Origin of the sequence: Nocardioides sp. LMS-CY (genome assembly GCF_018732145.1) — a bacterium.
Lineage (GTDB): Bacteria > Actinomycetota > Actinomycetes > Propionibacteriales > Nocardioidaceae > Nocardioides > Nocardioides soli.
The window spans coordinates 1,760,721-1,817,495 of the sequence record NZ_CP076104.1 but is presented as its reverse complement, the minus strand read 5'-3'; the positions used below and the strand labels follow the sequence as shown (position 1 = coordinate 1,817,495).

52 protein-coding genes, 2 tRNA genes and 1 pseudogene (2 of these 55 running past the window's edge) are annotated in these 56,775 nt (G+C 71.9%); 19 read left to right on the top strand and 36 right to left on the bottom strand.

What is annotated here, in order from left to right; genetic code table 11:
* The 6 genes from mrdA to KM427_RS08685 all read right to left on the bottom strand — a co-directional run.
* On the bottom strand, window positions 1–1,234 hold the 5' portion of the coding sequence (gene mrdA / locus KM427_RS08710) for a penicillin-binding protein 2 (protein WP_215526954.1). Its footprint begins 920 nt before the window's first position; only the first 1,234 of its 2,154 coding nucleotides appear in the window; its start codon is at window positions 1,232–1,234; its stop codon lies off the left edge, out of view.
* Complete coding sequence (mreD, locus tag KM427_RS08705; protein ID WP_183590795.1) at window positions 1,234–1,746, bottom strand: rod shape-determining protein MreD; 513 nt, start codon at window positions 1,744–1,746, stop codon at window positions 1,234–1,236. Before mreD ends, mrdA begins: the two co-directional genes overlap by 1 nt.
* A 7-nt stretch (window positions 1,747–1,753) precedes the next feature.
* The gene (mreC, locus tag KM427_RS08700) at window positions 1,754–2,653 is read right to left on the bottom strand and encodes a rod shape-determining protein MreC (RefSeq protein ID WP_215526953.1); all 900 of its coding nucleotides are present in this window, start codon (window positions 2,651–2,653) and stop codon (window positions 1,754–1,756) included.
* Window positions 2,653–3,681, bottom strand: a complete 1,029-nt coding sequence (locus KM427_RS08695; RefSeq protein ID WP_183590797.1) for a rod shape-determining protein — start codon at window positions 3,679–3,681, stop codon at window positions 2,653–2,655. The genes mreC and KM427_RS08695 overlap by 1 nt, the downstream gene beginning before the upstream one ends.
* 463 nt (window positions 3,682–4,144) lie before the next feature.
* Window positions 4,145–4,552: a nucleoside-diphosphate kinase gene (gene ndk, locus KM427_RS08690; RefSeq protein WP_215526952.1), complete on the bottom strand. Its 408-nt coding sequence runs from the start codon at window positions 4,550–4,552 to the stop codon at window positions 4,145–4,147.
* Between the two features lie 10 nt (window positions 4,553–4,562).
* Complete coding sequence (locus tag KM427_RS08685; protein ID WP_252275198.1) at window positions 4,563–5,246, bottom strand: pyridoxamine 5'-phosphate oxidase family protein; 684 nt, start codon at window positions 5,244–5,246, stop codon at window positions 4,563–4,565.
* Between the two features lie 70 nt (window positions 5,247–5,316).
* Between KM427_RS08685 and KM427_RS08680 the strand changes: the two genes are divergently transcribed.
* On the top strand, window positions 5,317–6,660 hold the full coding sequence (locus tag KM427_RS08680; RefSeq protein ID WP_215526950.1) for an aminotransferase-like domain-containing protein: 1,344 nt from the start codon (window positions 5,317–5,319) through the stop codon (window positions 6,658–6,660).
* On the opposite strand, the gene KM427_RS08675 is transcribed toward KM427_RS08680, so the two are convergent.
* From KM427_RS08675 to KM427_RS08660, 6 genes and pseudogenes are all read right to left on the bottom strand, one after another.
* Window positions 6,649–7,113, bottom strand: a complete 465-nt coding sequence (locus KM427_RS08675; protein ID WP_252275196.1) for a DUF4233 domain-containing protein — start codon at window positions 7,111–7,113, stop codon at window positions 6,649–6,651. The two genes, KM427_RS08680 and KM427_RS08675, sit on opposite strands and share 12 nt — an antisense overlap.
* On the bottom strand, window positions 7,110–8,492 hold the full coding sequence (gene folC / locus KM427_RS08670; RefSeq protein WP_183590801.1) for a bifunctional tetrahydrofolate synthase/dihydrofolate synthase: 1,383 nt from the start codon (window positions 8,490–8,492) through the stop codon (window positions 7,110–7,112). Before folC ends, KM427_RS08675 begins: the two co-directional genes overlap by 4 nt.
* A 54-nt stretch (window positions 8,493–8,546) precedes the next feature.
* Window positions 8,547–8,774 carry a hypothetical protein gene (locus KM427_RS08665; RefSeq protein ID WP_215526949.1) on the bottom strand — a complete coding sequence of 76 codons (228 nt, stop codon included), beginning with the start codon at window positions 8,772–8,774 and terminating at the stop codon, window positions 8,547–8,549.
* Between the two features lie 98 nt (window positions 8,775–8,872).
* Window positions 8,873–8,992, bottom strand: a pseudogene (locus tag KM427_RS25840) (PIN domain-containing protein); the annotation flags it as partial.
* On the bottom strand, window positions 8,979–9,242 hold the full coding sequence (locus KM427_RS25890; protein ID WP_502887151.1) for a FitA-like ribbon-helix-helix domain-containing protein: 264 nt from the start codon (window positions 9,240–9,242) through the stop codon (window positions 8,979–8,981). The gene KM427_RS25890 and the pseudogene KM427_RS25840, both read right to left, overlap by 14 nt.
* 12 nt (window positions 9,243–9,254) lie before the next feature.
* Complete coding sequence (locus KM427_RS08660) at window positions 9,255–10,142, bottom strand: GNAT family N-acetyltransferase (protein WP_215526948.1); 888 nt, start codon at window positions 10,140–10,142, stop codon at window positions 9,255–9,257.
* A 78-nt stretch (window positions 10,143–10,220) separates the two neighbouring features.
* Here KM427_RS08660 and valS point away from each other — a divergent pair, with 78 nt between their 5' ends.
* Complete coding sequence (valS, locus tag KM427_RS08655) at window positions 10,221–12,833, top strand: valine--tRNA ligase (RefSeq protein WP_215526947.1); 2,613 nt, start codon at window positions 10,221–10,223, stop codon at window positions 12,831–12,833.
* Between the two features lie 59 nt (window positions 12,834–12,892).
* On the opposite strand, the gene KM427_RS08650 is transcribed toward valS, so the two are convergent.
* From KM427_RS08650 to KM427_RS08600, 11 genes are all read right to left on the bottom strand, one after another.
* Window positions 12,893–13,843 (bottom strand): hypothetical protein, encoded by a 951-nt coding sequence (locus KM427_RS08650; RefSeq protein ID WP_215526946.1) that lies wholly within the window; start codon window positions 13,841–13,843, stop codon window positions 12,893–12,895.
* A gap of 355 nt (window positions 13,844–14,198) precedes the next feature.
* Window positions 14,199–15,497, bottom strand: coding sequence for an ATP-dependent Clp protease ATP-binding subunit ClpX (clpX, locus tag KM427_RS08645; protein ID WP_183590807.1), 1,299 nt, complete (start codon window positions 15,495–15,497; stop codon window positions 14,199–14,201).
* A 188-nt stretch (window positions 15,498–15,685) separates the two neighbouring features.
* Window positions 15,686–16,294, bottom strand: coding sequence for an ATP-dependent Clp protease proteolytic subunit (locus KM427_RS08640; protein ID WP_183590808.1), 609 nt, complete (start codon window positions 16,292–16,294; stop codon window positions 15,686–15,688).
* A 23-nt stretch (window positions 16,295–16,317) separates the two neighbouring features.
* Complete coding sequence (locus KM427_RS08635; protein ID WP_183592164.1) at window positions 16,318–16,902, bottom strand: ATP-dependent Clp protease proteolytic subunit; 585 nt, start codon at window positions 16,900–16,902, stop codon at window positions 16,318–16,320.
* Between the two features lie 429 nt (window positions 16,903–17,331).
* Complete coding sequence (tig, locus tag KM427_RS08630) at window positions 17,332–18,750, bottom strand: trigger factor (RefSeq protein WP_215526945.1); 1,419 nt, start codon at window positions 18,748–18,750, stop codon at window positions 17,332–17,334.
* Window positions 18,751–18,796: 46 nt separating this feature from the next.
* A tRNA-Pro gene (locus KM427_RS08625) sits at window positions 18,797–18,869 on the bottom strand.
* Between the two features lie 46 nt (window positions 18,870–18,915).
* Window positions 18,916–18,989 (bottom strand) — tRNA-Gly (locus KM427_RS08620).
* A 145-nt stretch (window positions 18,990–19,134) separates the two neighbouring features.
* Window positions 19,135–20,232, bottom strand: coding sequence for a PP2C family protein-serine/threonine phosphatase (locus tag KM427_RS08615; protein ID WP_215526944.1), 1,098 nt, complete (start codon window positions 20,230–20,232; stop codon window positions 19,135–19,137).
* Window positions 20,233–20,260: 28 nt separating this feature from the next.
* Window positions 20,261–21,118: an Fpg/Nei family DNA glycosylase gene (locus tag KM427_RS08610; RefSeq protein WP_183590811.1), complete on the bottom strand. Its 858-nt coding sequence runs from the start codon at window positions 21,116–21,118 to the stop codon at window positions 20,261–20,263.
* A complete protein-coding gene (locus KM427_RS08605; protein ID WP_183590812.1) occupies window positions 21,111–21,611 on the bottom strand; it encodes a ribose-5-phosphate isomerase in 501 nt (166 codons plus the stop codon). Before KM427_RS08605 ends, KM427_RS08610 begins: the two co-directional genes overlap by 8 nt.
* A gap of 12 nt (window positions 21,612–21,623) precedes the next feature.
* Window positions 21,624–22,508 carry an alpha/beta hydrolase gene (locus KM427_RS08600; protein WP_215526943.1) on the bottom strand — a complete coding sequence of 295 codons (885 nt, stop codon included), beginning with the start codon at window positions 22,506–22,508 and terminating at the stop codon, window positions 21,624–21,626.
* Between the two features lie 11 nt (window positions 22,509–22,519).
* Here KM427_RS08600 and KM427_RS08595 point away from each other — a divergent pair, with 11 nt between their 5' ends.
* Window positions 22,520–23,725: an MFS transporter gene (locus tag KM427_RS08595; protein WP_502887158.1), complete on the top strand. Its 1,206-nt coding sequence runs from the start codon at window positions 22,520–22,522 to the stop codon at window positions 23,723–23,725.
* 271 nt (window positions 23,726–23,996) lie between these two features.
* Here the strand turns inward: KM427_RS08595 and KM427_RS08590 are convergent, their stop codons facing one another.
* Window positions 23,997–24,527: a MaoC family dehydratase gene (locus KM427_RS08590; protein ID WP_215526942.1), complete on the bottom strand. Its 531-nt coding sequence runs from the start codon at window positions 24,525–24,527 to the stop codon at window positions 23,997–23,999.
* Between the two features lie 66 nt (window positions 24,528–24,593).
* A complete protein-coding gene (locus tag KM427_RS08585; protein WP_215526941.1) occupies window positions 24,594–25,163 on the bottom strand; it encodes a TetR/AcrR family transcriptional regulator in 570 nt (189 codons plus the stop codon).
* A gap of 44 nt (window positions 25,164–25,207) precedes the next feature.
* On the opposite strand from KM427_RS08585, the gene KM427_RS08580 reads away from it, so the two are divergent.
* Window positions 25,208–25,741 carry a GNAT family N-acetyltransferase gene (locus KM427_RS08580; RefSeq protein ID WP_215526940.1) on the top strand — a complete coding sequence of 178 codons (534 nt, stop codon included), beginning with the start codon at window positions 25,208–25,210 and terminating at the stop codon, window positions 25,739–25,741.
* 82 nt (window positions 25,742–25,823) lie between these two features.
* Window positions 25,824–26,009 carry a DUF5302 domain-containing protein gene (locus tag KM427_RS08575; RefSeq protein ID WP_215526939.1) on the top strand — a complete coding sequence of 62 codons (186 nt, stop codon included), beginning with the start codon at window positions 25,824–25,826 and terminating at the stop codon, window positions 26,007–26,009.
* Window positions 26,010–26,356: 347 nt separating this feature from the next.
* On the opposite strand, the gene KM427_RS08570 is transcribed toward KM427_RS08575, so the two are convergent.
* The 6 genes from KM427_RS08570 to KM427_RS08545 form a co-directional block, all read right to left on the bottom strand.
* A complete protein-coding gene (locus KM427_RS08570) occupies window positions 26,357–27,562 on the bottom strand; it encodes an acyl-CoA dehydrogenase family protein (protein ID WP_215526938.1) in 1,206 nt (401 codons plus the stop codon).
* Between the two features lie 81 nt (window positions 27,563–27,643).
* Entirely contained in the window at window positions 27,644–28,630 is a 987-nt protein-coding gene (locus KM427_RS08565; protein WP_215526937.1) for a hypothetical protein, read from the bottom strand.
* Between the two features lie 111 nt (window positions 28,631–28,741).
* Window positions 28,742–30,127 carry a phospholipase D-like domain-containing protein gene (locus tag KM427_RS08560; protein ID WP_215526936.1) on the bottom strand — a complete coding sequence of 462 codons (1,386 nt, stop codon included), beginning with the start codon at window positions 30,125–30,127 and terminating at the stop codon, window positions 28,742–28,744.
* 103 nt (window positions 30,128–30,230) lie between these two features.
* The gene (locus KM427_RS08555; protein ID WP_215526935.1) at window positions 30,231–31,310 is read right to left on the bottom strand and encodes a sulfotransferase family protein; all 1,080 of its coding nucleotides are present in this window, start codon (window positions 31,308–31,310) and stop codon (window positions 30,231–30,233) included.
* Window positions 31,307–31,540 carry a DUF6752 domain-containing protein gene (locus tag KM427_RS08550; protein WP_183590828.1) on the bottom strand — a complete coding sequence of 78 codons (234 nt, stop codon included), beginning with the start codon at window positions 31,538–31,540 and terminating at the stop codon, window positions 31,307–31,309. Before KM427_RS08550 ends, KM427_RS08555 begins: the two co-directional genes overlap by 4 nt.
* Window positions 31,537–33,117, bottom strand: a complete 1,581-nt coding sequence (locus tag KM427_RS08545; RefSeq protein WP_215526934.1) for a class I SAM-dependent methyltransferase — start codon at window positions 33,115–33,117, stop codon at window positions 31,537–31,539. Before KM427_RS08545 ends, KM427_RS08550 begins: the two co-directional genes overlap by 4 nt.
* 206 nt (window positions 33,118–33,323) lie before the next feature.
* Between KM427_RS08545 and KM427_RS08540 the strand changes: the two genes are divergently transcribed.
* Window positions 33,324–35,222, top strand: a complete 1,899-nt coding sequence (locus tag KM427_RS08540; RefSeq protein WP_215526933.1) for an endonuclease/exonuclease/phosphatase family protein — start codon at window positions 33,324–33,326, stop codon at window positions 35,220–35,222.
* Entirely contained in the window at window positions 35,191–36,795 is a 1,605-nt protein-coding gene (locus KM427_RS08535) for a sulfatase family protein (protein ID WP_215526932.1), read from the top strand. The genes KM427_RS08540 and KM427_RS08535 overlap by 32 nt, the downstream gene beginning before the upstream one ends.
* A gap of 25 nt (window positions 36,796–36,820) precedes the next feature.
* Here KM427_RS08535 and KM427_RS08530 read toward each other — a convergent pair whose 3' ends face one another.
* Window positions 36,821–37,951 (bottom strand): endonuclease/exonuclease/phosphatase family protein, encoded by a 1,131-nt coding sequence (locus tag KM427_RS08530; RefSeq protein ID WP_215526931.1) that lies wholly within the window; start codon window positions 37,949–37,951, stop codon window positions 36,821–36,823.
* A gap of 264 nt (window positions 37,952–38,215) precedes the next feature.
* Here KM427_RS08530 and KM427_RS08525 point away from each other — a divergent pair, with 264 nt between their 5' ends.
* From KM427_RS08525 to KM427_RS08505, 5 genes are all read left to right on the top strand, one after another.
* Entirely contained in the window at window positions 38,216–39,460 is a 1,245-nt protein-coding gene (locus KM427_RS08525) for a magnesium transporter MgtE N-terminal domain-containing protein (protein WP_183590833.1), read from the top strand.
* A complete protein-coding gene (locus KM427_RS08520; protein WP_215526930.1) occupies window positions 39,457–39,993 on the top strand; it encodes a DUF1003 domain-containing protein in 537 nt (178 codons plus the stop codon). Before KM427_RS08525 ends, KM427_RS08520 begins: the two co-directional genes overlap by 4 nt.
* Window positions 39,994–40,004: 11 nt before the next feature.
* Window positions 40,005–41,168, top strand: a complete 1,164-nt coding sequence (locus KM427_RS08515) for an Mrp/NBP35 family ATP-binding protein (RefSeq protein WP_183590834.1) — start codon at window positions 40,005–40,007, stop codon at window positions 41,166–41,168.
* Between the two features lie 18 nt (window positions 41,169–41,186).
* Window positions 41,187–41,525: a sec-independent translocase gene (locus KM427_RS08510; RefSeq protein WP_215526929.1), complete on the top strand. Its 339-nt coding sequence runs from the start codon at window positions 41,187–41,189 to the stop codon at window positions 41,523–41,525.
* A gap of 270 nt (window positions 41,526–41,795) precedes the next feature.
* Window positions 41,796–42,191, top strand: coding sequence for a hypothetical protein (locus KM427_RS08505; RefSeq protein WP_183590836.1), 396 nt, complete (start codon window positions 41,796–41,798; stop codon window positions 42,189–42,191).
* 363 nt (window positions 42,192–42,554) lie between these two features.
* Here KM427_RS08505 and KM427_RS08500 read toward each other — a convergent pair whose 3' ends face one another.
* Together KM427_RS08500 and KM427_RS08495 are read right to left on the bottom strand one after the other, a co-directional pair.
* Window positions 42,555–43,847: a cytochrome P450 gene (locus KM427_RS08500; protein WP_215526928.1), complete on the bottom strand. Its 1,293-nt coding sequence runs from the start codon at window positions 43,845–43,847 to the stop codon at window positions 42,555–42,557.
* A gap of 376 nt (window positions 43,848–44,223) precedes the next feature.
* Window positions 44,224–44,754, bottom strand: coding sequence for a hypothetical protein (locus KM427_RS08495; RefSeq protein ID WP_215526927.1), 531 nt, complete (start codon window positions 44,752–44,754; stop codon window positions 44,224–44,226).
* A 97-nt stretch (window positions 44,755–44,851) separates the two neighbouring features.
* Between KM427_RS08495 and KM427_RS08490 the strand changes: the two genes are divergently transcribed.
* From KM427_RS08490 to KM427_RS08460, 7 genes are all read left to right on the top strand, one after another.
* Window positions 44,852–45,313 carry a DUF6153 family protein gene (locus KM427_RS08490; RefSeq protein ID WP_215526926.1) on the top strand — a complete coding sequence of 154 codons (462 nt, stop codon included), beginning with the start codon at window positions 44,852–44,854 and terminating at the stop codon, window positions 45,311–45,313.
* 117 nt (window positions 45,314–45,430) lie between these two features.
* Window positions 45,431–46,105, top strand: coding sequence for a DUF305 domain-containing protein (locus tag KM427_RS08485; protein WP_215526925.1), 675 nt, complete (start codon window positions 45,431–45,433; stop codon window positions 46,103–46,105).
* A gap of 19 nt (window positions 46,106–46,124) precedes the next feature.
* Window positions 46,125–47,150, top strand: a complete 1,026-nt coding sequence (locus KM427_RS08480; RefSeq protein WP_215526924.1) for a beta propeller repeat protein — start codon at window positions 46,125–46,127, stop codon at window positions 47,148–47,150.
* An 88-nt stretch (window positions 47,151–47,238) separates the two neighbouring features.
* Window positions 47,239–49,524, top strand: coding sequence for a copper-transporting P-type ATPase (locus KM427_RS08475; RefSeq protein WP_286674355.1), 2,286 nt, complete (start codon window positions 47,239–47,241; stop codon window positions 49,522–49,524).
* A 120-nt stretch (window positions 49,525–49,644) separates the two neighbouring features.
* Complete coding sequence (locus tag KM427_RS08470; RefSeq protein ID WP_215526923.1) at window positions 49,645–51,345, top strand: SulP family inorganic anion transporter; 1,701 nt, start codon at window positions 49,645–49,647, stop codon at window positions 51,343–51,345.
* Window positions 51,346–51,463: 118 nt separating this feature from the next.
* Window positions 51,464–52,105, top strand: coding sequence for a LysM peptidoglycan-binding domain-containing protein (locus KM427_RS08465; RefSeq protein ID WP_183590848.1), 642 nt, complete (start codon window positions 51,464–51,466; stop codon window positions 52,103–52,105).
* On the top strand, window positions 52,102–52,596 hold the full coding sequence (locus KM427_RS08460; protein ID WP_183590849.1) for an Rv3235 family protein: 495 nt from the start codon (window positions 52,102–52,104) through the stop codon (window positions 52,594–52,596). Before KM427_RS08465 ends, KM427_RS08460 begins: the two co-directional genes overlap by 4 nt.
* A gap of 488 nt (window positions 52,597–53,084) precedes the next feature.
* Here KM427_RS08460 and secA read toward each other — a convergent pair whose 3' ends face one another.
* Both secA and KM427_RS08450 read right to left on the bottom strand, forming a co-directional pair.
* Window positions 53,085–55,907, bottom strand: a complete 2,823-nt coding sequence (gene secA / locus KM427_RS08455; protein ID WP_215526922.1) for a preprotein translocase subunit SecA — start codon at window positions 55,905–55,907, stop codon at window positions 53,085–53,087.
* A 57-nt stretch (window positions 55,908–55,964) separates the two neighbouring features.
* Window positions 55,965–56,775, bottom strand: partial view of a winged helix-turn-helix domain-containing protein gene (locus tag KM427_RS08450; RefSeq protein WP_215526921.1) — the 3' portion only. 410 nt of this gene lie beyond the right edge of the window; only the last 811 of its 1,221 coding nucleotides appear in the window; its start codon lies beyond the right edge, outside the window; its stop codon occupies window positions 55,965–55,967.

Sequence of the window (56,775 nt, the reverse complement as noted above, 5' to 3'; positions counted from 1 at the left end):
AGGCGCCGGACTCGTAGTTCTTGAAGTCGCGGTTGCCGACCCGGAAGGCCGACGAGCAGTTCAGCCGGGTGTCCGTCGAGAAGCCGTTGGTCAGCGCGCCGGCGGTCATGAACGGCTTCCAGGTCGAGCCCGGGGCGAACTGACCCTGGGTGGCGCGGCCCAGCAGCGGGTTGCCGGCCTCGTCGGCGTAGAGCCGGGCCAGCTCCTTCTTGCTGATGCCGCCGACCCAGGTCGCGGGGTCGTACGTCGGCTGGCTGGCCATCGCGACGACACGCCCCGTCCTCGCCTCCAGCACGACGGCCGCACCCGAGTCGGCCGCGTAGTTGCGGTTGGTCACCGGATCGTGGGTCGCCCGCGCGGTTCGGATCGTGTCGGCGAGCTGCCGCTCGACCACGCTCTGCACCTTCGCGTCGATGCTGGTCACCAGCGTGTCGCCGGGACGGCTCGCCACCTCGCCGTCGTCGCCGAGCACCCGACCCATCGAGTCGACGGCGACGCTCTTGTAGCCGGGCATCCCGCGCAGCCACCGGTCGTACTCCTGCTCGATGCCGGCACGGCCGACCACGGAGGAGCCGTTGACCGACGTGTCGGCGTCCTCGCGCGCGGTGTCGAGCTCGTCCTCGGTGATCGGACTCAGGTAGCCGAGCACGTGGGCCAGGTTGACGCCGAAGGGCCGCGGATAGGCGCGCACGCTCTGCTGCTCGGCCAGCACGCCCGGGAAGTCCTCGGGCTGCTCAAGCACCCGCAGCGCCACCGCCTTCGAGACATCGGAGGCCACGGGAACCGGCTGATACGGCGAGCCGTTCCAGCACACGCCGGTCACCGAGCCCTCGTCGCCGCAGGTGACCAATGACCTGCGGATCCGCGGCACGGGGACGTCGACCACCTCGGAGACCCGCTCGACGAGCAGGTCCTGCTGGTGCTCGGTGAGCTTGCCGAGCACGGTGCGGTCGACGGAGACGACCCACGAGGTGCGGTTGGCCACCAGCGGGCGGCCCTGGTCATCGACGATCAGGCCGCGCTGCGGCTGCACGACGATGTCGCGCACCGACTGCGAGGCGGCCTTCGCGTGGTAGCGCTCGCCGTCGACCACCTGGAGGTAGTAGAGCCGCGCGAACAAGGTCGCGAACAGGGAGAAGACCAGCACCTGGATCACGACCAGCCGCAGGCGGCCGGAGCGCTGTGCCTTGAGGTGCGGGGCCGGCGGATTCGGGGCCAACGGGCGTGGGGACATCAGGCGAGCGACCGGTCCGGCTCGAGGTGGCGGAACGTCGCCAGCACGGGCGGCAGCACGAGCGGCGTGAGCAGCACGTCCCACAGCACGCCGACCAGCACGATCTCGAGCAGCTCGGGGATGCCGGTCGCCGGGTCCTGGAGCAGCAGGCCGGAGAGCGCGAACACCGAAGTGCCGACGAACGACGAGGCAGCGACCGTCGCGAGCACCGTGCCCGGCGTCGGGCGGGCGTCGCGGCGCACCCGGCCCGCGACGTACCCGACGACGACCAGCGCGAGCGCCCAGCGGCCGGCGACGTGGTCGGCCGGCGGGGCGAGGTCGAGCGCGAGGCCCGCGGCGAAGCCGAGGACCGCCGCGAACTGCGGCCCGCGGGTCAGCGCGGCGCCGACCACGACGAGCAGCACCAGGTTGGGCACGATGCCGTCCCAGGCCAGGTGCGGGAAGAGCGAGACCTGGAGCACCAGGGCGACCACGACGGCCACCGCGGCGATGCCGGCTCGGGCGGCGCTCATGACCGGATCACCTCAGCCCCCCGTCCGCCTCGATCACGGCGCGGTCGCTGTCGGTGCCGGAGGGGACGACGACACCGACGAGGTCGAGCGCGCCGAAGTCGACGTACGGGTCGATGACGGCCCGCTGGGCGCTGTCGCGCACGCTGCTGAAGACGCTGGTGACGCGGCCGATGGGCACGCCGGAGACGTACGGGCCGGCGGCCTCGCTCCCCCACGTGACGACCGTGTCGCCCTTGCCCGGGACCGCGGCGCCGTCGACGAGCTCGAGGTCGAGCCGGCCGTCGCGGCCGAGCACGCCGCGGCCGTGGACGAAGCCGACGTCCATGCTCCGGCCGACCCGGCCGCCCACGACCGAGTCGGCGTCGACGATCAGCAGCACGGTGGCGGTGGTGCGGGTCACCCGCAGCACGCGGCCGACGAGCCCGTCGTTGTTGACCACGGTCAGGTCGGGGTGCAGGCCGGCGTTGGAGCCCGCGTCGATGGTGACGGTGCTCGAGAAGGACTGCGAGGGGCCGAGCCCGACCACCCGGGCCGGCACCAGCGAGTAGCCGATGCTGCGGGCGGCGGCGGTGAGGCCGTCGTACTCCTCGAGGCGGTTGCGGTTGTAGTCCTGGGTGGCCAGCTGCGAGCGCAGGTCGGAGTTCTCGGCCTGGAGGTCGAGGACGTCGCGCTGCAGGGAGTCCTTGGACCGGAACCACTCGGGCACCGCGGTGAGCGGTCGGACGGCGGCCGCGGTGGCGACCTCGACCGGGCCGAAGACCTCGCCGACGGCGCGGCGCACCGGGTCGACCGGCGACGACGTACGCGAGTCGAGGGTGATCAGCGTGAGGCAGGCCAGCACCAGCGCCACGAGCACGGACGTCTTCGGGCGGCCCCGGTCCGGGTCGCGGCCCCACCGGCGCGCCATCAGCCCCGCCTCCGGTCGCTGACCAGCACCTGCTGGAGCGCCTCGAACTCCTCCACACACTTGCCCGCGCCCATCGCCACCGACGACAGCGGGGCCTCGGCGACGTGCACCGGCATGCCGGTCTCGTGCCGCAGCCGCTCGTCGAGACCGCGCAGCAGCGCGCCGCCGCCGGTGAGCACGATGCCGCGGTCCATGATGTCGCCGGCCAGCTCGGGCGGCGTCTGGTCGAGGGTGGTGCGGACGGCGTCCACGATCGCGTGCAGCGGCTCCTCGAGCGCCTGGCGCACCTCGGCGCTGGAGACGGTGACGGTGCGGGGCAGGCCGGAGACCATGTCGCGGCCCCGGATCTCCGCCTCGGGCTCGTCGAGCATCGGGAACGCCGAGCCGAGGGTCATCTTGACCTCCTCGGCGGTGCGCTCGCCGAGCATCAGCGCGTGCTCCTTCTTCATCCAGGCCACGATCGCCTGGTCGAGGTCGTCGCCGGCGGTGCGGACGGAGAGGCTGGTGACGATGCCGCCGAGCGAGATCACGGCGACCTCGGTGGTGCCGCCGCCGACGTCGACGACCATGTTGCCGGTCGGCTGGTGCACCGGGAGCCCGGCGCCGATCGCGGCGGCCATCGGCTCCTCGACGATGTAGACCCGCCGGGCGCCGGCCTGGTAGCCCGCCTCCTTGACCGCGCGCTGCTCCACCGCGGTCACCCCGCTGGGCACGCAGATCACCATCCGCGGCTTCGCGAAGTACCGGCGGCGGTGCACCTGCTCAATGAAGTAGCGCAGCATCTGCTCGGTGGCCTCGAAGTCGGCGATCACGCCGTCCTTGAGCGGGCGGATCGCGACGATGCTGTCGGGCGTGCGCCCGATCATCCGCTTGGCCTCGTGGCCGACGGCGAGCACCTCCCCGGTGGCGTCGTTCAGCGCGACCACGCTGGGCTCGTCGAGCAGCACGCCGCGACCGCGCACGTAGACGAGGGTGTTGGCGGTGCCGAGGTCCACGGCCATGTCACGGCCGATGAAGCTGTTCGCCATGGGACAACCTGTCGCTGAAGTACCGCCCGACGTTCATGGGTGGTACTGGTGGGGAAGAAGTGACAACAGGTTAAGGACGCACGGCACGGCGCCACGGGAGGACACGCGGGGTGACCTGCGGAATCGCCGAGCTGGGTCGGCGGGCGCTGGGGTGTCCACGGCCTTCACCACCGGTTCACCGGCTGCCCGGGGAAACGACGAGACACGCCGATGCCCGGCCGGGGTGGTCAGGGAATGCGAGCGCGACACGCCGGGGAACGACGGCGTGTCGTGCTCGTTCTGCCTGACCACCTCCGCGGCGCGACGTCCAGTGCTCGTCGGCCGTCGTGCGGGCCGGTCAGCCCCCGTTGCCGCCCGTACGGCGCCCGTGGCGTCGGATGTCAGGTCCGTATGTCAGTCCGGGTGCCGGCTCGGCCTTTCTCGTTTCCCCGGCTGCCCGGGGAAACGAGCACGACACGCCGTCTCAGAGGCGGGGGAACCAGATCCCGATCTCGCGCGCGGCGGACTCGGGCGAGTCGGAGGCGTGCACGAGGTTCTCGCGGTTGGACAGCGAGAGGTCGCCGCGGATGGTGCCGGCGGGGGCCTGGCGACCGTCGGTCGGGCCGATCAGGGTGCGCACGACCGGGATCGCCTCCTCGCCCTCGACCACCAGGGCGACCAACGGGCCACTGGTGATGAACGCGCGCAGCGGCGGGTAGAAGTCCCGCTCGACGTGCTCGGCGTAGTGCTGGTCGGCCTGCTCCCCGGTGATGGTGCGCAGCTGCATCTCGACCAGGGACAGCCCCTTGGCCTCGAAGCGGCCGAGGATCTGGCCGACCAGGCCGCGGCGGACCGCGTCGGGCTTGAGCAGGACGAGCGTGCGCTGGGTCATACCGAGGACCCTATAGAGCAGCGGCCCGCGCCCTGACGTCGGCCGGGACCGGCACGTCGGCGTCGATGTCCGAGACCGCCGCACCGACGACCCGGCGCACCGGGATGTGCCCGCCCCAGATGCCGGCCGCGACGTCCTCGGGGTCGTCGACCGGGCCGCCGGCACGGGCCTTCATCGACGCCTCGAGCAGCGGTACGGCGAGCACCGCGGTCGCCGCGAGCTCCTTGCGGGTCGAGGCGCGCAGCGTCGCCGACCGGCCCGGGACCATGTGGTCGACGATCAGGTCGAGCGCGTGCCGGCACTCGGCGGGGTCGTCGACCGCGCGGGCGGTGCCGATCACCACGGCGGACCGGTAGTTCATCGAGTGGTGGAAGGCCGAGCGGGCCGTCACCAGCCCGTCGAGCTCGGTGATCGTGACGCAGACCGTCGCGTCGGTCGCCGCCCGCAGCCAGCCCGCGGCCACCGATCCGTGCAGGTAGAGCGTGCCGCCCGCGTCGGGGCCGTCGAGGTCCACGGCGTACGCCGTGGGCAGCACCAGCGGGTGGCTGTGCCCGTCCCGGGTCACGGTCACGCCCAGGTGCGCGACCAGCGCGTCGGCCAGCAGCTCGTGCAGCGCGGCGCGGTCCTCGACCATCCGGTTGCGGCCGCGGCCGACGGTAGTGCGGGGCGTCGGGGAGAGCGGCGTCGTCGTCACGGGTACTAGCCTGGCCGAGAAGTGGCCTGCATACACGGGCCAATTCGGCATCAGTTCGACAGGACACTGTATGACGACCCCGCCTCCCTCCCTGGCCCTCTCCCTCGACCGGTCCGCGCCCGGACCGCTCGGCCTGCAGCTCTCCGGCCGGATCCGTGAGCTGGTCCTCGACGGCACCCTCGGCCGCGGCGCCCGGCTCCCCAGCAGCCGGGCGCTGGCGGCCGACCTCGGCGTGAGCCGATCGGTCACCGAGCAGGCCTACGAGCAGCTGCTCGCCGAGGGCTGGCTGGAGTCGCGCCGCGGCTCGGGCACCTACGTCGCGGCCGGCGGTGCCGCCCGGGCCGTCGCGCCGGCCGTGCGGCGGGCGCCCGCCGAGCGGTCCCTGGTGCGGCTCGACGCCGGCACCCCCTGGATCGACCCCCGACACGCCGCCGGCTGGCGGCGCGCCTGGCGCGAGGTCTCGACGGCCCGGCCGCCGCGGGGGTACGACGACCCACGCGGCCTCCCGGAGCTGCGGGCGCTGCTGGCCGACCGGATCACCCGCACCCGCGGGGTCCCCGTGCAGGCCGACGAGATCGTGGTCACCAACGGCACCACGGACGGGCTGCGCCACCTGCTCACCGTGCTGCCGCCCGCCCCGGTCGCGATCGAGGACCCCGGCTACCGGGCCGCCGCGGAGACCGTCCTCGGGCTCGGCCGCGCGGTGCGGGACCTGCCGGTGCCCGGCACCGTGACGCCGGGCCACCTCGACGGGTGCGCCGCGGCGTACGTGACGCCCGCCCACCAGCACCCGCTCGGCCGGGTGCTGTCCGGCCCGGACCGGGTGGCGCTGCTCGACGCCGCCCGGGCGGCCGGAGCGGTCGTGGTCGAGGACGACTACGACTCGGAGTTCCGCTACGACGTCGCGCCGGTGCCGGCGCTGGCCAGCCTCGACCGCTCGCGGGTCGCCTACCTCGGCACCGCCGCCAAGTCGGTCGCGCCGTCGCTGCGGCTCGGGTGGGTGGTGCCACCGCCCGACCTGCTCGACCGGCTCAACGCGCGCCGGGTGATCACCCACGAGGGCGCCCCGTGGCCGGTGCAGCGGGCCTACCTCGCGCTGCTGCGCGACGGGTACGTCGACAAGGTGGTGCGCACCGCGCGCCGGGTCTACGCCGAGCGCGCGCCCCGGGTGGCGGCCGCGCTCGCGCCGTACGCCGAGCTGGCCGGGCCGCTGGCGGGCATGTACTCCACCTGGCTGCTCCCCGAGGCCGACGCGCTGCGCGCCCGGGAGGCCGGCCGACGGGCGGGGTTCGAGGTCAACCTGCTCTCGGACTACTGCCGCTCGGCCCGGCTGACCGGCCTGGTCGTCGGCTTCGGCGGCGTCACCGACGACGAGCTGGACCGCGCACTCGCGGCGCTGACCTCAGGCCTCTGAGGCCGCCTCGTCGCCACCGGCCCCGTCGCGCGTCGCGCGGGCCGCGTCGTACGCCGCGTAGGCCGCGGCCCGCTCCCGCTCGATCCGGCGCCCCAGCAGGTACGCCGAGCCCCACAGCAGGGCGAAGATCGCACCCAGCACGAACATCATCGGGATCACGAAGCCCAGGCCGATCGCGGCCACCTGGATCACCCAGCCCAGGCCGTAGGCCCACTCGGCGCGCAGCAGGCCGGCCAGCAGCAGGCAGGCCAGGGCCAGGCCGAGGCCGACGGCCAGCGCGCGTCCGGTCTCGACGTCGGCGACCGTGATCAGCACCGGCGTGGTGAGCCCGAGGGTGATCGCCTCGAGGCTCAGCACCGCCGCGCACATGCCGCGGCGCGGCGACCGCTCGCGCTCGTCCGGCGGGGTCGGGACCGCGCGAGCGGGGGTCTCGATGGGCTCGCTGTCGTTCATCGGCGTCCTCCCCGGGGACGGACCAGCAGGCTGCGCGCCTCGCCGACGGTGACGACCGATCCGGTGACCAGCACCGCGCCGGACCCGACCGAGACGCTCGCAGCCGCGCCGGCCTCGGCGAGGGCGGCGGCCTGGTCGATGGCGTCGGCGAGCCGGGGCGCCACGGTGACCCGGTGCTCGCCGAAGATCTCGCGCGCCGCCCGGGCCAGACGCTCGGCGGACATCGCGCGGTCGGTGGAGTTCTGGGTGCACACGACGTGGGCCAGGTGCGGCTCCAGGGCGGCCAGCAGGCCGTCGGCGTCCTTGTCGGTCATCACGCCGATCACGCCGACGAGCGGGTCGAAGGTGAAGGAGTCCTCGAGCGCCGCGCCCACGGCCTCCGCGCCATGAGGGTTGTGGGCGGCGTCGAGCACGATCGTGGGGCTGCGGCGGACGATCTCGAGGCGTCCCGGCGAGGTCACCTCGGCGAACGCCGCGCGCACCACCTCGTCGTCCAGCGGCCGGCCCTGCTCGGCATCGCCGAGGAACGCCTCGACGGCGGCCAGCGCGACGGCGGCGTTCTGCGCCTGGTGGGCGCCGTAGAGCGGCAGGAAGACCTCGTCGTACCGCGCCCGCAGCCCCTGCAGCGAGACCACCTGTCCGCCGACCGCGGGCACCCGGGAGACCACGCCGAACTCCAGGCCCTCCCGAGCCACCGTGGCGCCGACCTCCGCCGCGCGCTCCAGCAGCACCCCGGCCACGTCGGGCTCCTGCTGGGCGAGGACCGCGGTGGATCCCGGCTTGATGATCCCGGCCTTCTCGACCGCGATCTCGGCGGCCGTCTCACCGAGGTAGCGGGCGTGGTCGACCGCGACGGGCAGCACCACGGCCACCTGGGCGTCGGCGACGTTCGTGGCGTCCCAGGAGCCGCCCATGCCGACCTCGACGACCGCCACGTCCACCGGCGCGTCGGCGAACGCGGCGTACGCCATGCCGACCACGGTCTCGAAGAACGACAGCGGGTGGTCCTCGCTGACGTCGACGAGGTGGGTGTACGGCGCGACGTCGTTGAACGCGCGCACGAACTCCTCGTCGGTCAGCGGCTCGCCGTCGATCGAGATCCGCTCCGACATCCGCTCGACGTGCGGGCTGGTGAACCGGCCGGTGCGCAGGTCGAGCGCCCGCAGCAGCGTGTCGATCATCCGCGACGTGGAGGTCTTGCCGTTGGTGCCGGTCAGGTGGATCACCGGGTAGGCGCGCTGGGGGTCGCCGAGCAGCTCGGCGAAGGCGTGGATCCGGTCCAGGGACGGCTCGAGCTTGGTCTCCGGCCAGCGGGACAGCAGCGCGTCCTCGACCTCTTCGTAGGTCTCGGCGAGTCGGGGTGCGGGTACGTCGGTCATCTCGCCGACGAGTCTAGAGAGTTCCCTCGGCCCCGATCGGATCGAGGCCGGGTGCTACGGAGCCAGCGGCTCGATCTCGATCAGGTCTGCGAAGCGCTCGAAGTGACGGCCATGGTCGGTGACGATCACCGCAGCGTGGTTCTCGAGGGCGACCGCCACCAGGTTGGCATCGTGCACCTGCTTGCCGGCCACAGCGCCGTGACGGACCATCTCGACCAGACGACGCGTGGACCCTTCGGTGGCATGCAGCGTCTCGACACCGTCCAGAAGGTCCTCCAGCACCGCGACAGCGCGCGGGCCGGGAGGCCCAGCCCGTTCGACGCGACCGGTCGCGTCGCAGCAGTCAGGAACTCGCGCACCGACTGGTCACCGATCGCGAGCGCGCGCTCGTCCTGCTCCAGCAGGCGAACTGCCGCCCGATGGGCCGTTCGTGACCGATCCAGTGCCGCGACCAGGACGTTGGTGTCCAGCAGCACCCACTCCGTGCTATCGATCGCCATCGCCGGCGGGGACGTCTGAGCCGTCTGAGTCGTCCGGGTAGTAGTCCTCGCGGTTGAACGGCTCGGTGCGCCCCGTGTCGACCGTGATCAGGTTGAGCGGTCCACGACGGCGACGCCGCCGAGGCTGCGTGGCCGCGTCATCGAGGACGAGCCTGAGCTCGGCCTCGAGCGAACGACCGTGGGAGCTCGCTCGAGCCTTCAGCCGAGCGACCGTCTCCTCGGAGACGTTGCGGATGTGAAGGGCGGGCACGAAGCAATGCTGCTAGCAGATCACCAGGTTCACCATGTCCACGACGGGCCGGTAGCCGATCGCCTCGTAGACGTGGTTGGAGACCGGGTTGGCCTGGTCGGTGAACAGGCAGCAGCGGATCCCCCGGGCGACGTACTGCGCCGAGACCTGCGCCACCGCGCGGCCGGCGTAGCCCCGGCCGCGCAGCTCGCGAGGCGTGTAGACCGGGCCGATCCGGGTCACGCCGTTCGCGGGCAGGTTGGCGGCGGTCAGGTGCACCGGCGTGCCGTGCTCGTCCTCCCAGAGCCACACGATGCCGTCGTCGATGCGCGCCAGCATGTCGTCGATCGTGAAGGACTCCGCGGCGTTGCCGTGCGGCTCGGTGCGACCGGCCTGCTCGGCCGCGGCCCGACCGAAGTCCCGGAACCAGGCCAGGCAGAGCTCGGCGTCGCCGCGGGTCGCGGCCCGGAGCCGCCCCGCCGGGGCGTCGGGCAGCGCCAGGTCGCCGAGCTCGAAGAGCCGCAGGTGCTCGTGCACGCTCACCGCTCCCCCGGCCAGGCGCACGGTCTCGTCGGCGACCACCTGGGCGGCCGGTAGCGCGCCGTTGACGCCGCGGACCTCCTCACCGCGCTCGTGCAGCGCCCGGGCGAGCGCCACGGCGGCGGCGTCGGGCATCGGCAGCACGTAGAGCGGGTAGGGCGCGAACGGCGCCGTACGCATCGCCACGCCGGCCACCGCCCCGGCCCCGTCACGCGCGATCGCCCACCATCGGTACGGCGGCTCCGCGGTGTCGCCGCCCTGCGCCAGCCGTGCCGTCACGGTCGCGATCACGGTCGTGAGCACCGGCTCGGCGGCCAGGTGCGCGTCCGTCTCGGCCAGGAACCTCGCGGGGTCGCCGGTGAGCTCGATGCTGGAGGACATGACGGAAGTCAGCCAGCCGGGTGCCCACCCCCACAACCGGTTTCTCCGGTTGCCGTCGCGCGCCCTAGGATTTCGACCATGACCGAGACACAGAGCCAGGCCCCGGAGACGACCAGCGCAGATCCTCGCGCCGTCGTCGTACCCGACAAGCCTGCGCTCGAGGGTCTCGAGGCCACCTGGAGCGAGCGCTGGAAGGCGCAGGACACCTACGCCTTCGACCGCACCCAGCCGCGCGAGAACGTCTACTCGATCGACACGCCGCCGCCGACCGTGAGCGGCAGCCTGCACGTGGGACACGTGTTCTCCTACACCCACACCGACCTGGTCGCGCGCTTCCAGCGGATGCGCGGCAAGTCGGTCTTCTACCCGATGGGCTGGGACGACAACGGCCTGCCGACCGAGCGCCGGGTGCAGAACTACTTCGGCGTGCGCTGCGACCCCTCGCTCCCCTACGACCCCGACTTCACCCCGCCGGAGAAGCCGGACCCGAAGCGGCAGATCCCGATCAGCCGGCCCAACTTCATCGGGTTGTGCGAGCGGCTGGTCATCGAGGACGAGAAGGTCTTCGAGCAGCTGTGGCGCACCCTCGGGCTCTCGGTCGACTGGAAGCAGCACTACACGACGATCGGCGCGAAGGCGCAGGCCGCCAGCCAGCGCGCGTTCCTGCGCAACTACGCCCGCGGCGAGGCCTACCTGCAGGAGGCGCCGACGCTCTGGGACGTCACCTTCCAGACCGCGGTCGCGCAGGCCGAGCTCGAGGCGCGCGAGTACGCCGGCGCGTACCACCGAGTGGCCTTCCACCGGCCGGACGGCTCCGCCGTCCACATCGAGACCACGCGTCCCGAGCTGATCCCCTCGGTCGTCGCGCTGATCGCGCACCCCGACGACGAGCGCTACCAGTCGCTCTTCGGTACCACGGTCACCTCGCCGGTCTTCGGCGTGCCGATCCCGGTGCTGGCCCACCCGGCCGCCGAGATGGACAAGGGCGCCGGCATCGCGATGTGCTGCACGTTCGGCGACCTCACCGACGTGCAGTGGTGGCGCGAGCTGGCGCTGCCCGTGCGCACGCTGATCGGCCGCGACGGCCGGATGTCCCGCGAGACGCCCGAGTGGCTCGCGCACGAGCCCGCGGCCACGGCGTACGAGCAGCTCAAGGGGAAGACCGCCTTCTCGGCCCGCGAGGCCGTGGTCGGCATGCTCCGCGAGTCGGGCGACCTCGACGGCGACCCGAAGCCGACCACCCGGATGACGAACTTCTACGAGCGCGGCGACAAGCCGCTGGAGATCGTCGCCACCCGCCAGTGGTACATCCGCAACGGCGGCCGCGACGCGGCCCTGCGCAAGGAGCTGGTGGAGGACGGCGGCCGGATCGTCTGGATCCCGGCCCACATGCAGCACCGCTACGACAACTGGGTCGGCGGCCTGAACGGCGACTGGCTGATCTCGCGCCAGCGCTTCTTCGGCATCCCCTTCCCGGTCTGGTACCCCCTCGACGCCGAGGGCGAGCCCGACTACGACCACCCGCTCCTCCCCCGCGAGGAGGACCTGCCGCTCGACCCGTCCACGGTCGCGCCGGCCGGCTACGCCGAGGACCAGCGCGGCAAGCCCGGCGGCTTCGTCGGCGACCCCGACGTGATGGACACCTGGGCGACCTCGTCGCTGACCCCACACATCGCGGGCGGCTGGGAGAGCGACCCCGACCTGTTCGACCGGGTCTTCCCGATGGACCTGTGCACCCAGGGCCACGACATCATCCGCACCTGGCTCTTCGGCCGGGTCGTGCGCGCGCACTTCGAGAACCACCAGGTGCCGTGGTCGCACGCGATGCTCTCCGGCTGGATCCTCGACCCGGACCGCAAGAAGATGTCGAAGTCCAAGGGCAACGTCGTGGTCCCGACCGAGATCCTCGAGCGCTTCGGCGCCGACGCCGTCCGCTGGCGCGCCGCCATGGCGCGCCCCGGCCTGGACTCGCCGTTCGACGAGAGCCAGATGAAGGTCGGCCGTCGGCTCGCGATGAAGGTGCTCAACGCCTCCAAGTTCGTCCTCGGCGGCGTGGGCGCGACCGGCGTGAACCCGTTCGAGGTCTCGGAGCCGGTCGACTGCGCCCTCCTCGGCCGGCTCGCGAACGTCGTCACCGCCGCGACCGACGCGTTCGAGGCCTACGACTACACGACCGCCCTCGAGACCGCCGAGAAGTTCTTCTGGGAGTTCTGCGACGACTACCTCGAGCTGGTCAAGGAGCGCGCGTACGCCGACGACGGCGCCGCCACGGTGTCGGCGAAGGCGACGCTGGCGATCGCCCTCGACGTGCAGCTGCGGCTGCTCGCGCCGTTCCTGCCCTACGTGACCGAGGAGGTCTGGTCGTGGTGGCAGGAGGGCTCGATCCACCTGGCGTCCTGGCCGACGGTCTCCGAGCTCGGCTCGGCCGCCGCCAGTGACCCGGTGACGCTGGACGCCGTCGCGGCGGCCCTGATCGGTATCCGCGGCGCCAAGTCCAACGCCAAGGTGTCGATGCGGGCCGAGCTGGCGCGGGTGGTGATCCGGGGGCCCGAGGCGCTGGTCACCGCCGCCGAGCAGGCCGCCGACGACCTGCGCAAGACCGGCCGCGTGGTCGGCGACCTGGTCTTCACCGTCGACCCGAACGCCACCGAGATCACCGTCGAGGCGGAACTGGCCCCGGTCGAGGGCTGACCTCGGCCGGCCTCGGTCGGCCGGGGTCGGTCACCCGGGGTCCGGCCACACCGCCTCGGTCAGCGCCAGCCGCGGTCGCCGTCGTGACCGCGACCACCGCCGCGGCCCCAGCCCCGGTCGTGGTCGTCGTTGCGGTCGCCACGGCCCCAGCCACGGTCGTTGTCGTTCCCGGACCCTGACGGGCCACCGATCACGCCGACGACGCCGCCGACCGCGCCGCTCACCGAGCCACTCGGGTTGCCGTGGCTCGGGTTGCCGTAGCCCGGGTTGCCCCGGCCCGGATTGCCGTAGCCCGGGTTGCCCCGGCCCGGATTGCTGGAGTGCCCCCAGCCGTGGCCCCGGCCACCACCGCGGCCGGAGTTGTCGCGGGTCGAGGTCGGGATGCTGGTCTCGATGACGCCCTTCACGGCGTTCCGCACGCCCTGGCCCGCGCTCAAGCTCGGACCTCGGGTCGTGCTGCGGTCCTCGCCGCGACCCCAGCCGTGGCCGCGGTCGTGGTCGTCGTCGTCGTCACGACCCCACCCACGATGGTCGCTCGAGCCCGAGGAGCGGTCCGGCACCACCGGGATGACGGGGACCGTCGGCTCCGAGACGGGCGGCGCCGCAGCGAGCGTGGCGCCGTCGGCGTCGTCCTGCTTCGCGTCGTCCTGCTTGCGGTTGTCCTGGGCGAGGTGCTTGTCGTCCTTCTTGCCCGGGCGCTGGTGCGAGCTGCCGGGCCGGGTCGTGGCCTCGTCGCCCGCCGAGCCGGCCACGTGGCCCCGGTCCGGCGCGCCCGCACCGCGGTCGGCCGAGGACTCACCGCCCGTGGCGGCCTTCACCGCGGTCGCCGGCACCGGCGCCTCGGTCGGGACCGGCTTCGGGTGCAGCACGGGCGCGGCCAGCAGGGCCCGGTGGATCGGACCCGCGATGCCGCCGATGGCATCCGTGCGCACGGCGTGCGCCATCACCCCGATGCACGCCAGGACGACGATGATCGAGGCCACCAACGGTGCCCGGTGCTCGGACCGCATCTGACCCCTTCCCCGAGATATTCGGACGTTCGGGGATGAGTTTTCCGGCCCGGCCGCACCGCGGCCAAACCCCCAGGCCGCGAATGGCCGGAAATGGCCCGAGTGGGCTAGTCCCGACAGGCCAGGGGTCGGTGTGCGCGCCGGTCCGGATGGCCCGGGCGGGCCAGACGGCTCGGTGGGGCGGATCCGGCCAGGCCTAGGAGCCTCCTGAACAATCCGCGCGGCTACGCGACGGCCGGTGGAGCGTTGGCTGCGTTCGCCTCGGTCGAAGTGACCCGCCACGCCTTCCCTCGGCCGCCTTGCCACCGCACGCACCGGCCGCCGCTCGCGCTCGCCCGTCTTGTTCAGCAGACTCCTAGGCCGACTTCTTCTTCTTGGCCTCGGACTCGCGCGGCACCAGCGTCGGGGCGACGTCGTCGGACACGACCTCGCGGGTGACGATCACCCGGGCGACGTCGCCGCGGGACGGCACGTCGTACATCACGTGGAGGAGCACCTCCTCGATGATCGCGCGCAGCCCGCGCGCGCCGGTGCCGCGCTCCATCGCCTTGTCGGCGATCGCCTCGACGGCCTCGGGGGTGAACTCGAGCTCGACGCCGTCGAGCTCGAAGAGCTTCTGGTACTGCTTGACCAGCGCGTTGCGCGGCTCGGTGAGGATCTGCACCAGCGCCTCCTGGTCGAGCTTGGAGACGCTCGCGATCAGCGGCAGCCGCCCGATGAACTCCGGGATCAGGCCGAACTTGGTGAGGTCCTCGGGGCGCACCTGGGCGAGCAGGTCCTCGGCGTCGCGCTCGGCCTGGCCGCGGACCTCCGCGGTGAAGCCGAGGGTCTTCTTGCCGACCCGCTGCTCGATGATGTGCTCGAGCCCGGCGAACGCACCACCCACGACGAAGAGGATGTTGGTGGTGTCGATCTGGATGAACTCCTGGTGGGGGTGCTTGCGTCCCCCCTGCGGCGGCACCGAGGCCGTGGTGCCCTCGATGATCTTCAGCAGCGCCTGCTGGACGCCCTCGCCGGAGACGTCACGGGTGATCGACGGGTTCTCGGCCTTGCGGGCCACCTTGTCGATCTCGTCGATGTAGATGATGCCGGTCTCGGCCTTCTTGACGTCGTAGTCGGCGGCCTGGATCAGCTTGAGCAGGATGTTCTCGACGTCCTCGCCGACGTAGCCGGCCTCGGTGAGGGCGGTCGCGTCGGCGATGGCGAACGGGACGTTGAGCATCCGGGCCAGCGTCTGGGCGAGGTAGGTCTTGCCGCAGCCGGTCGGACCGATCACGAGGATGTTGGACTTCGCGACCTCGACGACCTCGTCCTTGCTGTGCTTGCCCGGGCCCGCGGGGCCAGCCCCGGGCTGCAGGCCCGACTGGACCCGCTTGTAGTGGTTGTAGACCGCGACCGCGAGCGACTTCTTCGCCTGCTCCTGACCGATGACGTAGGAGTTGAGGAACTCGAAGATCTCGCGCGGCTTGGGCAGCTCGTCGAGGCTGACCTCGGAGCCCTCGTTGAGCTCCTCCTCGATGATCTCGTTGCACAGGTCGATGCACTCGTCGCAGATGTAGACGCCGGGACCCGCGATCAGCTTCTTGACCTGCTTCTGGCTCTTCCCGCAGAAGGAGCACTTGAGCAGGTCGCCTCCGTCACCGATACGTGCCACGGGCGGTCATCCTCCGGTATCTCGAGCTCGACCTGTCGGGCCCGGTGGGTCGGGTCCTGGGCTGTCGAACCTATCTGTCGAGCTGGTGCTGCGGTTGTGCGATCGAGGGGCCGAGGGCCTCTCTGACGGTACCGCGTGCCACCCCCGTTCGGGGGAGGGACACGGGACGTTCTGGGTCGGCCATGGCCTCAGGCGAGTGCGGGGGCACCCTTGCGCGACTCGATCACCGCGTCGATCAGGCCGTACTCGACGGCCTGCTCGGCGGTGAGGATCTTGTCGCGCTCGATGTCGCGGCTCACCTGCTCGAGCGGGCGACCGCTGTGGTCGCTGATCATCTTCTCCAGCAGCTCCCGCATCCGCAGGATCTCGTTGGCCTGGATCTCGATGTCGGAGGTCTGCCCGAAGGTGCCCTCGGTGTAGGGCTGGTGGATCAGGATCCGGCTGTTGGGCAGCGCCATCCGCTTGCCGCGGGCGCCGGCGCCCAGCAGGATCGCCGCCGCCGAGGCCGCCTGGCCGATGCACACGGTCTGCACGTCGGACTTGATGAAGTTCATCGTGTCGTAGATGGCCGTCAGCGCCGTGAACGAGCCGCCGGGGCTGTTGATGTAGATCTGGATGTCCTGGTCGGGGTTCATCGACTCCAGGCACATCAGCTGGGCGATCACCGCGTTGGCGACGTCGTCGGAGATCGGCGTGCCGAGGTAGATGATGCGGTCCTCGAACAGCTTGGCGTAGGGGTCGATGCGCCGGAAGCCGTACGACGTGCGCTCTTCCCACTGCGGGATGTAGTAGTTCATGGCTCTTTCCCCGTCTCGTGGGTTCAGTTCTTGTGGGCCGGGCGGCCGTCGTCGGCGGCCTCGCGGGCACTCTTGATGACCTGGTCGACCAGGCCGTACTCCTTCGCCTGCTCCGCGGTGAACCAGCGGTCGCGGTCGGCGTCGGCCTCGACCTGCTCGCGCGGCTGGCCGGTGTGCTCGGCGATCAGGTCGAGCAGGATCTGCTTGATGTGCAGCGACTGCTGGGCCTGGATCTTGATGTCGGAGGCCGAGCCGCCCATGCCGGACGACGGCTGGTGCATCATGATCCGCGCGTGCGGCAGCGCGTAGCGCTTGCCCTTGGTGCCGGCGCAGAGCAGGAACTGCCCCATCGAGGCGGCCAGGCCCATGCCCACCGTGGCGACGTCGTTGGGGATGTAGTTCATGGTGTCGTAGATCGCCATGCCGGCGTCGACCGAGCCACCCGGGCTGTTGATGTGCAGGAAGATGTCGGCCTCGGGGTCCTCGGCGGACAGCAGCAGCAGCTGGGCGCAGATCGCGTTCGCGTTCTGGTCGCGGACCTCGGAGCCGAGGAAGACGATGCGCTCGCGCAGCAGGCGCTGGTAGATGTGGTCGTCGAGGCCGTTCATCCCGCCGCCGCCGTTGAGCTGCGGCTGCTGGGTCCCCGAGTGGGGCGCGGAGCTGGAGTACTGGGTCACGAAAGCGACCCTAGCCGCAAGCGCCGACACATCCACGGCGTACACCCCCCTGTTCGCCGACAGCAGATTTCGGGCCTGCTGCGGCCGGCATGACCCTGAGCGGTGCGGTCCGTCGGGTGCCGGCGGCACGCGGATCGCCGTTTCCCCGGCCGCCCGGGGAAACGGCGGCGACACGCCGGGGCAGCCGGGGGCGGTCAGGGAAAGCGGAGCGCGACACGCCGGGGGATGCGGCGTGTCGCGCTCGGACTACCTGACCGACCCCCGCTGGACCCCGGGTCGGCCCCGGGCCCGTGCTCTGGGCGAAATGCCGTCGACCCGCCCGAACGGCTCGGGCGGGTCGACGAACGGGATCGGGTGGGATCAGGCCTCGGCCTTCTCCTCCGCGGCCTCGGCGTCCCCAGCCTCGGCGTCCCCAGTCTCGGCCTCGGCCTCGGCGGCGTCCTCCGGCGCACCGATGGTGCCGTCGGGACGCAGGTTCGCCAGCTCGACCACGTTGCCCGAGGCGTCCTTGACCACGGCCGACTCGACGATCCGGGCCAGCGCCTTGCCGCGCAGGATCTCCTGCACCAGCTCGGGGATGTGGTTGTGCTCGAACATGTGGTTCGCGAACTCCTGCGGGTCCTGGCCGGACTGCTGGGCCCGGCGGACCATGTGCTCGGAGAGCTCCTGCTGCTCGATGCCGAACTCCTCGACCTTGGCGATCTCGTCGAGGAGGAACTGCGCGGTCACGGCGTCGCGGACCCGGCGCTCGAGGTCGGCCTCGAACTCCTCCTGGGTCTGCTCCTCGTCCTCGAGGTACTTGTCCATCGTGACGCCGCTGTAGGCGAGCTGCTGCTCGAAGCTGCTGCGCCGGGCGTTGAGCTCGTCGGTGACGACGCTCTCGGGCAGCGGCACCGAGACCTGCTCGAGCAGCGCCTCGAGCACCGCGTCGCGAGCGGCGGCGGCCTGCTCGAGTCGGCGGCCGCGGCCGAGGCGCTCACGGAGGTCCTCGGTCAGCTCGGCGACGGTGTCGAACTCCGAGGCCAGCTGCGCGAACTCGTCGTCGACCTCCGGCAGCTCCTGCTCCTGCACCTGGCTCACCGACACGGCGACCTCGACGCCCTCGCCGACCAGGTCGCCGCCCACGAGCTGGGAGGAGAAGACGGTCTCGTCGCCGGCGGCCAGGCCGACCAGCGCCTCGTCGAGGCCGTCGAGCATGCCGCCGCGACCGACGCGGTAGGACATGCCGGTGACCTCGGCGCCCTCGACGGGCTCGCCGTCCTTGGTGGCCTTGAGGTCCATGACGACGAAGTCGCCGTCGGCGGCCGGGCGCTCGACGTCGATCAGCGTCGCGAAGCGCTCGCGCAGGGCCTCGAGCTGCTCCTCGACGTCGGCGTCGGTGAGCTCGATGTCGTCGACCTGGGCCTCGACGCCGTCGTACGACGGGAGCGTGATCTCGGGCTTGACGTCGACCTCGGCGGTGAACTCGAGCGCGTCGTTGTCCTCGAGCCTGGTCACCTCGATCTCCGGCTGCGCGAGCGGCTGGAGGTCGTTGGCCTGGAGCGCCTCGATGTACTTCTGCGGCACGACCTCGTTGATCGCCTGGTCGAGGACCGCACCGCGGCCGACCTGACGGTCGATGACGGCCGGCGGGACCTTGCCGCGGCGGAAGCCGGGCACGTTGATCTGCTGGGCGATGGCCTTGTATGCCTTGTCGAGGCTCGGCTTGAGCTCCTCGAAGGGCACCTCGACGGTCAGCTTGGCCCGGGTCGGGCTCAAGGTCTCGACGGCGCTCTTCACAGGCTTTCTCCTATTGGTTGCTCGATGGGTTCTGCGGTGCTGCGAGTCGGGGCGACAGGACTCGAACCTGCGATCTCCTGCTCCCAAAGCAGGCGCGCTAGCCACTACGCTACGCCCCGCCAGGCGGCGCCCCGGACGCTACCGCGGCAGCGTCCGGACCCCTCCTGGAGCGGATGACGGGAATCGAACCCGCGTAGCCAGTTTGGAAGACTGGGGCTCTACCATTGAGCTACATCCGCGCGACACCTCCCCGACCCGTCGACCAGGGCGCGAATGTGCGGTGCAATCGTGCCATACCGAGCCCACCTGGCCCCAACCGGGACGGCGCCGTGGACGCTCCCCTGGTACGGCGTCGGTACGGCGCTGGTACGACGTGGGGCCGCGTCAGCGGCGGTGGACGAGCACCAGCGCGCGGTCGTCGTTGTGGGAGCCCAGCGCGTCGACCAGCCGGTCGGCGCCGCCCTCGAAGTCGCCGCGCAGCAGCCGCTCGGCCTGACCGAGCATCCGGTCGATGCCGAGCCCGATGTCGCGCTTGGGCGTCTCGACCATCCCGTCGGTGTAGAGCATCATCGCGTCGCCGGGTCGCAGTACCCCGGAGACGGTGGTGAACTCGGCGTCCTCGATGAGCCCGAGCACCGGGCCCTCCGCCTCGTGCACCGACCAGCGCCCGGAGCCGGCGTCGAGCTGCGCCGCCGGCGGGTGGCCGGCGGCGCGGACCTCGAAGTCGCCGGTCTCGAGGTCGAGGGAGAGGTGGATGGCGGTCGCGAACCCCTCGTCCCAGCGCTGGTTCAGCAGGTACTCGTTGGCCGCGGGCAGGAACTCGGCCGGCTCGAGGGCGCCGAGCAGGCCGCCGAAGGCGCCCGAGAGCAGCAGCGCGCGGGTGCCGGCCTGCTCCCCCTTGCCGGAGACGTCGACGACGACGATCTGCAGTCGGTCGGAGTCGCGCGGGACCACGGCGACCACGAAGTCGCCGGCGAACGGCGTGCCGCCGGCCGAGCGCAGCGCGCCCTCGACCAGCCAGCCCGAGGGCAGCGGCGGGATCCCGCCCTGGCTCAGGATCCGGTCGCGCAGGTCCACGAGCATCGACTCCCCCTGCACCCCGGCGACGCCCAGCCGGGAGCGCCGGAAGGAGGTGGTCAGCACGATGAAGCAGAGCGCGTAGAGGATGGTGATCGCCAGCACGATCCGGGCGTCGAGCTCCGGCTGCCGCGCGATGGCGAGCATTAGCATCACCATCACGAAGACCACGAACCACGGCAGCTGCCGCGGCCCGAGCAGCAGGCTGCCGAGCAGCAGCGGGATCATCAGCGTCGTCATCGGCGCGGTGCCCGGCCAGGCCAGCACGACCAGGGTGATCAGGACCGTGAGCGCGACCAGCAGCACCAGCGTGCGGTTGGCACGCGGCAGGAGGTGCCGGCGGCGGCGCACCCGCCGCGGTCGGGACGGCTGAGCGGGCCGGTCCGCGTCGGTACGAGCGGTCATGGTCGTCGGTCCTCGTCCTGGGGTGCGCTCACTGTAGTGCTCGGGACCGGTACCTGCGCTGGCACTGGGAGCACCAGAACAGGTTGCGCCCCTGGAGCTCGGCGGTGCGCACCGACCGCCCGCAGACGTGGCAGGGCATGCCGTTGCGGCGGTAGACGTAGACCTCGCCGCCGTGGTCGTCGCGGCGCGGCGGCCGGCCCATCGCCTCCGGCGTGTGCTCCGGTCGCACCGTGTCGATCCGCCCGGTGCGCACGCCCTCGCGCATCAGGACGACCAGGTCGTCCCACATCGCCCGCCACTGCCCGATCCGCAGCGTGTTTCCCGGCCGGTAGGGGTCGATCCGGTGCCGGAACAGCACCTCGGCCCGGTAGACGTTGCCGACGCCCGCGAGCACCGACTGGTCCATCAGCAGCGAGCCGATGGGCGCGCGACTGCGCCGGATCCGTTCCCAGGCCAGGCCGGGGTCGGCGTCGGCGCGCAGCGGGTCCGGCCCGGACCGGAGGACGACGAGGTCGCGCTCCGCGCGGGTCAGCAGCTCGCACGTCGTGGCGCCGCGCAGGTCGGCGTACGAGAACGCGGCGGAGCCACCGGCGGGCGCGGCCACCAACCGCAGGCGCACCTGCCCCCTCGGCACCGGCACCTCGGGCACCCCGGCGACGACCTCGAGGCCGCCGTACAGGCCGAGATGGATGTGCACGAACCGCTCGTCGGGGAACCCGACGAACAGGTGCTTGCCCCAGGCCTCGGCGCCGACCAGGACCTGGCCGTCGATCAGCGCAGCGGACTCGGCGAACCGGCCCTGGGGGCTGCTCGCCTCGACCTCGCGGCCGCCGAACACCAGGGTCAGCTCACCGGCGAGCCGGTGGAGGGTGTGTCCCTCAGGCATCGGCAGCCGGAGGCTCCGGGAGTGGCGGCAGCGTGCCGTCGACCTCGTACGCCGCGAGCTGGGCGATCCGCCGGGAGTGGCGCTCGGCGTCCGAGAACGGCTCGGCCAGGAAGAGCTCCACGAACCGGGTCATCTCCGCCAGCGAGTGCATCCGGCCGCCGACGGCCACGACGTTGGCGTCGTTGTGCTGGCGGGCGAGCAGCGCGGTCTCCTCCGACCACGCCAGCGCGCACCGGATGCCGGCGACCTTGTTGGCGGCGATCTGCTCACCGTTGCCGGAGCCGCCGATCACGACCCCCAGGCTGTCCTGGCCGGCCGCGCGCTCGGCCGCGACGGCCTGCGCCGCGCGCAGGCAGAAGACGGGGTAGTCGTCCTGGGCGTCGTACCAGAACGGACCGTGGTCGACCGGCTCGTACCCGTGCTCGGTGAGCCAGGTCGTCAGGTGGTCCTTCAGGTCGAGGCCGGCATGGTCGCAGCCGAGGTGCACGCGCATGCGGGCATCCTCTCAGCAGCACTGGTCGATGAACGAGGCGGACTGCCGCAGCAACTGCTCGGCAGCGGGGAACACCGAGGCGTGCCGCCAGAAGCCGTGGACCTGACCGAGGTAGCGGGTCGCGGTGACCGCCACGCCGGCGTCGGCGAGCCGCGCCGCGAGGTGCTCCCCCTCGTCGCGGAGCGGGTCGTGCTCGGCGGTCACCAGCAGGGTGGGCGGCAGCGTCGCGAGCCGGTCGGAGCGCAGCGGCGCGAGGTCGGGGTGGATGAGGTCGGCGGGCGTCGCGGCGTACTGCTGCCAGTACCACGCCGCCTCACGCGGGTCGAAGCCGTCGGTGGCGGTGCGGTACGAGGCGAAGCCGGCCTCGGGGTCGAGGAACGGGTAGACCAGCACGACGCCCGCGAACCGCGTCGGGTGGCGCAGCGCGGCGACCAGCGCGAGGTTGCCGCCGGCGCTGTCGCCGTGGACGACCGTCGGCCCGTCGAGGCCGAGCGCAGGGCCCTCGCGGTCGAGCCAGGCGACGACGGCCGACACGTCGTCGGGCGCCGCCGGGAATCGATGCTCGGGTGGCCGCCGGTAGTCGACGCTGAGCACCGCCCGGCGGGTGCGGTTGGCCAGCCGGCGGGCGGCCGGGTCGTGGACGTCGACGTCGTGGAAGACGAAGCCGCCTCCGTGCAGGTGCAGCACCAGGCCGGGTGTGGCGTGGTCGGGCCGGTAGAGACGCGCCGGCACACCGTCGGCGTCGATGTCGCGCACCTCGGCGACGTCCTCGCGCGGCTCGGCCGCCGCGGCCGCGCGCGCCTGCGCACGAGCGGCGGGTACGTCGTAGCCCTCGGTCCAGACGGGCGTCTCTGCGGCCGCCAGCTCGACGGCGCGCCGGGCCTCGGGGAACAGCATGTCCGCACGCTATCGCCGGCGATCGTGCCACGATGCCCGGCATGCAGATCTCGCGGGCGCGGGTCGCCACGGCCGCCGCCTTCCTCAGCCAGGGCATGGTGCTGCTCAGCCTGACCACGCGCCTGCCCGACTTCCAGGACAGGTGGCACCTGTCCGACGTCGCGCTCTCGCTGGTGCTGCTGATGATGATCCTGCTCGCCGGCGCGGGTTCGGTGGTCGCGGAGCGGCTGGCCAAGCGGCGCGACAGCGCCCTGCTGCTGCGCACCGGGCTGCTGGTCATCGCCGTCTCGGTGCCCGTCCTGTGCGTAGCGCCCAGCGCCGGCGTGTACGTCGCGGGCATGGCCGGATACGGCCTCGGCCTCGGCGTGGTCGACGCGAGCACCAACATGCAGGCGGTCGCGATCGAGCACCGCTACGGCCGGCCGATCCTGCCGTCCTTCCACGGCGCCTGGACGCTGGGCGGCGTCCTCGGGGCGACGCTGACGTTCGGGATGTCACACCTGCCGCTCGAGGCGGCCGCAGTCGTCGGGGTGGTGCCGCTCCTGGTGTCGTTCGCGCCGTTCCTGCCCCGCGACCACGGGCCCACCGAGCTCTCCCTGGAGGTGGCGGTCCCGTGGCGGCCGATCCTGCTGGTCGGCCTCGCGATGGTGCTCTTCTACATGGTCGACACCGCCGTGCAGACGTGGGGCCCGCTGTTCCTCGACCACGAGTTCACGACGCCCGAGCGCTACGTGTCGCTGGCCGCGATCGCCTACCTGCTCGCCAGCGGGGCCGTGCGGCTGGCCGGCGACGGGCTGGTCGCCCGGTTCGGCGTGGTGCCGGTGCTGCGGGTCGGCGCGCTGATCGGCGCCGCGGCGCTCGCCGTCGTGGTCTTCTCCCCCGGCTGGCAGGTCGCCGTGGCCGGCTTCGCGCTCCTGGGTGCCGGCGTCGCGGTGGTCGCGCCGCTCAGCTTCTCCGCGGCGGCGAAGATCGCCGGCGGCCCCGAGTCCGAGGGCGGGTTCGAGCCGGCCGTCCGCCAGGCCCGGGTCGACGCGGTGATCGCCCGGTTCAACCAGTTCAACTACGTGGGCGCGCTGCTCGGCTCGGTGATGACCGGGCTGGTCGGCGCCGGCTCGCTGCGCGTCGGCTTCGCCGTACCGATGGTCCTGGTGCTCGGCATCGTGCCGCTCGCCGCGGCGTTCGTGCCGAAGGCGGCGGCGTCACTCGGCAGCCGCTGAGCGCTCCTCAGGTCGATCGCGTCTCGAGACGCGTCGGCGCACTCGCGGGCTTCGCGAACTCAGGTCCGGGGCCTTGGTTTCGAGACGCCTCGGTCAGCCCGTCGCTCCGCTCCGGCCTGACCCGACGCTCCTCAACCCTTCGGCGCACTCGCGGACTTCGCAAGCTCAGGTCCGGGGCCTTGGTTTCGAGACGCCTCGGTCAGCCCGTCGCTCCGCTCCGGCCTGACCCGACGCTCCTCAACCCTTCGGCGCACTCGCGGACTTCGCAAGCTCAGTCCGCGGCGCCTCGCCAGTTCTTGTCGGGCAGCGGGACCGGGCGGCCGGGCTGCTCCCCACCGCGGGCGTCGAGGTAGCTCTGCTTCGGCACCATCACCTTGCGGCGGAAGATGCACACGACCTTGCCGTCCTGGTTGTAGCCGACCGTCTCGACGTGCACCACCCCCCGGTCGTCCTTGCTCGTGCTCTCCCACTTGTCGAGCACGGTGGTCTCGCCGTAGAGCGTGTCGCCGTGGAACGTCGGCGCGACGTGCCGCAACGACTCGATCTCCAGGTTGGCGATCGCCTTGCCCGAGACGTCCGGCACGCTCATGCCGAGCAGGATCGAGTAGACGTAGTTGCCGACCACGACGTTCTTCCCGAACTGCGTGGTCTCCTCCGCGTAGTGCGCGTCGAGGTGCAGCGGGTGGTGGTTCATGGTGAGCAGGCAGAACATGTGGTCGTCGTACTCGGTCACCGTCTTGCCGGGCCAGTGCTTGTACGTCGCGCCGACCTCGAACTCTTCGTAGCTGCGTCCGAACTGCATGCGCCCATGCTGCCTGCCGCCGCCGGGCGGCGCATCGTCCGGGCGCGTGGGCAATGTCACCCACCCTCACCCGCCCAGGCGGGCCAGTTGTGCGTCCACCAGCGCCTCGAGCCGCTCCGGGCCGAACCGGTCGGGGTCGAAGAGGGCCTGGACGACCAGGCCGTGGGTCGAGGAGGTCAGCAGGTCGACGCTCGTCTCGACGTCCGCCTCGGGCCACCCGGCCGCGACGTGCGGCCGCAGCCAGGCCCGCCAGCGCTCGTAGCGGGCGGCCTCCCGGGCGGACAGGCCGGCGTCGACGAGCGCCAGGCCCCAGAAGCCGACCCAGATCCGGCTCAGCTCGGCCGCCTCCCCCGTGTTGGGCAGCACGGCGAGCAGCCGGGTGCGCAGCGATGCCCGCCCGAGCGGGACGTCAGCCTCGCCGAGCGAGGCATCGGTGCGTGCGTGGAGCAGCTCGAGCGCGTGGTCGATCAGCTCGGCCCGGCTGCCGAAGTAGTGGGTGACCAGGCCCGTGGTCGCGCCCATCTCCGCCGCGACCGCGCGCAGGCTGAGGCCGCCGAAGCCATCGCGCGCCAGCACCCGCCACAGCGCCTCCGCGATCTCGCGGCGGCGTGCATCGTGGTCGACCCGGGCCGGCATGGGACTAGAGTACATAACAGTCGTTATGCAGATGGGAGCACACCATGCTGAGCAGGCAGGTCGGAGACGCGGAGCTGCGTCCCCTCGAGCCCTGGGAGGCCGCGACGTTCGCGGCGTTCACCGCGCGCCACCGCGAGCACCTCGGCCCCTGGCTCCCCTGGGCCCGCTCGATCGTCGACGAGGCGTCGGCGCGCGCGTTCCTCCAGCGGTACGCCGACGCCACCGCCCGCGACGGGGGCCGGATCTACGCGCTCTGGCGCGACGGCGAGATGGTCGGCGGCACGCTCTTCCGGGTCTTCGAGCCCTCCGCCGCCACCTGCGAGGTCGGCGTCTGGCTCAGCCCGGAGGCGACCGGGCGGGGCCTGGTCACCCGTGCCGTCGAGGCGATGGTGGCCTGGGCCGTCGACGTGCGCGGCATCCGCCGGGTCGAGTGGCACTGCGTGCCGGAGAACCTGCCCAGCCGGGCGGTCGCCCGGCGGCTCGGCTTCACCCACGAGGGCACGCTGCGCCAGGCGTTCGAGCACGACGGCCGGCTCTGGGACGTCGAGGTGTGGGCACTGCTGGCGGCCGAGCGGTAGCGGTCGAATAGTCGGTCGACGTACGCCGCGGCCTCGTGCGAGGGTGGAGGGACCTGACCGGCCCTACCTTCGCGGAGGAACGATGACGGACTCGAACGCCAACGACGACCTCAAGGCCAAGATGCGGGAGGCGCTGGATCGGAAGAACGCCAAGCGGAAGGGCGTCCGGCAGGACGCGCCGCTGAAGGAGAAGGCGCACGGCTCCGAGGTGGCCGGCGGCGCCGCGCCGCAGATGCACCGCCGCAAAGCCGGCGGCGGGGGTTCCTGAAGCGAGCAGCGGCGAGTGCACGGAGCCAGCTCGACGCGTGGGGTCGCGCAGCTCGAGCAAGCGCGCGGCCGAGCGTGCGAGGTCGCGACCGCGCGGCGAGACCCGGTGGATCGGACAGCGGTGGCGACCGTCGTGGCGGAGGGGTTTCGAGACGGGCGCAGAACGCCCTCCTCAACCACCGTCGGCCGGGCGCAGAACGCCCTCCTCAACCACCGTCGGCCGGGCGCAGAACGCCCTCCTCAACCACCGCCGGCCAGGCGCAGAACGCCCTCCTCAACCACCGCCGGCCGGGCGCAGAACGCCCTCCTCAACCACCGCCGGTCGCGGCGGACCCGGCGTACCCGGAGTCAGCCGAGCTGGTAGTCCTTGAGCAGGCTGCGGCCGATGATCATCTTCTGGATGTCGCTGGTGCCCTCGCCGATCAGCATGAACGCCGCCTCGCGGTAGAGCCGCTCGATCTCGTACTCCTTGGAGTAGCCGTAGCCGCCATGGATCCGGAAGGAGTCCTGCACGACCTCGTTGCAGTACTCCGAGGCCAGCATCTTGGCCATCCCGGCCTCGACGTCGTTGCGCTCCCCGGAGTCCTTCTTCCGCGCCGCCCGCACCATCATCGCGTGGGCGGTCTCCACCTTGGTGGCCATCTCCGCGATCCGGAACAGGATCGCCTGGTGCTCCACGATCGGCTTCCCGAAGGTCTCCCGCTGCTGGGCGTAGGCGACCGCGAGCTCGAAGGCCCGGTTCGCGATCCCGCACGCGCGCGCGGCCACGTTGACGCGGCCGACCTCGACGCCGTCCATCATCTGGTAGAAGCCCCGGCCCGGCTCGCCGCCGAGGACCTGGCCGGCCGAGATCTCCAGGCCGTCGAACACCGCCTCGGTGGTGTCGACGCCCTTGTAGCCCATCTTGTCGATCTTCCCCGGGATCGTCAGACCCGGCGCGGTCTCCCCGAACCCCGGCTCCTTCTCGACCAGGAACGTCGTCATGTTCCGGTACACCGACTCCGCACCCTCGTCGGTCTTCACCAGCACCGCGACCAGGTTCGACGTGCCGCCGTTGGTCAGCCACATCTTCTGGCCGGTGATCGAGTAGCCCGCCTCGGGCCCCTCACCCAGCCGCGTGGCCTTGGTCTTGATCGCCGACACGTCCGAGCCCAGACCCGGCTCCGACATCGAGAACGCGCCCCGGACCTCGCCGGTCGCCATCCGCGGCAGGTACTTCCGCTTCTGCTCCTCGGTGCCGTGCCTCATCAGCATGTACGCCACGATGAAGTGGGTGTTGATCACCCCCGACACGCTCATCCAGCCCCGCGCGATCTCCTCCACGCACAGCGCGTAGGTCAGCAGCGACTCCCCCAGCCCGTCGTACTCCTCGGGGATGGTCAGCCCGAAGATCCCGAGCTCCTTGAGCCCGTCGACGATCTCCTGCGGATACTCGTCCGCATGCTCCAGCTCGGTCGCCACCGGGAGGATCTTCTCGTTGACGAACGTCCGCACCGCCTTGAGGATCTCGCTCTGGTCCTCGGTCAGTCCGTCGGTCTCACACAGCCGGCCCATCGGTGTCCTTCCGCGTCGGGGTGACTGCCCGGTAACCTACTCGGTCGGCGCGGCTTCGTGGCCGTGACAAATCGCACGCACTCAGCGGCGCTTGCCGGACCCCTGCACGAGGCGCGCCAGGGCGTCGACCGCCGCCTCGAGCTGCTGCTCGGCGGTGACCGAGTCCGGATCGAGACCGGGTACGTCGCGCGGCACCAGCTCGGCCAGGTCGCCGACGACCCGGACCCCGGTCGCCGCGAGGTCGGCGCTGCGGGCGTCGGAGCGCTTGCGCAGCCAGTCCGGCACCACGAAGCCGATCGACGGCTCGTCGGACTTGCGCGCGGCGAGCACCTGCTTGGCGAGTCGCTTCTTGACCGCCTTGTTGTAGACGCTGCGGTCGACGTCGTCGCCGAGGGCGGCGTTCAGCCGGCCCAGCAGCAGGGCGGACGCGACGCCGAGCGACTCGTTGGCGCGCGGCGCCGGAGCCCAGGTCGCCGGGGCCAGGCCGGCGACGTCGCAGAACCGCTCCCAGAGCAGCTCCGGCGGCGCACCCGACGGCGGGACGGTGATCACGGTCACCTGCTCCGGCCCGAGCACCTTGGCCCAGCGCTTGGCGACCTTGCCGACGTCCTGCTGGCGCCAGAACCGCTTGCCGACGGTGCCGGACTCCGAGCGCACGGCGCGCTGGAACTCGCTCCAGGCCCAGCTCCGCCGGTTCTGGAGCGTCTCCTGCCACATCGCGGGGACCACCCGGCCCAGGTCGCGGACCGTGATCACCACCTCCACCCGGGCACCCGGGAAGTCGGCGAGCACCCGCCGGATCCGGTCCTCGGGGATCGGCGCCAGGAACTCCATCGAGAGCAGCACCGTGCCGGGGTGGTCGCGCACGTCGGCGACCAGCCTGGCCCAGGCCTTCGCGCCGGCGCCGGACGACGCGAGGTCGGTGACCGCCCGCACCTGCCGCGACCAGGGGGTCGGGAACAGCACGCCCTGACGCTCGAGCTCGTCGAGGTTCGCACCCAGCCGGGCCTGCACGAAGGTCGTCCCCGACTTCAGCAGCCCGACGTGCAGCACCAACCGCTCGACCATGGAGACCTCTCCGCCTCAACCAGAACCAACTGCAAGGACCAACGTGCGAGAACCTACGGACAGCACCACGCGTGGTTCACGAGCGGGTCACGAGTGGCTGTGCTGCGGAGACTACTCGTCGCGCCACTCGGGGCTGTCGAAGCCGTACTTCTCGGTGACGATCAGCCGCGGCAGCTCCCCGGACGGCGCGAGCTGACCGAGCGAGGCCAGCAGCCGCGCCGGGAACGGCGGACGCGTGGGACTGGCGTTCCCCGTGTGCGGGCGGTAGCCGACGGCGCGGGTGCGCTTGTCCCACATCCAGTTGAAGTGGTTGAGGTAGGCCTTGTACGTCTGCCGACCACGGATCGTCAGCAGCATCTCGTCGCCGGTCAGGCCCGAGTCCTGGTAGTTGCTCGACCCGGTGACGGTGTAGCGGGCGGCGGTGTCGTCGCCGTAGTGGCCCGAGATCAGCAGCATCTTCATGTGGCTGTAGAGGTCGACCTCGCCGTCGCTCTCGCCGTTCGGGCCGCTGTGGTCGGTGTCGAAGCCGTTGGAGCGCACCGGGATGTAGCCGCGCTTGGTCGGGTTGCCGAAGACCGCGCGGACCGCGGCGCCGGCCATGCCGTACTGGATCCTGATGTCACAGCCCTGGGCGTAGAGGTTGCGGAAGCGCTGGGCGATGTACTTGCCCCGGCTGCCGTCCCAGGCATGCATGTTGACCCGGATGATCGTGCGGCCGCCGTTGATCGTCGCCCCGGTGCACTTGACCGGACGCAGCAGCGTCATGATCGGGTCGTCGTACGGCGCGCCGTGGAACGGCGTGACCATCAGGCGGTACTTCGTGCCGATGGCCTCGTCGATGTAGGGCTTGGGGACCGGCTTGTCGAGCTTCTGCTGCCGGAAGAGGTCCTCGAGCCGCTCGTAGAGCTCCGGCGAGTCGTTGGTCGTCCACAGGTCGTTGTACTGGTTCTTCGCCCCGTTCATCTTCATGTTCACGGAGCCGACCATCACGACGTCCTTGGCCGCCCCGGTCTTGGAGAAGAGGAAGAACTTCGAGTGCAGGACGTCACCGTTGGACCGGCAGCCCTTGTAGCACTGGTAGGCGAAGTTCTTCTTCTTGGGGTTGGTGCCGATGGCCTTGCGCAGCTTGCGCTGGGCGGGCGTCATCTCGTGGTCGTTGATCAGCACCTGGACCTGGACGCCGCGCTTGCGGGCCTTGATGAGCGCGTCGGCGACCGGGAACCGGTCGAAGGAGAACATCGACATCCAGATCCGCGAGCCCTTCTTGGCGTGCCGGATGGCCGACAGCACCTGGCCCTCGATGCGGAACTGGGTCTCGGGCTTGGATCGCGGGACGTTGAAGACCGGCCCCTCGGCGGGCTGCCACTTCGCCTTCTTGGGCTTCTTCGGCTTGTCCTTGGGCTTGTCCGCCTTGACGAGCGCGAGCGACCCGGCGGACTGGCCGGCCGGAGCCGCCTGAGCGGTGGCGACGTACCCGCTGCCCCCCGTGGCGAGCACGATGAGACTCAGTGCCGTGACAAGCGCACGGGCGCTGGATTTCACGCGACGGACCTTTCGACGACGGAGCGGAGCACGCTAACACAGGCGATCGGGCCGCCCGTCATTCGCGGCGGCGGCGCCAGCGCGATGGCTTGGCGTCCAGCACGGGCACGTCCCCGGCTCGTTCGGCGGCCGCCCGGAGGTCGGTGAGCAGCGCCGCGACCGCACCCACCGCGACCGAGAGCAGCTCGGCGTCGGTGGCGTCGGAGGGATGCCTCCGGGCGGAGATGTCGGCGGAGCGGAGCAGGTCGAGATCGCCGCGCAGGTCGAAGCCGCCGCCCGCGAGCAGGCCCAGCGTGCGCTCCTCCCGGCGCCGCAGCTCGGCCAGCTTCTCGGCGGAGGGCCGGTAGCGCTCGGCGCCCTCGTGCACCAGCGTCCGCTCCCCGAGGTGTCCCCGGATCCAGCGGCCGCGGTCGGTGGGCGAGGTGAAGCCCCTCAGCTCCGCGTTGGTCCGCCGCAGCACCTCGACCTCGACGAGCCCGAGGGACGTGTTCGCGGGCTGCTCCTGGCTCTCGAGTCCGTCGGAGCCCTGCCCGCAGACGTCGAGGAAGGTGTCCCAGAGCGCGCGCGGACCCGCCCCCTTGGTGAGGGGCACGACATGGATGCGCTCGTGGTCGAGCACGCTCCCCCAGCGCTCGAGGACGTCGCCGAGGTCGAAGCTGGCCCAGCCCCAGGCGCTGACCCCCTTCGGCTCCGGCGGGTAGGAGTCGATCGGGAGGTGGTTGCCGTTCTTGACCCACTCCTGCCAGCGGGAGGTGAACAGGTCGACCGTCGGCCGGGCCGTGAGCACGACGTGCAGCTCGGCGTCCGGGAATGCCTCCCGGGCGCGCTCGACCTGCGCAGGCGTGGCCGACGCGAAGAACTCGTGGCTGATCAGGGCGTCGCCGCCCTTCTTGCGCAGCCGGGTCCGCACCAGGTCGGTCAGATGGGTCCACGGGTGCTCGACGTGCCGGGGCCGGTTGGCCAGGCCCGGGTCCTCGCGCAGCTCCAGCGACGCCAGCAGGTGCTGTCGGCGGGCCCCCGGGAGGTACAGGCCGCGCTCGGCCAACCGGTCGCGGTTGAGCCAGAGCGCCTCCTGCAGGTACGTCGTCCCCGTCTTGGGCAGGCCGATGTGCAGGAAGACGCGCGAGGGGTCGCTCATCGCTCCGCGTCCGGGCCCTGGGGCGTGGTGCTGACCCCCGCCCGGTAGCGGGCCACGGCCGCGGCCACGCGCGGGTCGTCGGTGTCGGCGAGGGCGACGAGCAGCTCGGAGACGAGGTCGGTGACCTCCGCCAGCCGCAGGTTGAGCTGGCGGCACTCCTGGACCTCGGCCTCGAGGTCGGTGATGCGCTGGCGGAGCCGGGCGAGGTCGCGGATGCGGGAGCGGATCATGGCCACTGGACCACCAATCTTGTGAGGTACGGCGGCGCGTCCGGCGTGCCCGCGTCGATGCGGGACCGCACGCGCACGGTGTCGCGGGTCAGGTCGTGGCGGGCGACGACGCGGCCGCCGGAGCGGTCGATCTCGGCCAGGAACGCGTCGAGGTCGAGCGGCCGCACGCCGTACGGCAGATCCGGGGACGGCGCCGTCGCCACCTGGAGGTAGAGCCGGCCGCCGTCGAGGGCCATCCGGGCCAGCCGGAGCAGGTTGGCGCGTCCGTACGCCGTGGTGGCGTCGGCGACGTGCCGGGCCAGCATCACCTTGGTGCCGGACACCTGGGACAGCTCGACGCCGAGCGGCAGCACCGAGCGCAGCTCGGTGAGGCTCATCCACTGGTAGCGCAGCGGCAGCCGGCCGCGGCGGGCCGCCTTCGCCCGCTTGCCGAAGGCCCGCCGGGCGTAGTCGAAGCCGGCCGCCGCGATGCCCTGCCGGGCCAGGAACGCGGCGTCGGCGCCGGCGCCGCAGCCGACGTCGAAGGCCGTCTCGGCGCGGCCGCGCTCGCGGCGCAGCACCCACCGCACGAACGCGCTGGGTGACGTCTGCTGCCCGTGGGTGCGCAGGTAGAAGGGGTCCCAGACCCGCTCACGGTTGGCCTGGGTACCCCGGAACCAGCCGCTGAGGCGGCGGTAGGTGCTCGGCGGCGTCTCGAACTTGTACGCCGGGTCGGGCACCCGCCAGCTCGGCCCATACATCGCGGCGAGCAGGTGCTCGGGCTCACGGGGCGCGGGGAGCTCGCGGCCCTCGAGCGTCGTGGTGGAGGTGGGGTACATCCACTCCATCCGGAACGGCGCCCGCACCTCCCCCATCAGGTGCAGGTGGCCGTCGCGGAGGAACCCGCCGAACACGTCGAGGCCGCGCATCCGGCCGTCGCCCTCGCGCACACCCACCTTGAAGGCGATGCCGCTGTAGCGGGTGACGGGGTAGCCGAGCTCGACGAGCGAGCGCTGCAGCCGGAAGGACTCGAGGACCACGTCGTACGGGTGCTCGTGGGCGCTCACGTAGCCGAGGTCGGCATCGGAGTCGTGCCCGATCAGCGCCCCCTCGCGCACGGCGCCGAGCAGGGTGCCGTAGGCGATGAAGGGGCGCACCCCGGCCGCGGTGAGCGCGCCGAGGACCTTCTCGATCGCGTCGAGCAGGGGCTCGGTGTGCTCGGCGCTGCGGCTCGCGAAGAGCCGGCGCAGCCGGTTGGACTTGTCGAGCCCCAGCGGGTTGCCCTTGGCGTCGGCGACGCGCACCCGGCCCTCGCCGGTGCCGAGGGCGACCTCGACGGTGCCGAGGGGCGCCTGGCTGACGTGGTCGAGCACGGTCACGGCGGTCCGGCCGTTCAGGTACGGCCGCAGCGCGTCGGGCCAGCGCCAGCGCCGCCCGGGGCCCTGCTCGACGGTGTCGCGCTGGGTCCAGAACGACCCGATCCGCTGGTCGTCGAACCGGACGTCGACCGAGCGATCCTCGGTGCCCCGGAAGGCGATGCCGTCGTCGTCGACCGAGAGCGCGGTCAGCAGATCGCCTGCGGGGGGTGCTGGTTCCACCGTGGTCCGTCCTCCTTCCGAGCGATCCCGTCACCCGTCGGAGGGGCCGGAGCAACCACGTCGACTCGGCGTCGCTCGCAGGGACGTGTTGTACTCTGCTGTCACACTAGCAACTCTGTCCTCAGCACTCGCCCGCCACCTCGGCGCCACCGACATCAGGCGTGCGGCGACATCTTGGGCGATGACAGAACGGGAGAATAACGCAGATGCCCGTGCCAGCCGTCGTGCGCCCGCGCCACCGCGCGTTCCTGGGCGCCCTCGTCCTGACCGTGGCCACCGCGGTCGCCTCCAGCACCCTCGCCCTTCCGGCACAGCCGGCCGCGCAGGCGGCACCCGCCACGAGCAAGAAGCGCGCCGTGGTGACCGTGCAGCCGCCCGGTGCGACCAGCTTCCGGATCGCGTCGTTCAACGTGCTCGGCGCCGACCACACCGACGGGGCCAAGCCGCGCAAGGGCTTCGGCACCTCCGCCCAGCGGCTGCCGATCAGCAAGCAGATCCTCGAGAACAACGGCGTCCAGGTCGTCGGCTTCCAGGAGCTGCACTGGCCGCAGGCCGAGCTCTGGAACACGATCGCGCCGGAGTGGGGCACGTTCCCCGGCACCACCCGCAGCGCGCCGGCTGCGCACAACTCGATCAGCTGGCGCCTCGACACCTTCACGCTCGTGCAGGCCAACGTGTTCCTGGTGCCCTACTTCAACGGCAACCTGCTGCCGATGCCGTACGTGCAGCTCCAGAACAACGAGACCGGCCAGCTGTCCTGGTTCGTCAACGTGCACAACCCGGCCAACACCCGCGGTCCGGCCCAGCAGTGGCGCGACCAGGCCGTCCAGGTCGAGTCCGACCTCGTGAACTCGCTGCGCGCGGCCGACCCGAGCATCCCGGTCTTCCTCACCGGCGACATGAACGACACAAGCAAGTTCTTCTGCCCGATCGTCCGCAACACCGAGCTCCAGGCGGCCAACGGCGGGTACGCCGACGCGACGACCTGCCAGCCGCCCAGCCCGGCCCGCATCGACTGGGTCACCGGCACCTCCGACGTGACGTTCTCGTCCTTCGTCGAGCAGCGCACGCCCATGGTCCAGAAGGCCAGCGACCACCCGGCGATGATCGCGACCGCGACGATCCCGCCCGCCTCCGCCCGCGCGGCCGGCGTCACCAACGTCGTGGTGGTCGCGGTCGACGGGCTCCGTCCCAACGCGTTCACCTCGGCCTCCGACGCCGACCGCACCAAGCACCTGCGCGAGTTGCGGGCCGCCGGCGCCTCGACGATGAACGCCCGGCTGGCCTACGAGCGCTCCACGCCGCTGCCCAACACCCTCTCCCTGCTCACCGGCCGGCCGGTGGTGAAGAAGCGCGGCGGCCACGGCGTGAAGTACGACGAGGACCGCGGCAGGACGCTCCACGAGACCGCCGGCCAGTACGTCTCGAGCGTCTTCGACCGGGTGCACAACGGCGGCCGCAGCACGGCGGTCTACACCAGTCGATCGAGCGCCACCATCATGAAGCGCTCCTGGAACAACAAGAACGGCGGCACCGATCCGGTCGGCCGCGACAACGGGCGCAAGAAGCTCAGCAAGTTCGTGCTCTACCGCGACAAGGACAAGCTGGTCGCCAAGCGGGCCATGCAGGATCTCGGCTCCCGCCCCAAGACCTTCACCTACGTCGAGCTCAGCGCGCTGAAGCGCATCGGCGACGCGACCAAGTACGGCGGCCCGAAGTACGCCGCGGCACTCAACCGCGTCGACAAGCAGGTCAGCGGCATCGTGCGCACCGTCTCCCACAACGCCGCGACCGCGGGCCACACGATGGTGGTCATCGTCGGCGGGTCGGCAGGCGCGAAGGCCGGCAACCGCAAGCCGGCGAGCTACACCACCCCGCTGGTCGTCTGGGGGCCGGGCGTGGTCGCCGGCGCCGACCTCTACGACCTCAACCCCGCCTGGACCAACCCGAGCAAGGCGAAGGTCCCCTACAAGAGCAACCCGATCTTCACCGGCGTCGTCGCCAACCTCGCCCTGGCCGTGCTCGGCCTGGCTCCACTGCCGGGTTCGAGCCTGAACCCGACCTCGTCGCTCAATGTCTTCGTCGACGGCCCCGTCGTCCCGTAGCGTCCGTCGGTCCGGCCGGCTGGCGCTCGCGGCCGTGCTGAGCGGGTCGCTGGTCGCCGCCGGGTGCACCGGCGACGGCAGCGACGCCGAGCAGGCCCGCAAGCCCGCCTACCACGCGCCGGAGCGGACCGCACCCGTGCGGGCGCCGGCGGAGCGCGACGTGGTGCTCACCGACCCGGCCACCCCGGCCCCGCTCCGCGGCGTACCGGACCGGCCGAACCTGCTGATGATCACGCTCGACGACGCGGCCTGGGAGGACATGCAGTACCTCCCGCACGTGCAGGAACTGCTGGTCGAGGGCGGGATGACGCTGGAGGACGGGCTCTCCCCCACCCCGGTGTGCGTCCCGGCTCGCGCGACGCTGCTCACCGGCCAGTACGCGCAGAACCACGGCGCGCTGACCATCAACGGCGAGGGCGGCGGCTTCACGGCGTTCGAGGACGACGACACGCTGCCGGTGGCGCTGCAGGACGCCGGCTACGACACGATGTTCCTCGGCAAGTACCTCAACGGGTACACCGAGGAGCACGTCGACCACCAGCCGCCCGGGTGGACCGTGTGGCGGCCCACCGTCGACTTCAGCACCTACAACTTCGAGGATCCCCAGCTGCTGGTCGACGGCGAGGTCGTCGAGACCCACACCTACTCCACCACGCTGCTGAGCGACCAGAGCACCGAGCTGCTGGAGGACCCCCGGCGCGAGCAGCGGCCCTGGTACCTGTGGCTCAACTACGTCGCGCCGCACCACGGCGGCCCGGTCGAGGACGACGACCCGAAGGCGCTCTACTCCGACGACGAGCACGCGCTGGCCACCACGGTCCCCGAGGAGCGCGACCGCGACACGTTCGCCGACCTCGATCTGCCCGACAAGCCCAACATGTTCGAGGCGGACCCCTCCGACAAGGTGGTCGTCTCCGCCGCGCGCGAGCCGGTCGCGCAGCAGCGCCGGGCCCAGATGCGGGAGGCGCACCAGCAACGGGTCGAGGCGCTCCAGTCGGTCGACCGCGCCGTGGCCCGCACCTTCGACACACTGCGCCGCACCGGTCAGCTCGACGACACCTACGTCGTGCTGACCTCCGACAACGGGTTCGTGCTCGGCGAGCACAACCTGGAGGGCAAGCTCTGGTACTTCCGCGAGATCGTCGGCGTGCCGATGTACATCCGCGGCCCGGGCATCCCCGCGGGCACCGTCAGTCGGACGCCGGTCTCGAACGCCGACTGGGCGCCGACGTTCGCCGCGCTCGCGGGCGCGACGATGGGCCGAGAGGTCGACGGGGTCGACGTCCTGCCGTGGCTGGACGCGCGAGCGAGCCGCCGGGTCGTGCCGATCGCGGGCTGGCCGATCAAGGGCGGCCGCACGCCGCTCTACACCGGCGTCGTGGTCGGGCCGTGGACCTACGTGCAGGGACGCCGGGGCCAGCCCGAGCTCTACTACCGCTCGGTCGACCCCTACCAGCTCGACAACCTGGCCACCGACCGGCGCTATCGCGCGAAGCTCAAGGAGCTGCGCCGGATCTCGCGGGAGTACCGCGACTGTGCGGGCGGCGCCTGCCCCAGCGAGTTCTACCGCTGAGCCGTCGCCCGCTAGCCGGGGCGGGCTACTGCACGCTGACGTCGGCGACGATCACCGGGTGGTCGGTGATCGCGCCGCCATCGAGCTCCCGGTAGCCCGAGAACGTCACCGGGGTGGACCCGAGGACCCAGTCGACGCGGGGCCGGGGCGGCACGTAGCAGGGTGGCCCGGGCAGGGCCCCGCTGGCGCTCTTCATCATCGGCGCGAGGCCGGAGAGCCGGCAGTAGAACGCCTCGTGCTCGTTGAAGTCACCGGTCATCAGCACCGGCACGCCGGTCTGGTGGAGCTCGGTCGCGAGATCGGCCTCGAGAGCGGTCGCGGTCTCGCGCCAGTGCTGCGCGGCGCCGCGGACGTCGGCCGGGTTGTGGAAGTTGGCGAACCAGAAGCGCTGCCCGCTCGCCCGCTGCTCCAGCTGCACGTAGGGCATCTGCACCGTGCGGCCGCCGAAGTAGGGGATCGCGATCGTCTCGGCCTCGATCAGCTCGAACTTCGTGGTGTCCCAGGCGATGCTGTTGGTGCCGTCGATCACCGACAGCGCCTGCCCGGGGTAGACGGCGAAGTTCGGGAGCCGGGCGAGGAACGTCGACTGCTGTACCGGCTCGAACTCCTGGGCGCCGACGACGTCGATGCCCTGCGCCGAGACCAGCGACGCGGCCTGGGCCGCGCGGGTGGCGCCGTTCGCGAAGTGGGCGCGGCGGCCCTTGCCGTTGGTGTGGCTGGCGCCGAGCATGTTGAAGCTCGCGATGCCGAAGGTCTGCACAGGCCCGACCGCGAGGCCGCGCGCGAGGCGCTCGGCCCGGTTGGCGAGGGAGGCCGGCCCGCCCTTGTCGCCCGCCCGGTTGCCGCGGCCCGCGCGCTGGGGCTCACGCACGAGCTCGGTGGCCTCGACCACCCGCTGCGGGTCGGGCGGCGCGGTGGTGACGGCGTCCACCTCGCCGTCGCTCACGGGGCGCGACAGCGAGTCGGCGGCCGCGCCGTTGTCGAGGGCGCCCTCGGACATCAGCTGGGCGACGCCCGTGACCAGGAGGCTGAGGACGACGACCGCGCCGACCGCGACGACCGCGAGCCGGCCCCGGTCGGTACGCAGCCTCCGGCGCTTCGTCTCGTCGATGCGGGAGCCGCCGCGGGGTCGGGAAGGCGGCTCAGGCGTCTTCACCGGCTCCACCTCCTGGCTCTCCACGCCGTCCGGCGGGCTCGATCGAGGGTAACAAGGCCCACCCCGGCGCGGGGTGTTCGCCACCTGCCCGCGCCCGAGGGACACTCCCCCGTCGCTCCATCGGCCGAATCCGTCGGCTCCTGAGCGTTCCGGGCTGCCGAGGACGGGGCGCCCCGACCGGTAGCGTAGGGACGTGAGCACCCCACGGAGTCGCAGGCTTCCCCCGCTGCGCTCCTCCAGCCCACGATTCCGCGGGGACCCCGCGTGAGCACGGCCCCCACCCGCGTCTTCGCGGCCCGACTCGTCGGGCTGCCGATCTTCGACCCGCAGGGCGACCAGGTCGGCAAGGTCCGGGACCTCGTGGTGGCGGTGCGCTCGGAGGTGCACCAACCGCGCGTGCTGGGGCTGGTCGCGGAGGTCTTCGGCCGGCGCCGGATCTTCGTGCCGATGACCCGGGTGACCAACATCGACAGCGGGCAGGTCTACACGACCGGGCTGCTGAACATGCGGCGCTTCGAGCAGCGCCCCACCGAGACGCTGGTGATCGGGCAGATGCTCGACCGCACCGTGACCATCCCGAGTACCGGAGTCACGGGCACCGTCTACGACGTCGGCATGGAGCAGGCCCGCAACCGCGACTGGGTGCTGTCCCGGGTCGCGGTCCAGGAGAAGCCGCTGGGCCTGCGCCGGCGCGGCCAGACCCACGTCGTCGAGTGGCGCGACGTGGTCGGCCTGACGACCCGCGAGGAGACCCAGGGCGCGACCCACCTGGTCGCCGCGCTCAACGAGATGCGCCCCGCCGACGCGGCCAACATGCTCCACGACCTGCCTCCGGAGCGGCGTACGGCGGTGGTCGCGGCGCTCCACGACGAGCGGCTCGCCGACGTCCTCGAGGAGCTGCCCGAGGAGGACCAGGTCGAGATCCTCGAGCACCTCGACCACGAGCGCGCCGCCGACGTGCTCGAGGAGATGTCGCCCGACGACGCAGCGGACCTGATCGCCGAGCTGCCGCCCGAGACCGCCGAGGCGCTGCTCGCGCTGATGGAGCCCGACGAGGCCGAGGACGTGCGCCGGCTGCTGTCCTACGTCGAGAACACCGCCGGCGCGATGATGACGCCCGAGCCGGTGATCCTCGGGCCGGACGCGACCGTTGCGGACGCGCTGGCGCACGTCCGCAACCCCGAGCTCACCCCGTCGCTCGCGGCCCTGGTCTACGTCTGCCGACCGCCCCTGGAGCCGCCGACCGGCAAGTTCCTCGGCGTCGCGCACATCCAGCGGCTGCTCCGCGAACCGCCCTCGACCCTGGTCGCGGGCGCACTCGACGACACCATGGAGTCACTGCGGCCGGAGGCGACCATCGACGAGGTCGCGGCACACCTCGCGACGTACAACCTGGTCGCCGCGCCCGTGATCGACGAGCACGGACACCTGCTCGGCGCGGTCACCGTCGACGACCTCCTCGACCACATGCTCCCCGAGGGCTGGCGCGACCGGGCGGTGAATCCGTGAGCGACCGGACACCCCGCCTCGACACCCCCCGGGAACTGCGCCGCAAGCCGCTGGTGCGGCGCCCGTCGTACAACGACGACACGTTCGGCGTCTTCGCCGAGTCGTTCGCGCGCTACATGGGCACCGCCCGGTTCCTGATGTGGATGACCGGCGTCGTGGTCGTCTGGATCGTCTGGAACATCCTCGCGCCGCGCGACCTGCGCTTCGACGACTACCCGTTCATCTTCCTCACGCTCGCGCTCAGCCTGCAGGCGTCGTACGCCGCGCCGCTCATCCTGCTCGCGCAGAACCGGCAGGAGGCGCGCGACCGGGTGATCGCCGAGCAGGACCGGCAGGCCGCCTCCCGGGCGCGCGAGGACATGGAGTTCCTCGCCCGCGAGGTCGCGTCGCTGCGGATGGCGGTCGGCGAGGTCGCCACCCGCGACTTCCTGCGCTCGGAGCTGCGCAGCCTGCTCACCGACCTCGAGGAGCGCGCCGACGAGCGTGGCCAGACTCACCAGGGCGACGACGCCGCGGAGGACGCCCCCACGTAGACTCAATGGTCATGAGCAGCCCCCTTCTCGACCGGGTCAACGCCGCGCTGGCGACCGTCAACGACCCCGAGATCAAGCGTCCGATCACCGAGCTCGGCATGGTCGACACCGTCGAGATCGACGACGCCGGGGTCGTGCACCTCACCGTGCTGCTGACCGTGGCCGGCTGCCCGCTCAAGGACACCATCAACCGCGACGTGACCACCGCCGTCGGCGGGGTCGAGGGCGTCACGGGCGTCGACCTGACCCTCGGCGTGATGACGGCCGAGCAGCGCTCCGGCCTGCAGCAGACGCTGCGCGGCGGGCAGGCCCAGCGCGAGATCCCGTTCGCCCAGCCGGGGTCGCTCACGAAGGTCTACGCGATCGCCAGCGGCAAGGGCGGCGTCGGCAAGTCCTCGGTCACCGTCAACCTCGCGATCGCGTTGGCGCAGCAGGGGCTCAAGGTCGGCGTCGTCGACGCGGACATCTACGGCCACTCGGTGCCCGCGATGCTCGGCGTGGCCGACGAGCGGCCGACGCAGGTCGAGGACCTGATCATGCCGGTCCCGACCGCGAGCGGCGTCTCGGTGATCTCCATCGGCATGCTCAAGCCGCGCCGCGACCAGGTCGTCGCCTGGCGCGGCCCGATGCTCGACCGAGCGCTGGTCCAGATGCTCGCCGACGTCTACTGGGGCGACCTCGACGCGCTGCTGCTCGACCTGCCGCCCGGCACCGGCGACATCGCGATCTCGCTCGGCCAGCACCTGCCCGGCGCCGAGGTCGTGGTGGTCACCACGCCGCAGGAGGCCGCCGCCGAGGTCGCCGAGCGCGCTGGCACGATGGCCTCGATGATGCACCAGCGCGTCGTCGGCGTCGTCGAGAACATGAGCTACCTCCCCTGCCCGCACTGCGCCGAGACCGGCACCGACCACCGCCTGGAGATCTTCGGCACCGGCGGTGGCGAGCGGGTCGCGAAGACCCTCTCCGACCGGTTCGGCTACGACGTACCCGTGCTGGGCGAGATCCCGATCGACATCTCGCTGCGCGAAGGCGGCGACGTCGGCAAGCCGATCGTCGAGGCCGACCCGACCGCGCCCGGGGCGGTCGCCCTCACCGCGATCGCCACCCGCCTGGCCGGACGCGGCCGCGGCCTCGCCGGCCTGCAGCTCGGGTTGACCCCCACCAGCAAGTCCTGACCCAGTAGGTTCTGCTTCGTGTTCGGGGTCGGCCTGCCGGAGTTCGCGGTCATCGCACTCGTCGCCGTCCTCGTCTTCGGGCCGGACCGGCTGCCCGACCTCGCGCGCCAGGCCGGCCGGATGATCCGCCAGGTGCGCCGGATGGCCAACAGCGCGCGCGACGAGCTGCGCGCCGAGCTCGGCCCGGAGTACGCCGACCTCGAGCTGCGCGACCTCGACCCCCGCACGATCGTGCGTCGTCACATCGCCGAGGTCCTCGAGGATGAGGACGACGACGAGCCGGCCCGCCCTCCGCGGCGCGGCCTGCGGCCGCTCGGCGTGGGCGAGATCCCGCCGTACGACACCGACGCGACCTGACCCGGACGCGGATGGTCGGGCCGACGCTGGCGTGACCCCGGAGGTGGCGTCGTGCCCCGGCCGCGACGAACGGTCTGGCCTGCGGCCAGCCCCGTCAATGACATCTTGACCGCAGCGATCCTTCACGGGGTCGGGAACCGAGTACTGTTCCTCGGGCACGGTCTCAGTCAGGTGCGAAGTCTGGATGCTCGGGCCTCGACGCGGTGCAGACTGCGAGCCGGCGGGCATGCCGCCCGGCGCGGACCACGGCCTCCGGAGAGGATGCGAACGATGACGATGGACACCGACGTCAGACGGAAGTCGTGTTCGTTCTGCGGGGTGCGTGGCAAGCGAGGCATGAAGTTCGGCGGTGGCCTGGGCGCGATGATCTGCGAGAGCTGCGTCGAGCACTACCACGAGCTGTTCCAGTCCAGGTCCAGGACCAAGGCGGCGTCGAAGCCGCCATGGGAGTCCATGTCCGATACCGAGATCCTGGCGAACCTGCCGCTGATCTCGCAGACCGCGGCGCAGGTGGACGAGTTCCTGGTCGAGTGGGTCGAGTTGGCGCGGTCCCGGAAGATCTCATGGGCCGAGATCGGCAAGGCGTTCGGCGTCTCGCGCCAGGCGGCCTGGGAGCGGTTCGCTCAGCGCGTCGAGCAGGTCAGGTCTCGATCCACGAGCGCCTGACCCGGGACGACCTCAACCGGCCACGGCTGCGGCCCGCGCGACGCTGGCGGGATAGCCAGTGACGATCTGGTTGTTCCCGGGCCTCGGGAACAACCAGATCGTCACTGGGTATCGCCCTTCGGCGGGCGTGCGGTCCGCCCGAGGCGGGCATCCCACGGTCGGCGTGCCCACGAGCTCGGGAGGGATAGTCCGTCACGTTCTGGTTGGCGTCCTCGCCGTGGGGCAGCCAGTTCGTGACGGACTATCCCGATGCGGTCGGCATCGGCGGGCTTCGAGTCCGCCTTGTCGGATGTGTCAGAGGGAGACCCCATGAGGGGTCTTGCTCACCGCCGCTGTCGCCTGACGTCCGACGGCCAGGGCGATTCAGCCGGTTGCGAGCAGCGGCAAGACGCTCGACCTCGTCGCGCCGGACGCATCCAGCAGGTCAAGACCCGTTCGGTGGGCCCGAGGCCCCACCTGCTCACCCCGGCGCGGGGCGAAGCGGAGCCGCAGCCCTGCGGGCGTCAGCGTGGTCCGCGGGTCCGGCACGACCCGATCTGAGACGTTCTCCACGTCGTAGCCGCGCAACACGGCCGCCAGCACCGCGTCGAGCAGGACGTGGCTCACGTCGCGGCCGGGGCACCGGTGCAGTCCGTGACCGAAGGACAGGAGCTGCTGCGGACGGGAGTCGGGATGGAGCCAGCGCTCGGGCAGGAACTCGTGCGGCCGGTCGAAGAGCGCCGCATCGCGGTGGACGACATAGGGGCTGACGACGAAGTTGTGGCCCGCCTCGAACCGATAGCGGCCCAGTTCGACCGGCCGGATGGCGACACGGTGCAGTCGCCAGGTGGGCGGGTAGAGCCGCAGCGTCTCCAGCACCACCGCTCGCCGACGTACGGCGTCCCCGCGCGCGGCGGCCGCCCAACGGCGGTCTCGTCCCAGCTCGTGCAGTGCCCATGCTGCAGCGGCGGCGGGGACTCGCTGCGCGGCCAGCAGGGCCCCGATGAGGAGATCGGCGATGCTCTCCAGCGTGTGACCGGCCGCGACCGCGGCGACCACGGCGCCGGACGCGAAGTCCTGCCGCGGCCGGACCGCGCGATCGCACACGAGAGGGTCGACGACGTCACGAAGTGCCCGGTACGCCCGGTGCATCCGACGGTTCGCGCGCGTGGGCCAGCCCGATGGGAGCGCGAACGGGTTGCCGAACACGGCGCTGAGCGCCTCGAGCAACCCGGCGACCGCGACGTGGACCCGGCCGGTGCTCTCCTCGCCGAAGAAGTATCCGGCGACGAGTCTGGAGCACAGCTCTTCGAGCATCGGCAGCGGATCGACGTCCTCACCGCGGTCTCGTGCCGCCTCGACGGCGCCGAGCGAGGCCTCCGAGGCCAGCCCCCGAAGTGGTTCGAGCACGCCGCCGCGGAGTCCCGCATTCAGGTGCTTGCGGAGGCGGTTGCGCGCCGCGATGCCATCGGCGTCGAGGCGCCGGTTGAGGAAGGTGCCAACGATCTCGAACCCGGCCCGCGTATCGAGGACCGTCCGCGCAAGTTCGAGATCGTTGACGCCCGTGGTGATCGAGTCGAACGCGACAACTCCCCCGTAGCTCTCGCGTGCCGACATCAGAAAACCAAGGCGATCCTTCTCATACTCGGCGACCCACCCCGCCCAGCGGCCCCCCACTGGGCCTGGCGGCCGCCACGGCGCCCCGACGCCTCGAGCGCCCAGTTGCTGGCGCCGCCCCATGTCGCCCGTACCCGAGTCGAGCGATCATCAGGTCCACACGTAGTCGGGTGCACCGCCGCGGCCCTGAGCACGCATCACCAGGCGAGCGAGCGAGTACTTGATGAGACGCATAGGACGGTCCCCCCGATCTGGAAAGTGGCTCTGCGCGTGCGGCCGAGTTCAGGCAGCCGCACGTCTGTCAAGACAATCATGACTTACGACAGGTCATCCTTGACAGCCTTTGGAGAAACTCGGACAGGAAGCTTGCTCTGCCACGGGCCAGGACACGTGGTCCTCGCCCGCCCTACGGTGTCCCGCGGGCGCGGCCTCGAGCTCACCGGGACTGCACCGCCGCCAGAGCGTCGATCGCCACCAGCATGCGGCGCCCCTCTCCCACGACCGCCTCGACGAAGTCCGCACCGACGCGATGCAGTACGGCGTCGTACGTCGCGCCCACGCGCAGGTGCAGTACGCACCGTTCGCCGGCGTCGGCGAGTCGGCGCAGCGCCGAGCCGACCCCGAGGCTCGCGACCGGCGACCAGGCGACCTCCGGGACCGACCGGTCGGAGGCGCCGTGCACGACCGTCACGGCCGGCAGCAGGACCACCCAGTCCTGGGACGCACCGCTGAGCACGCACCAGCCGTCGGCGACCCGGTCCAGCACGCCCTGGACGGCGCCCACCCCGGCGACCTCGAGCCGCACCTGCGTACCGAGGGAGGCCACCAGGCGGCTGGCCAGCGTGACCTCGCGGTACGCCGTCCGGCTGCGGTCGACCAGGTCCGGCCCGCGCTCGGCGTCGTAGAGCGCCTCGGCCTGCTGCTCCAGGTCGTCGAGCAACCCGAACAGCTCCTCCTCCCACGACATGCCCGACTTCTGCCCCGACGACCGCGGTCGCCAAACCGCCGGCCGCCGCAGGCCGCGCCCGGTCGTCGGCGTGGTGGTGGGTCCTACGATGGGCGCGATGGGTGGAGTCCAGACGGGTGCGCGCCGAGTCAACCGGAGACCGCTGTCGGTGGTCGGTCGGTGGCTGCTGCTGCTCGTCGCCCTCGGGGGCCTGCTGGCCATGCACGGCCTCTCCGATCACGGAGTCGGTGGGCCCGCGGCCGTCGCGCCCGCCACGACCCACGTGGCGATGGAGACCGGCACCCCGGCCACCGACCCGGCCGACGATCCGGCGGTCGCCAGAGGCGGCGCGGCCGACGGCCCCCAGGAGCATCACGGCGGCTCGATCGTCGCGATGTGCCTGGCGGTCATCGGGGCGGTGCTGCTCCTGGGCGTCGTCGCTCGGCGCGCCGGGTTCGTCACCCGGCTGCGCCATGCGCTCACCACCCACCTGGCCGTGCTGACCGCGACCTCGTTCTGGGCGCGGGCGCGCGGGCCGGCGCCACCCGACCTGAGGCTGCTCTCCATCCAGCGGTGCTGATCGGCGACACCGCCGCCGCCGTACACCCCGGGTCACCACGAGCACGGTGACCGTGGGCGATCGCGACGGCGGTGGCTTCGACGACCCCCGACAGCACCCACGTTCAGGAGAACGACCATGCCTCTGCACACCCGCACCCACGCGCGTACCGGCACCCGTCGACTGCGTCGCACCGCCACCGCCCTCGCGCTGACCGCCGCCCTGGGGGTCTCGCTCGCCGCCTGCGGCGACGATGCCGACACCGCCGACGGCCCTTCTGGCACCCGGACCGCCACCAACGGCGACGTGTTCAACACCGCCGACGTCTCGTTCGCGACCGAGATGATCCAGCATCACGCCCAAGCGCTGTCGATGGTCGACCTCGCCGACGGCCGCCCGCTGGACCCCGAGGTCCAGCAGCTCACCGAGGACATCCGTGCCGCCCAGGGCCCGGAGATCGAGACGATGTCGGACTGGCTCACCGCCTGGGACCAGGAGATCCCCGAGACCATGCGCGACCACAGCAACGCGGGTCACGACATGGGAGGCGACATGTCTGACCGGATGGACGGGATGGACTCCGACATGCCCGGCATGATGTCGCCCGACGAGATGGACGAGCTCCAGGACGCCTCGAACGCCGCGTTCCAGGACCTCTGGCTGACGATGATGATCGAGCATCACCAGGGTGCGATCGAGATGGCGCGCACCGAGCAGGAGGACGGCGCGTTCGACGAGGCCGTCACGCTGGCGGAGACCATCGCATCGGCCCAGCAGCAGGAGATCGAGACGATGGAGGGGCTGCTCGGCTGACCCGGCCCGGCTCGACATCATGAACACGCACACGCCTGACGCCCATCCCACCCCTACTCCCGCCCCGTCGGCGACCTCGGTCGCCGACGGCCGACCGCCGGGCCGGCGCCCCTCCCACCGCGGTGCGCTGGCCATCGGTGCCGCCGCCACGCTGCTGATGGTGACGCTCCTGGTCGTCGCCCTCACCGACCCCGGCGGCGACGACCACCCCGACGACGGTGCCACCGGACCGAACGCCGGGGTCGGGGCGCCGATGATCGGCCACATCCACGGCATCGTCCCCGACCCGGAGGGCGACCAGACGGACCATCGCGTGCTCATCGGCGCGCACTACGGCCTGTTCTCCGTCGACGCCGACGGGAACGTCGCCCAGGTCGGCGACGACGTCACCGACTACATGGCGTTGACGGCGGCCGGGCCGGGCCGGCTGCTGGCCAGCGGGCATCCCGAGCCGACCGACGAGAGCCGCCCGATGAACCTGGGTCTCATCGAGTCCCGGGACGGCGGGAGGCAGTGGAACACATTGTCGCTCGACGGCGCCGCGGACTTCCATGCGCTGGAGCACGCCCCGGGCGAGCCGGGTCGGACCTGGGGCATCGACTCGGTCACCGGTGGGCTCGTCACGTCGACCGACGAACGTGCCTGGCAGACGGTCCACGAGCAGCCGCTGGTCGACATCGCCCTCGATCCGGGCGACCCCGCCCGGGTGCTCGCCACCACCGGCGACGGTCGGCTCCTCGAGGTGACCGCCGACCGGAGCGGAACCGTCGACGAGGGGGCGTTCGAGCAGGCGCCACGGCTCGGTCTCATCGACTGGCCGGCCGCCGACGTCCTGGTCGGCGTCGGCGCCGACGGGCGGGTCTCCCGATCGAACGACGGTGGGCGAACCTGGGTCGAGCTCGCCCGGGTTCCCGGCGACCCGAGCGCGCTGGGCGTCGTCGGCCACTCGTGGTTCGCGGCGACCAGCGACGGCCTGTTCCGCGGGCCCGTGGACCCTGACGCGGCGGGCGAGGACGTGAAGCAGGTCCTCGCGTACGGCGAATGATCCGATGCCCGCCGGTCACCGGGTGACCGGCGGGCATCCGCTGCACGACCCCTTGGAAGAGATACCCCCTAGGGGTATAGTGGGAGACATGGACGAGACGAACGCACGGCAGACGGCGCCCGGCGCCTCGCACGAGCACGCATCTCACGAGCACCGGGGTCACCCCCACGAGCACACTCACGAGCACGGCGGTCAGGGCGTCCAGACGACCGGGGCGGGCGCCGAGTACACCTGCCCGATGCACCCGCAGATCCGCCAGATCGGACCAGGGACCTGCCCCATCTGCGGCATGGCCCTGGAGCCGGTGACGGTCTCCGCCGACGACGGTCCGAGCTCGGAGCTCGTCGACATGACAGGCCGGTTCTGGGTGGGCGTCGCCCTCTCCATCCCGGTGATCGTCCTCGGGATGGGCACCGAGTTGTTCGACGTCATCTCCGAGGTGGTCCCAGGCCGGGTCTCGGCGTGGGTGCAGCTGGCGTTCGCGACGCCGGTGGTGCTCTGGGCCGGCTGGCCGTTCTTCGTGCGCGGCTGGACCTCGGTGCGCACCATGAAACTGAACATGTTCACCCTGATCGCGATGGGCACGGGCGTCGCGTGGCTGTTCAGCGTGGTCGCCACACTGGCGCCGGGCATCTTCCCGGAGTCCTTCCGCACGATGGACGACGCCGTGCCGGTGTACTTCGAGGCGGCCGCGGTGATCACCACCCTGGTGCTGCTCGGCCAGGTGCTCGAGCTCCGCGCCCGGGAGCGCACGTCCGGAGCCATCAAGGCCCTGCTCGACCTGACCCCGAAGACCGCACACCGCATCGCGGACGACGGCGCCGAGTCCGACGTGACGCTCGACCAGGTGCACGTGGGCGACCGGCTCCGGGTCCGCCCGGGCGAGCAGGTCCCCGTCGACGGCGTCGTCGTCGACGGCCGCTCCTCGGTGGACGAGTCGATGGTGACCGGCGAGTCGATGCCGGTGACGAAGAAGACGGGCGACACCGTCATCGGCGGCACGCTCACCGCCGGCGGCACGCTGCTCGTCGAGGCGCGGGCCGTCGGCCGCGACACGATGCTGGCCCGCATCGTGCAGATGGTCGCCGATGCCCAGCGGTCCCAGGCGCCGATCCAGCGGCTGGTCGACAAGGTCTCGGCCGTGTTCGTGCCCGCCGTCATCCTCGTCGCCGTCGCCGCGTTCGCGACCTGGGCGCTCGTCGGGCCCGACCCCAAGCTCGCCCACGCCCTCGTCGTCGCGGTGAGCGTCCTGATCATCGCCTGCCCCTGTGCGCTCGGCCTGGCGACGCCGATGTCCATCATGGTCGGCGTCGGCCGCGGTGCCCGCCTGGGCGTCCTGATCAAGAACGCCGCCGCGCTCGAGCGCCTGGAGCGGGTCGACACCCTCGCGGTCGACAAGACCGGCACCCTCACCGAGGGCCGGCCGGCCGTCACCGAGGTTGTCGTCACTCCCCAGGACGACACCGTGCACGACGCCCGGAACCACGTCGCCGGCGGGTCCGAGGCCGAACTGCTGCGCCTCGCCGGCGCCGTCGAGCAGCCCTCGGAGCACCCGCTGGCGCGAGCCATCGTGAACGCCGCACTCGACGGCGTACCCGGTGGCCTGCCCGACGTGGCGGAGTTCGACGCGCCGGCCGGCAAGGGCGTGACCGGCCTCGTCGACGGCACGCGGGTCGCGGTCGGCAGCGCCGGTTTCCTGGCCGCCCTCGGGGTGGACGCCGCGCCGCTGGGCGCTCGGGCCGACGAGCTCCGCAGCGCGGGCGCGACCGCGGTGTTCGTCGCGGTCGACGGCCGCCTGGCCGGCGTTCTGGCGATCGCGGACCCGGTGAAGCCGACGACCCCGCAGGCCCTCGCGCAGCTGCGCGACGCGGGCATCGAGGTCGTCATGGTGACCGGTGACAACCCGGTCACCGCGAGGGCCGTCGCTGCCCGGCTCGGCATCCCGCGCGTCGAGGCCGAGGTGCTGCCGGACAAGAAGGCCGACGTGGTCAACGCGCTCCGGGCCGAGGGGAAGGTCGTCGCGTACGCCGGTGACGGCACCAACGACGGCCCCGCACTCGCCGCCGCCGACGTCGGGCTCGCGATGTCGACCGGCACCGACGTCGCCATCGAGTCGGCCGGGGTCACGCTCCTGCACGGCGACCTCACGGGGATCGCCACCGCCCGCACGCTGTCCCAGGCGACCATGCGGAACATTCGCAGCAACCTGTGGCTCGCGTTCGGCTACAACACCGCAGGCATCCCCATCGCCGCCGGCGTCCTCTACCCCGCCTTCGGCTGGCTGCTGTCGCCGATGCTGGCGGCCGCGGCGATGGCGTTGTCCTCGGTGAGCGTCATCACGAACGCGCTGCGACTGCGCACCATGCGACTCTGACCAGGCCTTCCGGCCGTCGGGACCGCTTCCCCCGTTGTGGGTGAAGCGGTCCCGTGCGCGTTCGCCTTGACTACCGGGTGACCGAAGCGGAAGCACGGACTGCGCGACGGGGAGGCCGGCGTGTCGCGATCCACCTCGCGCGAGCGCGCTCCGCACTCCGAGCGTCGGCTCCGGTTCGTGCGGCCGACCCGCCAGGACGCGGTCGCCGGGTTCGCGACCGGCCTGTTCTCGATTCCGGAGGGGATGGCGTACGCCTCGATCGGTGGGTTCAACCCGCTGCTGGGCCTGTACTCCGGGATGGTGCCGACCACGGTCGGGTCGCTGTTCTCCCGGACCGTGCTGATGACCACGACGCTGACCAGCGCGATCGCCCTGACCTCGCACAGCGTCCTGACACAGGCCGGCCTGCGCGCCGACGACCCCGGCAACATCGCGATGCTGACGATCCTGGTCGGCGCCATCATGCTGCTGTTCGGGTTGCTGCGCATGGGCTCGTTGATGAGCTTCGTCTCGAACGCCGTGATGACCGGGTTCACGACCGGCATCGCCCTCCAGATCCTCGCCGGGGTGATCGAGGATGCCACGGGGTACCAGACCAGCTACCACAACACGATCGCGAAGCTCGGCGACGCCCTCGCGCACGTCGGCAGCTGGGACCTCACCTCGACCCTCGTGTCCGCCGGGACCGTCGGCTGTTGGTTCGCCGCGCACGCCGTCAAGCGGCTCGAGCCGTTCGCGATCCTGATCGCGCTCATCCTGGTGAGCATCGTCGTCGCGCTCGCCGGCCTGGACGTGCGGGAGGTCGGCGACATCGGTGCCATCCCACGGTCGCTGCCGCACCCGGTCCTGCCGGACGTCTCGGCGGCACCCGAGCTGCTCACCGGCGCGGTCGCCGTCGCACTCGTCGCGCTCGCGCAGGCCGCGGGGATCGGCGCCGCCGTCCCCAACCCGGACGGAACCCGCACCAACGTCTCGGCCGACTTCACCGCCCAGGGCGTCGCGAACATCGCCGGCGGGTTCTTCCGGGCGCTGCCGACCGGCGGCTCGATGTCGCGGACCGGCGTCTCCACCAGCGCCGGCGCCCGCACCCGGTGGACCGGGATCTTCGCCGGCATCGTCCTCGCCGTCCTCGTCCTGGTCGCGGGCCCGGTCGCCGAGCAGATCCCGATGCCGGTCATCGGCGGGCTGATCGTGGTCATCGCCGGCGAGCTGATCGCCGGCCGGATCGGCGACATCCAGCTCGTCGCGCGCACCGGCCTGCTGCCCGCCATCGCGATGGTCGCCACCTTCGTCGCCACCACCCAGCTGCCGCTGCAGGATGCGATCCTGCTCGGCGCCGGGCTGTCGCTGCTGCTGTTCTGCGTCAACGCCCAGCGTCAGGCCCGGATCCGGGCCCTCCAGCGCGACGACCTCGGCCGGTGGTCCACGACCGACGTACCCGCCCGGATCGAGCCGGGCGCGGTCACGGTCCTCCACTACGAGGGCGTGAGCATGTTCGCCGAGATCGAACGACTCGACGAGGCGTGGCCCACCCTGGCCGACGCCCGCAACGCCGTCGTCATCTTCCACGTCCGGACCCTGCCCGACGTCCCCTCCTCGACGATCATCAAGGCTCTCGCCAAACGGGCCCACCAGCTCGCCGACCACGGCTCGCGGCTGATGATCGTCGGGCTCGATCCCGCCCTGATGAAGGTGTTCGACAGGACCGGGCTCAGCGCCGTCATCGGTCCGGAGAACGTGGTCACCCGGACGCCGACGTTCTTCGAGGCCCTCGACCGTGCCTACGACGACGCGGTCGCCTGGACCCGACGACCGCACTGACGCCCGCGGGACGACTCCACAGCGCGTGCTACGAACGCTGTGGACGAGCGGTTGATTTCGCCATCAAAGAGGCGTTTCCTGTGACAAACAGACGCAAACGCAAGGATTGGCGCTCGGGATGCCTGCTCCTCCGCTGCACCGCAGCCTGGCCGTGTGGACGGTCGTCACCGCTGCCGCGGCCGCCGCGGTGGCCTGGCTGCTGCCGGTGGCGGCCGGGCCGCCCGCTCCGGCCGCGGGCTTCGACGAGGTCCTGGTCCGGATCTGTGCGGTCGTCGCCCTCGGGGCCGTCGCGTGGCTGTGGCTAACCACCGGGGTCACGATCGCGGCGGCTCTCCGGGGGCGCGACGGGTGCGCTCGCGGCGTACCCGACCCGGTACGCCGGGTCGTGCTGGCGGCCTGCGGCCTCGCCCTCACCGGCGGCCTGGTGGCCGGGCCGGCCCACGCGACACCGGGCCGGCCGTACGAGGGCCGGACCGTCGGACCGGCGACGGTCGTGGCCGGGTTGCCGCTCCCCGACCGCGCGGTCGCGCCCGCGGCCGAGCCGGACTCGCCCTCCGGACTCGGGCGGGTGGTGGTCTCCCCCGGCGACTCACTCTGGGCGATCGCGGCGCGGCGGCTCGGCCCGGGCGCCTCGAACGCCGAGATCGACGCCGAATGGCGCCGGATCTACGCCGTCAACCGGTCCGAGATCGGCGCGGACCCCGACCTGATCACACCCGCTCAGCGACTACGGATGCCCATCTCGGAGGTACTGCCATGACCGACCAGCCCGTGCCCGGCGTCGTGCCGTTTCGCCCCGCCGTGCCCGCCGTGCCGCTCGCCAGCGTCCAGGGCACCCTCGCCCTCGACCTGGAGCCGCGCCGCGAGCCACCTCTCGCTGCGGTGATCCCGATCGACGCCACCACGCAGCGCGGCATCGAGCACTGGGCACAGCGCTATGCGCAGGCCGCGGTCGAGATCGTCGGCGGTGACCGGCCGGTCACCCAGCTGCTGCGCTGGAGCTCCCGCGAGGTCTACGAGGACCTTCAACGCCGCGCCCTCCTCGTCGCCCGCGCCGGCCGATACGTCCCCGGTTCCGGGCGGGTGCAGCCGGTCCGGCCCCGGGTCCTCGGCGTGCACTCCTGCTTCGTCAGCCGCGACGTGGTCGAGATCAGCTCGCACGTGCGGTACGGCGAGCGCTCCCGCGCCCTCGCGGCCCGCTTCGAGCGGGTCCAGGGCCTCTGGCGCTGCACGGCCCTGGAGTTTGCCTGAGCAAGCGAGCAGCGGCCCGCGACGAAGGAGCGGACCGCGTCGCTCGCGCAGGTTGAGCAAGCGCACGGCTGAGCCTGCGAAGCCGTGACCGCGCGTCGAAACCCGGTGAGAGGACCGGCGGCGCTGATCGCGAGATACCGCCGGATGCAGCACGTGGTTTCGAGACAGGCGCTAGCGCGCCTTCCTCAACCACCGTGGGGCGCGCCTTCCTCAACCACCGTGGGCGCGCCTCCCTCAACCACCGCGACCCCACGGGGTGGGTTTCGAGACAGGCGCTAGCGCGCCTTCCTCAACCACCGTGGGGCGCGCCTCCCTCAACCACCGCGACCCCACGGGGTGGTTTCGAGACAGGCGCTAGCGCGCCTTCCTCAACCACCGTGGGGCGCGCCTTCCTCAACCACCGCGACCCCACGGGGTGGGTTTCGAGACAGGCGCTAGCGCGCCTTCCTCAACCACCGTGGGCGCGCCTTCCTTCACCAAGCGCGACGTCAGCTGATCCGGGCCGTCAGGCCGGTCGGGCCGCCGGGGCGACCGTGGCACTGCTTGTACTTCTTGCCCGAGCCGCAGGGGCACTTGTCGTTGCGGCCGACCTTGGCGAACTCGTCGTCCTGCGTGGTGACCGTGCCCGACCGGACCTCGGCCTCGCCGTCCTCGGACGGCGCCGAGTAGGAGAGGTTCTGCGGGGCGGCCGGTCGGTCGAGGCCCTTGGCCCGGATGCTCGGCTGCTCGGCCGACGGGAGGGTGCGCGCCATCGGCTCGACGGCTTCCTCCTCCTCGACCTCGACCTCGAAGTCGACCTCGCCCTCCGGCTCCTCCTCGACCTGGACGTCGAGGTTGAACAGGAACCCGACCGACTCCTCCTTGATGCCGTCCATCATGGCGGTGAACATGTCGAAGCCCTCGCGCTGGTACTCGACCAGCGGGTCGCGCTGGGAGTAGGCCCGCAGGTAGATGCCCTCGCGCAGGTAGTCCATCTCGTAGAGGTGCTCGCGCCACTTGCGGTCGAGCACGGAGAGCACCACCCGGCGCTCCAGCTCGCGCATGACCGGCTCGCCGATCTCCTGCTCGCGCTGCTCGTACGCCGCGTGCGCGTCGGCCTGCAGGGTGCCGATCAGCTCGTCGCGGTCGACGTGGTCGACGCTGCCGACCTCGTCGACGATCGTGCGGTGGTCGACGGAGACGGGGTAGATCTGACGCAGCGCGTTCCACAGCGCGTCGAGGTCCCACTGCTCGGCGATGTCCTCGGTGGCGCCGTTGACGTAGCCGGCGACGGTGTCGTCGAGGAAGCCGCGGATCTGCTCCTGGAGGTCCTTGCCCTTGAGCACCTCGCGACGCTCGGCGTAGATCACCTTGCGCTGCCGGTCCATCACGTCGTCGTACTTGAGGACGTTCTTGCGGGACTCGAAGTTCTGCGACTCGACCTGGCCCTGGGCGTTGGCGATCGCGTTCGTGACCCGCTTGTTCTCGATCGGGACGTCGTCCGGGATCTTCAGCACCTGGAGCACGCGGTCGACCCAGTCGGACTTGAAGAGCCGCATCAGCTCGTCCTGGAGCGAGAGGTAGAACCGCGACTCGCCCGGGTCACCCTGACGGCCGGAGCGACCGCGCAGCTGGTTGTCGATGCGGCGCGACTCGTGGCGCTCGGTGCCGACGACGTACAGACCACCGGCGTCGCGGACCTCGTCGTGCTCGGTCGCGACCTGCTGCTTGATCCGCTCGACCATCGCCGGCCACGCCTCGTCGTACTGCTCGGCGGTCTCGCCGCCGGGCTCGAGGCCCTGCTTGCGCAGCTCCTGGTCGGCGAGGAACTCGACCGAGCCGCCGAGCATGATGTCGGTGCCGCGACCCGCCATGTTGGTCGCGACCGTGACCGCGCCCTTGTGGCCGGCCATCGCGACGATCTTCGCCTCGTCGGCGTGCACCTTGGCGTTCAGCACGGAGTGCGGGATGCCCCGCTTGCGCAGCTTGTCGGAGAGGTGCTCGGACTTCTCGACGGAGACCGTGCCGACCAGGACCGGCTGGCCGTTCTCGTGCCGCTCGGCGATGTCGTCGACGACCGCGTCGTACTTCGCCTCCTCGGTGCGGTAGACGAGGTCGGCCTGGTCGATGCGGGCCATCGGCTTGTTGGTCGGGATCGGGACCACGCCGAGGTTGTAGATCTTGTCGAACTCGGACGCCTCGGTCATGGCCGTACCGGTCATGCCCGAGAGCTTCTCGTAGAGGCGGAAGAAGTTCTGGAGGGTGATCGTCGCGAGCGTCTGGTACTCCTCGCGGACCTGCACGCCCTCCTTGGCCTCGATCGCCTGGTGCAGGCCGTCGTTGTAGCGGCGACCCGCGAGCATGCGGCCGGTGTGCTCGTCGACGATGAGCACCTCGCCCTCCATGACGACGTACTCCTTGTCGTTGCGGAAGAGCTCCTTGGCCTTGATCGAGTTGTGCATGAAGGAGATCAGCGGCGTGTTGACCGAGTCGTAGAGGTTCTCGATGCCCAGGTGGTCCTCCACCTTGGTGATGCCCGGCTCGAGCACCGAGATCGTGCGCTTCTTCTCGTCGACCTCGTAGTCGACGTCGCGCTCGAGCTTGCGGGCGACCTTCGCGAACTCGGCGTACCACTGGACGTCGTCCTGGGTGGGGCCGCTGATGATCAGCGGGGTGCGCGCCTCGTCGATCAGGATCGAGTCGACCTCGTCGACGATGGCGAAGTTGTGCTCGCGCTGCACGCACTCCTCGATCGACCCCGCCATGTTGTCGCGCAGGTAGTCGAAGCCGAGCTCGTTGTTGGTGCCGTAGGTGATGTCGCAGGCGTACGCCGTGCGCCGCTCCTCGGGGCGCATCTCCGGCAGGATCACGCCGACGGTCAGGCCCAGGAAGTTGTGGACGCGGCCCATCATCTCGGACTGGTACTTCGCCAGGTAGTCGTTGACGGTGACGACGTGGACGCCCTTGCCCTCGAGCGCGTTGAGGTACGCCGGCAGCACCGCGACCAGCGTCTTGCCCTCACCGGTCTTCATCTCGGCGATGTTGCCCAGGTGCAGCGCGGCGCCGCCCATGATCTGGACGTCGAAGGGGCGCAGGCCGAGCACCCGGCGCGCCGCCTCCCGCGCGGTCGCGAACGCCTCGGGCATCAGGTCGTCGAGGGACTCGCCGTCGGCCAGCCGCTTCTTGAACTCGTCGGTCATGCCTCGCAGCTCGTCGTCGCTCATCGCGACGAAGTCGTCCTCGATGGCGTTGACGGCCTTGGCCACGGCCTCGAGCTGACGCAGGATCTTGCCCTCGCCGATGCGGAGGATCTTGTCGAGAATGGCAGGCACTGGTCCAACTTCCTGGGTCGCCGACGGCGGCACTGATATGGGGCGGGCTGGGCCACTCTACCCAGCGTGGCCCAGCCTCCGAAGGGTTGTGGCCAGGTCGCCCCGCGTCTCGACCGAGATCGACCCCAGCCCCAGCCAGCCGGCCAGTCGGAGCAGCTCCGCGTGGAGCTGCTCGGCCGTGTCGGGTGGCGCCCCGGGCTCGGCGTACGCCGCCTTGACGACCAGCCGCCCCGCACCGGCCTCGAACTGGCGGTCCGCCTTGAGGTCGACCCGGGCAACGATCCGGTCGCCGAGGAGGAACGGCAGCACGTAGTAGCCGTGCACGCGCTTGTCGGCCGGGACGTAGATCTCGATGCGGTAGCGGAAGTCGAAGAGCGCCTCGGTGCGGGCCCGCTCCCACACGACCGGGTCGAACGGGCTGAGCAGCGCGCGGGCGTCCACCCGCCGGGGTACGCGGGCGTCGCGGTGCAGGTACGCCGCGCGCCGCCAGCCGTCGACCGCGACCGGCACCAGCTCGCCCTCCTCGACCAGCTCGGCCACCGCGGCGGCGGTGTCGGCGACCGGCATCCGGTAGTAGTCGCGCAGGTCCTGCACCGTCGCCACGCCGTGGGAGCGGGCCGCCCGGACCACGAGCTCGCGGGCCGCCTCCTCGCGCGTCGGGACCGGCCGCGCGAGGACGGCGGGCGGGATCACCCGCTCGGGCAGGTCGTAGCGGATCTCGAACTGACTGTTGCGACCCGCGATCGCGACCTGGCCCGAGGTGTAGAGGTAGTCGAGCATGCGACGCGTCTCGGACCAGTTCCAGCCCCAGTTCTCCTTCTCCCGGGGAAGGCCGTCGCCCACCCATGACGCAGCGTCGCGCGCGGTG

Excerpts from the sequence above, each read along its gene's own strand:
- mreD (WP_183590795.1), bottom strand. The coding sequence starts at position 1,746 with ATGAGCGCCGCCCGAGCCGGCATCGCCGCGGTGGCCGTCGTGGTCGCC.
- mreC (WP_215526953.1), bottom strand. The coding sequence starts at position 2,653 with ATGGCGCGCCGGTGGGGCCGCGACCCGGACCGGGGCCGCCCGAAGACG.
- KM427_RS08695 (WP_183590797.1), bottom strand. The coding sequence starts at position 3,681 with ATGGCGAACAGCTTCATCGGCCGTGACATGGCCGTGGACCTCGGCACC.
- ndk (WP_215526952.1), bottom strand. The coding sequence starts at position 4,552 with ATGACCCAGCGCACGCTCGTCCTGCTCAAGCCCGACGCGGTCCGCCGC.
- KM427_RS08680 (WP_215526950.1), top strand. The coding sequence starts at position 5,317 with ATGACGACCCCGCCTCCCTCCCTGGCCCTCTCCCTCGACCGGTCCGCG.
- KM427_RS08675 (WP_252275196.1), bottom strand. The coding sequence starts at position 7,113 with ATGAACGACAGCGAGCCCATCGAGACCCCCGCTCGCGCGGTCCCGACC.
- folC (WP_183590801.1), bottom strand. The coding sequence starts at position 8,492 with ATGACCGACGTACCCGCACCCCGACTCGCCGAGACCTACGAAGAGGTC.
- KM427_RS08660 (WP_215526948.1), bottom strand. The coding sequence starts at position 10,142 with ATGTCCTCCAGCATCGAGCTCACCGGCGACCCCGCGAGGTTCCTGGCC.
- valS (WP_215526947.1), top strand. The coding sequence starts at position 10,221 with ATGACCGAGACACAGAGCCAGGCCCCGGAGACGACCAGCGCAGATCCT.
- KM427_RS08650 (WP_215526946.1), bottom strand. The coding sequence starts at position 13,843 with ATGCGGTCCGAGCACCGGGCACCGTTGGTGGCCTCGATCATCGTCGTC.
- KM427_RS08640 (WP_183590808.1), bottom strand. The coding sequence starts at position 16,294 with ATGAACTACTACATCCCGCAGTGGGAAGAGCGCACGTCGTACGGCTTC.
- KM427_RS08635 (WP_183592164.1), bottom strand. The coding sequence starts at position 16,902 with ATGAACGGCCTCGACGACCACATCTACCAGCGCCTGCTGCGCGAGCGC.
- KM427_RS08615 (WP_215526944.1), bottom strand. The coding sequence starts at position 20,232 with ATGACCGCTCGTACCGACGCGGACCGGCCCGCTCAGCCGTCCCGACCG.
- KM427_RS08610 (WP_183590811.1), bottom strand. The coding sequence starts at position 21,118 with ATGCCTGAGGGACACACCCTCCACCGGCTCGCCGGTGAGCTGACCCTG.
- KM427_RS08605 (WP_183590812.1), bottom strand. The coding sequence starts at position 21,611 with ATGCGCGTGCACCTCGGCTGCGACCATGCCGGCCTCGACCTGAAGGAC.
- KM427_RS08600 (WP_215526943.1), bottom strand. The coding sequence starts at position 22,508 with ATGCTGTTCCCCGAGGCCCGGCGCGCCGTCGAGCTGGCGGCCGCAGAG.
- KM427_RS08590 (WP_215526942.1), bottom strand. The coding sequence starts at position 24,527 with ATGCAGTTCGGACGCAGCTACGAAGAGTTCGAGGTCGGCGCGACGTAC.
- KM427_RS08585 (WP_215526941.1), bottom strand. The coding sequence starts at position 25,163 with ATGCCGGCCCGGGTCGACCACGATGCACGCCGCCGCGAGATCGCGGAG.
- KM427_RS08580 (WP_215526940.1), top strand. The coding sequence starts at position 25,208 with ATGCTGAGCAGGCAGGTCGGAGACGCGGAGCTGCGTCCCCTCGAGCCC.
- KM427_RS08575 (WP_215526939.1), top strand. The coding sequence starts at position 25,824 with ATGACGGACTCGAACGCCAACGACGACCTCAAGGCCAAGATGCGGGAG.
- KM427_RS08570 (WP_215526938.1), bottom strand. The coding sequence starts at position 27,562 with ATGGGCCGGCTGTGTGAGACCGACGGACTGACCGAGGACCAGAGCGAG.
- KM427_RS08565 (WP_215526937.1), bottom strand. The coding sequence starts at position 28,630 with ATGGTCGAGCGGTTGGTGCTGCACGTCGGGCTGCTGAAGTCGGGGACG.
- KM427_RS08555 (WP_215526935.1), bottom strand. The coding sequence starts at position 31,310 with ATGAGCGACCCCTCGCGCGTCTTCCTGCACATCGGCCTGCCCAAGACG.
- KM427_RS08550 (WP_183590828.1), bottom strand. The coding sequence starts at position 31,540 with ATGATCCGCTCCCGCATCCGCGACCTCGCCCGGCTCCGCCAGCGCATC.
- KM427_RS08540 (WP_215526933.1), top strand. The coding sequence starts at position 33,324 with ATGCCCGTGCCAGCCGTCGTGCGCCCGCGCCACCGCGCGTTCCTGGGC.
- KM427_RS08535 (WP_215526932.1), top strand. The coding sequence starts at position 35,191 with ATGTCTTCGTCGACGGCCCCGTCGTCCCGTAGCGTCCGTCGGTCCGGC.
- KM427_RS08515 (WP_183590834.1), top strand. The coding sequence starts at position 40,005 with ATGAGCAGCCCCCTTCTCGACCGGGTCAACGCCGCGCTGGCGACCGTC.
- KM427_RS08505 (WP_183590836.1), top strand. The coding sequence starts at position 41,796 with ATGACGATGGACACCGACGTCAGACGGAAGTCGTGTTCGTTCTGCGGG.
- KM427_RS08495 (WP_215526927.1), bottom strand. The coding sequence starts at position 44,754 with ATGTCGTGGGAGGAGGAGCTGTTCGGGTTGCTCGACGACCTGGAGCAG.
- KM427_RS08490 (WP_215526926.1), top strand. The coding sequence starts at position 44,852 with ATGGGTGGAGTCCAGACGGGTGCGCGCCGAGTCAACCGGAGACCGCTG.
- KM427_RS08485 (WP_215526925.1), top strand. The coding sequence starts at position 45,431 with ATGCCTCTGCACACCCGCACCCACGCGCGTACCGGCACCCGTCGACTG.
- KM427_RS08480 (WP_215526924.1), top strand. The coding sequence starts at position 46,125 with ATGAACACGCACACGCCTGACGCCCATCCCACCCCTACTCCCGCCCCG.
- KM427_RS08475 (WP_286674355.1), top strand. The coding sequence starts at position 47,239 with ATGGACGAGACGAACGCACGGCAGACGGCGCCCGGCGCCTCGCACGAG.
- KM427_RS08465 (WP_183590848.1), top strand. The coding sequence starts at position 51,464 with ATGCCTGCTCCTCCGCTGCACCGCAGCCTGGCCGTGTGGACGGTCGTC.
- KM427_RS08460 (WP_183590849.1), top strand. The coding sequence starts at position 52,102 with ATGACCGACCAGCCCGTGCCCGGCGTCGTGCCGTTTCGCCCCGCCGTG.